Source organism: Shewanella sp. SG41-4 (assembly GCF_014164505.1).
GTDB lineage: Bacteria > Pseudomonadota > Gammaproteobacteria > Enterobacterales > Shewanellaceae > Shewanella.
The window spans coordinates 1-57,671 of the sequence record NZ_JACJFI010000005.1 but is presented as its reverse complement, the minus strand read 5'-3'; the positions used below and the strand labels follow the sequence as shown (position 1 = coordinate 57,671).

Genomic DNA, 57,671 nt, shown 5'->3' with positions numbered 1-57,671 from the left:
CCCATTGATAATGTTGCACTACCGCCACCGGCTTTAGCTTCAACAACTTCAGTACCTGCGTTTTGAATGCGAGTTGTCATTGCTGCTACTTCTTCGTCAGTGAAAGTAACACCTTCAACTTGAGAAAGTAGTGGAAGAATAGTCACACCGCTGTGTCCGCCAATCACGTTAACTTTAACATCAGCAACGTTTAAGCCTTTAAGCTCAGCGATGAAGGTTTCGCTACGGATAACGTCAAGTGTTGTGATACCGAATAAACGGTTTTTGTCATAAACACCGGCATTTTTTAATACTTCAGCAGCAATCGCTACAGTCGTGTTAACTGGGTTAGTAATAATACCCACTAATGCTTTAGGGCAAGTTACAGCCACTTTTTCCATTAGGTTACGCACGATACCAGCGTTGATGTTGAATAGATCTGAACGATCCATACCAGGCTTACGCGCAACACCAGCAGACATTAACACTACGTCAGCGCCAACTAATGCATCGGTAGGATCTTGACCAGCAAAACCTTTTACTTCTACGTCTGTTGGGATGTGACTTAAGTCAACCGCAACACCTGGAGTAACAGGAGCGATGTCATATAGAGACAACTTTGAGCCCGCAGGCAGTTGAGTTTTTAACAGTAAAGCTAGAGCCTGGCCAATACCACCAGCAGCACCCAATACAGCAACTTTCATAATTATCTCCATCAATTTATGCAGTTTGTGACATAGATCTAAATCGTCGTGGCGTCACATTACTGCATCGTCACAATAATTTCAATTATACGTTAGTGGAGGACCGTAAATAAGTAAGCCCTGATCCACGCACAGACTGGCGTAACGCCGAGTATTAGCAGCATTAATCCGTGTAAAAGTACGACAAAAAACATCGGTAATAAGATTATTTTTCATCTTCTTTATACTGAAAAAACGACATTACGGAGTTTTTTATATTGAACAAATATGACACAGCTGTTTTATTCTGAAGTTGTAATCACCCTATCAAGCGGGTTAAGCAATATGGGTATGTTTGTTTTAGGCATTGAAATGTTGATTGAGTATTGTTGAGTTTTACCGTTATTGAATTTGGCCTTTCACCCAATTAAACCGCCATAAATATTGTAACACTAACTTATTTCGTACACATTTTCTGACGCAACAAACCAATACTTTTATTGAGTGTCGCGTTATGATATTCACAGTTCATCCTATAAAAACGAGAAAAACATGACAATAAGAATAGGCCAACATGCCGACCTGCAAGCCCTAGTTCAGTTTAACCAAGCCATGGCAATGGAAACCGAAAACCTTTCATTAGACACGGAGCAATTAACTCGCGGTGTTGAAGGATTGCTTACCCATCCTGAACGTGGGGTATATTTAGTCGCCGAAGTTGACGGTGAGATTACCGGTTCGTTAATGGTCACCTATGAGTGGAGTGACTGGCGCGCGAGTAATTATTACTGGATCCAGAGTGTGTATATCCGTCCACAGAATCGTCGTCAGGGTATTTATGGCAAGCTTTATCAAGCGGTAAAAGACTTAGCAGCAGAAAACGGTGGCACCGCCAGTTTCCGTTTGTATGTTGAACATGACAATAAAATTGCCCAAAAAACCTATGAATCATTAGGGATGGAGCAAAGCCATTATTTAATGTATGAAGAAAATACTAAGTAATCGTAAGTCACACGTACAAAAGCCGGAATAATCCGGCTTTTTTGTGTTTATTGACCAAGGAATCTAACGCGTTCAGGGAGGATTTGGCCAATAACTAGCCTGTTCGCAACGCGAGAATTTTACTGATATCCAGTGGCGCGCTAAATTGACTAAAACCTTTATGCTGCTGATCAATCGCATGAATCGACATTCTGTCTGCCAATTCGTTACCTTCAATACCAATATGGGCGGCGACATGCTGAAGCACTAAATCGTCTTTCATTGCATCGTATAACTCATGTGCTTGCTTGATGATCTCCAGATTGGCGATTTCACCGGTTTTTCGGGTCCAGTTTTTAGCTTTCCAACCATATGCCCACTCACAAACACATTTAATCGAATACTGCGAGTCACTCATAATTTGCACGGTTTCACCGGCATCAAGCACTTTTTTTGCCTTAATGAGTGCCTGATGTAGCGCATTGAGCTCGGCAGTATTATTGGTGCCATTAGGATTAAACAAACCAAACCATAATTCGGCTAACTCGCCTTTGCGGTATATAGCCATCCCTGAACCCGCTTTACCTGGGTTGGGTTCGCAACCTCCGTCGGTGTAAATAACCACATCAAATTGGCTTAACACAGCTTGATTCGCGCTAAGAGTCTTGGTTGATGTTCCAGCCCCTGCAGCCTTTGTCGATGAACGACCAGCCGCTTTAGCTGGCACACTTTTGCCTATGCTGCTTGCAGGAGATTTAGCAAATGCAACTTTGGCTTCTGCTTCTGTAGCAAAGGATTTGTACTTGGCTTGCGGATATTTATCAACTGAACGCTTGGTAACATCCCAGCTGGTAAAAATACCCGTTTCTCGACCGGCCCATACTACGTAAAACTTCTTTGCCATGATTAACTCTTACTTCAACAATGCTAACTTCACTAATAACGTGCCTGCATAATGCCATGATTAAACTTGGCTTTGAAACAAAAAAGCATGTTGCGTGCCGCAGTTGCAGTTAACTTGAACATCTTGACCAAATAAGCTTAAGTTTGATTTACCTGAGCTTAATGTGGCTGAGCATCAGTCTAAGGTTAGTGGGCCATCGATATTTTGATAATCGACACTACCAGAACCCGAATTAACAATGGTCAAACCTTTGGTGTTAGCCACATCAATGCCACCGGAACCATCATTTATCTTAACTAATCCGGAGACTTGATTAACCTTGATTGAACCCGAACCATCTTCAATACTCACATCACCAATAACATGGTTAATGCGAATAGATCCCGAGCCATCTTGTAACGCAATCGCGCCTTTAGCCTCACTAATATTAATAGAGCCAGAACCATCAACTAATACCAATTTGCCAATGTGGTTCATCACAATACTGCCAGAACCATCTATTAACTCAATATCAGCACTTACATCATCTATTTGGATTGGGCCTGAACCGTCTTTAATATTCAATGCGAGCGCCGCTGGCACTTCTACCAATAAATCAATATAAGGCGATTCACCGAAATATTGGTCACTGTGGATTTCTGATATTAAATAGCCCTTATCACCTTTTCGGGTCAAGCTGAGCTTAATTTCGATGTCATCTTTATCCAATGATTGGGTGTAAATATCAGCATGTACGCTAACTTCTTTTAAGCCTTCAACCCCGACAATTGTTAACTTGCCGGCGCCAGTATTGGCGACTAACTCAGTTAACGACCCTGCGTCAAGATTCAATTGTTGCTGTACTAAGCTAAGATTTGTATGGTTTTTCTCTGATGATGACGAAAATATCGATTCGGCTTCACTTTGCGAAGCGCCAAATAGAGTTGCGCCGAGAATAAGCCCGACCGTGACACTAATGGTTGCAATGCGAATAGACATAAGATTAATTCCTTTTATGAAGATAAAATAAGGTTAGGCCGCCAAACAGATGTCATTAACAAAGTTAACTGATGTTTGCATGAGTTAGCAGCAATTAACAATCATTTAGCAGGTTTCATACCAACTAAACAAAAGCTATATTTACAACAAGTTACAATTAACAGTAATAAAAATAACTACGTCATCAAACCCAAAATGGTTAAAATCCCATACAATGTGGTTAACTTCACCACTGTGATCATCATGGTTAACTCAAACAAAAAAGAACATAACCCTATGCCGACTTTTACTGCGATACCACAAACGTTAACGATCATTGTTGGTTCAACCAACCCAGTTAAAATCAATGCAGCAAAACAAGCTATTGGACAATATTTTCCTGATGTTCACATTAATTGCACTGGCATGCATGCGCCATCTCTGGTCGCAGACCAACCCATGACTGAAGCAGAAACTAAATTGGGTGCCATCAATCGCGCTCAATTTTGCCAAGCCAATGCAAAAGTAGTCGATCAACATGCTGACTTTTATGTGGCAATGGAAGGCGGAGTAGATCAGTTTGATCACAGCCCTGCCACCTTTGCTTACATGGCCATTATCCATAACGACACATTATCTGTTGGTCGCAGCGCTAATTTGCCATTGCCACAGACAATTTTTAACGCTTTACAAGCAGGTGAAGAACTTGGCAAAGTAATGGACCGAGTATTTAATACTCATAACATTAAACAAAAAGGCGGCGCGATTGGCTTGCTCACTCGAGGTTTAGCTACCCGCGAAAGCATTTATACCCAAGCATTAGTGCTGGCAATGGCTCCTTTTATCAATGCGGAATTATTTAATGACTGAACATCAGCAAGCAAATACAACCAAAGACGACTTGCAAGCGCCCTTGATTAGAATGTTACAACCCCATGACGATGCTGCATTGGCCGCGGTGATCCGTGAAGTGTCTGCAGAATATGGGTTAACCCCAGATAAAGGTTTTAGCGTGGCCGATAAAACCCTCGACTGTTTAAGTGAGGTGTATCAAGCTGAAGGTTCACAATACTGGGTGATTGAATATCAAGGCAAAGTGGTTGGCGGCGCAGGTATTGCTGGATTAGCAAAAAATGACGGCGTATGTGAGTTACAGAAAATGTATTTTTCTCGCGCAATACGTGGTCAAGGTATGGCGAAACCATTAACCCGTCAGTGTATTGAGTTCGCCAAACAACAAGGCTATCAATCGATGTATTTAGAAACCACGGCAGTGCTAGTTGAAGCACTAGCACTCTATGAAAAACTGGGCTTTAGTCACTGTCAGCATTTAGGCGAAACAGGCCACGATGCCTGTGAAATCGCGATGATAATGAGCTTATAGCGTATAAAATATTCCATTATTCTTCGATACTAGCTGCATTAGATTGTTTTTTAAACGGTTTTGCTACGACTTTATTATAGCGCTTTGCAATCACCCAAAAGCTTGGTAGCCTCAGATTAAGCACATTCCATAGGAGGATGATCATGGAATATCAACGTATCGCGCATTCTAACCTTGAGGTGAGTAAAATCTGCCTCGGCACCATGACTTGGGGAGAACAAAATACTCAAGCCGACGCTTTTGCTCAACTCGATTATGCTATTGGCCAAGGCGTTAACTTTATTGATACCGCTGAAATGTACCCGGTGCCACCTAAAGCCGAAACCCAGGGCGAAACCGAACGCATTATTGGTAACTACCTTAAAGCACAAGGTAATCGCGACAATTTAGTGATTGCCACTAAAGTTGCTGCGCCTGGTGGTAAAGGTGATTACATCCGTAAAGATATGGCTCTTGACTGGCGCAACATTCATCAAGCCGTTGATGACTCATTAGCACGCTTACAAATCGACACTATCGATTTGTATCAAGTGCATTGGCCGGATAGAAATACTAATTTCTTCGGCGAAATGATGTATGAACACGACGAAGAAGAGCACTACACTCCTATTTTAGACACGCTTGAAGCCTTAGCGGAAATCATTAAGCAAGGTAAAGTGCGTTATATCGGCATTTCTAATGAAACTCCTTGGGGCTTTATGAAATACCTAAAATTAGCCGAAAAGCACGATTTGCCACGTATTATCAGTGTGCAAAATCCTTACAACTTGCTTAATCGCAGCTACGAAATCGCCATGTCTGAAATCAGTTATCGTGAAGATGTGCCGTTATTAGCTTATTCGCCGTTAGCCTTTGGTGCCTTAACCGGTAAATACGAAAATAATCAGTGGCCTGAAGGCGCACGTTTAACGGTATTTAAACGCTTTGCCCGCTACAACAGTACCCCAATGGCACTGGAAGCGACGCAAGCTTATATCGATTTGGCCCGAGAATTTGGTTTGTCGCCCACCGAAATGGCCTTAGCATTTGTAAATAGCCGCAAATTTGTTGCTGCTAATATTATTGGTGCAACTGATTTACATCAGTTAAAGCAAAACATCGACAGCCACAAGGTCAGCTTATCTGAAGAGCTGATGATAAGAATTAACGAATTATCGGCGTTATACCGTTTCCCTTGTCCGTAGGAAAACAATAACCGCCTGACTAATTGAGCTTATCGCCACAAAACCTTGCAATGGGCATCAAGATCACTGAAGATCTTGATGCCTTTTATTTTCAATACAGAAATCCTTATTTATGAAGCCTGCATCGTCATTATCGTCTGCCGTTTTATTTGATCATCAAGCACTACGCGATCAATTCCCGGCGCTTAAACAGACTATTGGCGATCATCCTTTGTGCTACTTAGACACTGCAGCAACCAGCCAAAAGCCACAAGCGGTGATTGATGCGATGACTGAATATTACCAACTCAATAATGCCAATGTGCACCGTGCGGCGCATCAATTATCAGCAAGGGCAACTCAGCAATATGAAGCGGTTCGGCTACAAGTGGCTGAATTTATCCACGCCCAGCGTCAAGACGAAATCATTTTTACCCACGGCACCACAGAATCGATCAATATGGTGGCCTACGGACTGACTTCGCAAATTAAAGCGGATGATGTGATGTTAATTGATACTGCTGCTCACCATGCCAATATAGTTCCGTGGCAAGAACTGGCAAAGCGCACTGGCGCGGTGATAAAACCTATCCCACTGACAGCTGACGCGCAACTGGATATAGCCGCTTTTGATCAACTATTAATGCTGAAGCCTAAAGTGGTTGCACTATGCCATGTGTCAAATGCCTTAGGCACACTAAACCCAGTCAATGAGCTAGTAGTAAAAGCCAAAGCCGTTGGCGCGCTAACCTTGGTTGATGGCGCGCAAGCCATTGCCCATTTACCCGTTGATGTGCAACAAATTGATTGTGATTTTTATGTGTTTTCAGGCCATAAAATGTATGGACCAACGGGGGTGGGCATTTTATATGGTCGATATACAGAGCTCGATAAATTAACCCCAATGCTCACTGGCGGCGAGATGATCAAAACCGTGAGTTTTGAACAGACTGAGTTTGGTGCCCTGCCTAACCGCCTTGAAGCTGGCACGCCTGCTATCGCAGAAGTCATTGGCCTAGGGGCTGCCATTCGTTTTTTACAACAATTGCCTCGCGAGCAAATACTCGCACATGAACAACAATTGCTGCACTACTTACAGCAACAACTGCAACAGCTTGGCGCTATTGAGTTGTATGGTATTGCCGATAAAAGTCACTTTGATACATTCGACTCTGATAAAAGTGACTCTGATACATTCGACTCTGATAAAAGTCACTCCGTTGTTAGTCTGCGCCATAATATTGGTGCAGTGGCTTTTAATCTACAGGGTGAACACCACCAAGATGTAGGGATTTTACTCGACCAACAAGCTGTGGCCGTTCGCTGTGGCCATCATTGTGCTATGCCGCTAATGACCAGCCTTAATTTAAGCGGCTGTTGCCGTGCGTCTATTGGCATCTATACTAATAAGCAAGATGTTGATCAATTTATTCATGCACTTAATGCTGTAAAAGAGTTATTGTTATAGTGTTAAGGTACAGCACGCTGATCCAGATACATCTTTTATCTACAGCCGAGGTTAATTGAATTACCATGTTAAACCCAAGCACCACACCTTCACCGCAGTTATTTTCGCCTTTATCGGATGAATTAGTTGAAGCCGTTAACCTCATTGAGCAAGCCAATAACTGGCAAGAAAAATACCGTCAGATCATGTTATTAGGAAAATTATTACCGCCACTCGCAGCAGAATTTAAACAGGCGGATGCACAAGTTAAAGGCTGTGAAAGCCAAGCATGGCTGTACCATTACACGCTAAATGGCCAACATTTTTATCTGGCCGATAGTGACGCCCGTATTGTAAAAGGCTTAATTGGATTGTTATTGGTCGCTTGCCAAGGCAAAACCACCGTGCAAATACAACAATTTGATGTAAAACAGTATTTTGATTATCTCGGATTAAGCGGCCAATTAAGTCCATCTCGTACCAATGGTTTAACTGCGTTAGCGCAAGCCATCGTTGCCTATACACAAGATGTTGGCACCTGAAATACCTGCCAACACTAAGGAATAATAATGATCCAAAAAGTCTGTAACCAAACTCGCCGTCATATCTTAAAAGGCCTTGGAGCAGCCACATTATTAAGCCCTTTAAGCTCATTTCCGGCATGGGCCGCTAAACCACGTCGTTTATACATTGATGGTTTATCGTTTTTACCGACCGACATCAATGATGTTAAAGCCTCAAAACTCGACGCCTTTATCGCCGATGTCTCGGCGATTGAAACCATTGAACAAGCCGATGGCACTAAAAATTATAAACGTACTTATGAAGCCTGCATCAACAGTATCACCCAAGCGGCTAATTCAGTAAAAGCCAATCCAGATGTGTACCTACAAGGGCTTACAGGAACTGACATTAGTAAAGCTAAAACACAGCAACAAACCGCGGTGTTTTTTCAAATTCAAGGCGCTGATTGTGTTGAAAATGACGGTTTAAGTAATGAATGGCAACAACTAGATAATTTGCATCAACAGGGTTTACGGGTACTGCAGCTGACACACCATTATGGTAATCGTTATGCCGGTGGTGCATTAGATAATAATGGCTTAAATAGTTTAAATACTCCATTAACCGCCGCTGGGCGCGAGCTCATAACAGAGCTTAATCGGAAAAATATTCTTATCGATGTGAGTCACTCAAGTGCCCAAACGGCCCTTGATGCAATAAAAGCCAGCCAGTCTCCTGTAGTGCAAAGCCATGGTGCTGCGCGCGCTATTGTAAAAAATGCCCGTTGTTCACCCGATGAAGTTATTCGTGCCATTGGCGATAACGGCGGAGTATTTGGCGTGTTCATGATGAGTTTTTGGCTCACCAACAAGCCAATTCCAACGATAGAAGACTACATAAAGCAACTTGCTTATATTGCTAAAGTGGGCGGCTTTGATTGCGTAGCCATCGCCAATGATTTCCCACTGCGTGGTCAAGAAAACCTATTAGCATTAGATAACAATAATAGCGAAGGGATAAAAGAGTACCTTGAGTGGTGGCATAGCTTAGAAGACAAAAATGTATTAGGTTTTGACGTTGAACCCAAGCATGTAGTCATCCCAGAATTCAACAGTATCGACCGCATGAGCCGCATCGACGATGCCTTGAAAAAAGCCCGTTTCAAATCTACCGATCGCGATCGTTTTATGGGTGAAAACTGGCAAAGAGTGCTCAAACAAGTATTGGTGTAAATCTAATATTAAGTTACTTAAAAGCTGAACATTAAGCTCAGCTTTTAAGTGATTGATTTTAAAATTGATAACCACTACATCAAATTTAGATTACCATTTATATACAGCACTAAAGCAGATCATTCTGATATTTATAAAAAATACTATTTTCAACAATATTTTTTATCTCTGCATTTAACTCTTTATCTGTTGGTTTACGATTTAATGCATCTTGCTGGTCAAAATAGTTAAATAATTCAATCCGAGTGTTTGAAGCTCTCTTCTGGCAAAAACGCTCCGACTCTACCCAAATAGTTGGACTGCCTCGAGACGGAGAATCATACCAGTAACAATGAGTATAACCATTTATTCTGAGGTGTGAATCAAGCCAAAAACCATAAGCACTACAAGTCAAAACCCAAGCAACTAATCCAAATCCGGCTGCTTTAACAAGCCAAATTTGCGCTTGAATTGTCAGTTTATTCACTAATCTTAAGTACATTAAATAAGAAAAAACGATAAAAAATGGCACCAGCCAAAACGCACCAATAGCAAAGCTTCTATGCCCGATATAAATAGCCTTTTTACTAATCTTTTCTAAAACACTATATTCTTCTATAAACCCTAAAAAAGTGCCATAAACACCTAAAAAGCATAAGATAATAAAAAATATAGCTAAGGCTTTATGCCTTTTTTTATCACTATATTCATCGTGAATAATATCTGACTTCTCACTCATTTTTGGCTTCCATGAAAATAAGGGATCCCAAATAATTTATGTAAAAAACGCATAGGGTCATGATTATAATCATCGATTAAACGATTAGTATCTGCGCTCAACTTATCCTCATTATTAATAAGATTTTTTTCCGCTAATGACAATGATTGACTTATTTTATCTGACCAATACTCTGTATCTATAAATAAATTAGTCACCAAAACAAGAGCCACACCTACGATGACAATTACTAACATTGAACCAATAGTTAATGTAGCTGCTGTACCTGCGATACCTATCGCTGCCCAAGTAATCAATGAACTAGCAGAAACAATTGCAATATCAACAGCCATCCCGCCAACAAAATGATGCCAAGTTTTGGTATCATTCATCATTTGCTCTAAAGAGTAAAATGCACCAGAAATCAGTATGGTAAGAATACTACCCTTAGTAATAGTTTTTAAAGCACCCAATTTTCCAATACCTAATGAGACTATTTTAGGATTATTAGCCAAATAACGAGTACCGGTTAAATCTCTCCTTAAACGAGCATACCCTTGAAAAACAACGTAAGGTTGACCTGAATAGGTCACAGTCTTAAAAGCACTAAAGGCACTCCCACCTCGTTTCATCTCAATAGCCAGTGCACTCAGGGCGACTATATCTGTCATCAAGGGGATCAATCCACTGCCCGTTTTTATTTTAGCATTATGTTTATTCCAGTATTGCTTCCCAAGCAGTGATGACTGAGAAATAACTATACCTATATTCTCAACAGCATCAGTCCTAGTCATACCTTGTTTTTGTTTATGGCTAATATAAAGCTCGATAAACTCAGCCGAGTTCATTTGTACCAGTTGGTATTCATTTTCAGAAAGTGCTTTAGCAAGCTTTTTCTTTCTTTGATAATCATTGATCGCACGATTGGCATAAGCAGACATGTAATATCCTTATTTTAATTAACTCCTTTAGAACGATATTATATCTTAGATTAGGTAAAGTTTAATCTACCCCAAATAGCTAGTTAAACTAACCAATACACCTTATATAATGTGCTAATAATTGTCTCTAAATAAAAGTCTATCACTCAGTAACTTCATAACGGTTATAATTGCGATGACATAAAAATAAAAAAGGGCTGATGTTATATAACACATCAGCCCTTTTATTCTTCTCGATTTAGTTGTCGATTTGGTTATCAATTTAATTGTCGATTTAGTGCCGTTTAAATCCCTGCTCCAGCGATTTCTCTCGGTGGGTTAAGCACTTCAATCGCTTTTAAGTAGGCCAGTAAACCATGTACCTGAGTATCAAGATCGCCTTTGCTGGTATCAATAGTTAACTCTGCTGATTCTGGCACTTCGTAAGGTGATGAAATACCGGTAAAGTTAGTAATCTCTCCCTTGCGAGCTTTAGCGTACAAGCCTTTCGGGTCTCGCGATTCGCACACACTCAATGGTGTAGACACATGCACTTCAACAAACTGACCTTGTGGGAATAATGCCCGGACGCGATCACGTTCTTCACGTGTTGGCGAGATAAATGCCGACAGCACAACTAAGCCAGAATCAACCATCAACTTAGCCACTTCACCAACACGGCGTAAGTTTTCATCGCGATCTTCAAGGCTAAAGCCTAAGTCTTTACACAGACCATGACGAACATTATCACCATCAAGTAAATAGGTATGGAAACCATGCTCAAATAACGCCCGTTCTAATGCGCCTGCGAGGGTTGATTTACCCGAGCCAGATAATCCCGTAAACCATAATAATACCGGGTTTTGGCCTTTTTGGGCACCACGGGCAGCTTGGTCAATGGCATGTTGATGCCAAACAATATTACTCATCACTACTCCTATCGAATGGTTGTTACACCACACTAAAATTCTTTGTTAAAACGGGAAGAAATATGGGATCGAAAAAATAACCACTAATGAATATACGATGGATAACGGTAAACCTAAGCGCACAAAATCGCTTAACTTATAATTACCGGCATTAAATACCATGAGATTAGTTTGGTAGCCGTAAGGCGAAATAAAGCTCGCGCTTGCACCAAATACTACCGCCATAATAAACGGCCGAGGATCGACACCAAAACTCGTCGCGACCGCATAAGCTACCGGGAACGCAAGTGCTGCTGCGGCGTTGTTGGTTATCAACTCGGTGACAATTAACGTAATCAGGTAAATCCCAACAAAGGCGGCAAACACACCATAACCATTGAACACACTCAATAAGGTTTGTGCCATGACGTCTGCTAAGCCGGTTGCGACCATTAAGTTAGCTAAGCCTAAGGCACTGCCTACAATCACCACCAATTCTAACGGGAAGCGACGTTTAAGCTCACTTAAGGTTACCGCGCCAATTGCCACATAGCTGAGCAACAATAAAACTAAGCCTTTGGCTAACGGTAATACATCGAAAATACTGGCCAAAATGGTTAATGCAAACCCAACAAGCACCCAATTACCACGTTTTTCATCTAAACGGACACTTAAATCTAAGCCGCTGACAGCAGCAAAGTCACTGGTTAAATTAGGGCACTTAGAGAAACGATCACCTGGTGTAAGTAATAAGACATCACCGGGTTGTAGCACCACATCGCCGAGTCCGCCTTTTAACGGAATATGACCACGACGAATTGCCATTACAGCTGCATCAAAGACTTCACGAAAACGCGAATCTTTTAAGGTTGTGCCAACCAAACTTGATGATGGCGCTAATACCGCTTCAACCAAATTTTGGCCTTTAGCGTGTTGCTTACCAAACCACTCTAAACCATCAAACTGATGCAATAACTCAACCGACTCAACAGCGCCACTAAAACGCAAAACGTCATCGGCTTGTAGCACCATTTGTGGTGGCACAGGGCAAATACGTATACCGCTGCGTTCTAATTCGACTAAATAGAGTTTTTTAAGTGCGCGCAAACGGTTATCAATGACACTTTTGCCCACTAAAGTAGAGGTTTTGGCAACATGAGCTTCCAATAGATAAGGCAAAGCTTCATCTTCTGACTCTTCACGTCTATCGGGTAAAAAGTTGGCCATAATGGTCAACACAACTAGACCGCTTATTACGACTAGTGCGCCAACTTGTGAGAACTCAAAAAAACCCAGAGGTTCAAGGCCAGCATTTTCAACAAATGAGTTAACAATCAAATTGGTAGAAGTACCAATGAGCGTAAGCGTACCACCGAGGATTGCAGCATAGTTTAATGGCAGTAATAACTTAGAAGGAGCATGCGCTTGGTTACGGCGCACGACACCAATTAATGAGGCCACGACCGCAGTATTATTGGTAAACGACGACAATAACGCCGTCGATATACCTAACTTAGCCAAAGTAGAAAATAGCGAACCTTTCCCTATCACTTGGCTTAATTTGCCCAGTAAGGAGGTTTTCTCGAGTGCTGTGGCAGCCAACACCAACAACACTAACGTGATTAGCCCGTTATTAGTAAAACTGCCAAGCGCTACATTTAAGTCAACTAGCCCTAGGATGTAACAAAGTAATGAAGCGAAAAAAAACATGGCGGCCGGTGTTGCAAGCCCAGCAAGAAGCCCACCGACCAGTGCTAACAAGATAATCGCTAACAACCATATTTCGCTCATTATTTATTTTCCAAGCACGCTAATATCGCGAGCATTCCAATGCGGAAAATGCTTACGCACTAACGCATTAAACTCGACTTCAAATGCACTAAACTCAGTGTTGGTTTGCTTGTCGCCTTGATGTCCACTAACAACCATAGCCGCAGCAACAGTAGCATTAGATAATCGATCGATTAGAATTATTCCACCAGTATCACGTACTAAGCTATAGGCATCTAACACAATAGATTCAGTTAAATCTAACTTAACTCGGGCAATGGTATTCAAGCTTAATGAGCTTGCTGCACTGCGCTCTAGGGTGTTTACATCAGTAATATATTCAATTGCGCTCACGACAGCTTGGGTTTTCTTGCCTGCAACTTTCACATCATATAATTGACCAATCTGTAATGGTTTTTCATCCATCCACACCATATCTGCGACAATATGGTTAGCAATTTCTGGCGCAGTAGCAGGGTGAGCCAATAAATCACCACGTGAAATATCAATCTCATCTTCAAGGGTAATGGTAATAGCTTGGCCAGCTACAGCTTCTTGCAAATCACCGTCAAATGTAACAATGCGCTCAATTTTACTGCGTTTCCCTGATGGCAATGCTACCAATTCATCGCCCACTTTAATGATACCTGACGCTAGTGTGCCAGAGAAACCACGAAAATCTAAGTTAGGACGTAGTACGTATTGCACCGGGAAACGAACGGGAAGTTCGCTCAGTTCGCGTTGTGTGTCGATAGTTTCTAGTAACTCAAGTAATGTTCCACCTTGATACCAGTCACACTGCGTACTGCGGTTAACCACGTTGTCGCCATTTAACGCAGACAAAGGCACATAGTGAATATCTAAATCACCAAAGTCTTTAACAAATTCAGTAAAATCGGCTTGAATTTTGTCAAACACAGTTTGATCAAAACCGACTAAATCCATCTTATTCACGGCAACAACAAAGTGACGTAAACCTAATAATGATGCGATAAAGGCATGACGTTTAGTTTGGGTTTGAACACCGTAACGCGCATCAACCAAAATAACCGCTAAGTCACAGGTAGATGCGCCCGTTGCCATGTTACGAGTATATTGTTCATGACCGGGAGTATCAGCAATGATGAACTTACGTTTTTCACTGGAGAAATAACGATAAGCCACGTCGATAGTAATACCTTGCTCACGCTCAGCTTGTAAACCATCTACCAATAACGCTAGATCGATGGCTTCACCTGTAGTACCCATCTTAGCGCTGTCACTTTTTAGACTCGCTAACTGATCTTCATAGATTTGCGCACTGTCATGCAGTAAACGACCAATTAAGGTACTTTTGCCGTCATCGACACTGCCACAAGTTAAAAAACGCAGTAAGCCTTTGTTTTGTTGTAAGGCTAAATATTCTTTTACACCGTGCAGCTGGATTTCTGCTGCCATACGGTCTGTATTGTTTTTTGCTTGGTCCATAATCTTTCTCACTCAAATTAGTTCGCATGCTGGGTTGATAAAACAACCATGTTCAATTGTTTAGAAATAGCCTTGACGCTTTTTCTGCTCCATTGATGCACTTTGGTCAGAATCAATTAAGCGACCTTGACGTTCACTTGAACGAGTTAACAGCATCTCTTCAATAATTTTTTCTAAGGTGTCGGCTTCTGAAGGCATCGCTGCCGTTAGCGGATAACAACCTAAGGTTCTAAAACGAACCCGCTCAACCGATTCAACATCACCTTCTTCTAACGGCATACGGTCATCATCTTTCATGATGAGCTGACCACCTTTGTTTACTACGGTGCGTGGTGCAGCAAAATATAACGGCACAATTTCAATATTTTCTTGATAGATGTACTGCCAAATATCAAGCTCAGTCCAGTTAGATAAAGGGAACACTCGAATGCTCTCACCCTTGTTTACCGCACCATTATAAGTGCGCCATAACTCTGGACGTTGGTTTTTAGGGTCCCAGCGATGGTGTTTATCACGGAACGAATAGACTCGTTCTTTGGCACGAGACTTTTCTTCGTCACGTCGTGCGCCACCAAAAGCTGCATCAAAACCATATTTATTCAATGCTTGTTTTAACCCTTGGGTTTTCATTATGTCAGTGTGCTTGGCACTACCATGAGAAAATGGGCCAACACCTTGTTCAACGCCTTCCTGATTGGTATGAGTCAGTAATTCAAAACCAAACGCTTTGGCTTGCGCATCACGAAAGGCGATCATCTCTTTGAATTTCCAACCCGTATCCACATGCAATAAGGGAAATGGAATTTTACCCGGGTAAAAAGCTTTGCGCGCTAGATGCAGCATCACCGATGAATCTTTGCCTATCGAATACATCATGACAGGATTACCAAACTCAGCTGCTACTTCACGGATAATCTGGATGCTTTCGGCTTCCAGTTGTTGTAAATGGCTTAACGAACGGCCTGCCATGATGATTCTCCATTACCTAATATTGCTGCAGAGCAGCGGGTTAAATTATTCGACTACAGCGCTATCGCGGCTGTGTCTAAATCTGTTTTTTGTTGAGCCGTTTTTTGTTGCGCAGTGACGGGATCAAACCAATTTAAGCTGTCAGCTAATTCAACAACCTCACCAATAATCATCAGCGCAGGCATCTGCAAAGCAGGATCTGCGGCCAATTGAGCCAGCTCACCTAACTTACCAATAAACCGCTGTTGTGATGAGGTGGTCGCGTTCGACACTATGGCCACTGGCGTATCAGCACTGCGGCCTGCGTTGATTAAACCATCGCTAATAATATTGGCATTTAATATGCCCATATACACCACTAAAGTATTGTTGGAATTAGCATAACCCTGCCAATCCATAGGGCGACTCGCTAACTGGCAATGACCAGTGATAAAGGTGACACCTTGAGCATAATCACGATGCGTTAACGGGATACCTGCATAAGCGGAAGTGCCACTGGCTGCTGTAATGCCTGGTACCACTTCAAAAGCAATACCGGCAGCCACTAAAGTTTGTAGCTCTTCGCCGCCGCGGCCAAAAATAAACGGGTCGCCGCCTTTTAAACGCACAACATTTTTACGGGTATATGCTTTAGTCACTAATAGCTGATTAATTTCATCTTGAGCAGCGCTGTGTTTACCTGCGCGCTTACCCACTGCAATTTTTTCCGCGTTACTGGGGATCAAATCTAAAATGTCTTGGCTGACTAATGCGTCATATAACACCGCATCGGCTTGCTGAAGAATGCGATAGGCTTTTAGTGTTAGCAGCTCAACATCACCAGGACCTGCGCCTACTAACCACACTTTGCCTTTGGCTTGTTGCCCTGGCATAGAGACTAACTCCATCACATTTACCTCAAGATATTTGACCATGCTCAAATATAGCGTTTTCTATATTCCATATACAATAGTTAATAGTTAGTTTTTATAACTAAATAGCATATGAGGCGATTTGTTGATGTTTTACTCTATTTGACATGCTAATACGTATAGAATCAGCCGTTGAAATAAAAAGAATTGTTAACTTAATTCGACAAAGCGCTAGCAATTGATAACAATGAACATCGAAAAAATACTGATGCTAAAAAATACATTAAAATTAAACGAATAATTATGCTTACGGATAACGCGATGATAAAAATCACTAAATATTTTGGACTCTCGATACTATTGCTTGGCTATAGTTCGCTCGCCTTTGCTGAAGATTCTTTAGTTGATGAACGCGTGAAAAGAGAACTCGCTACATCTGAAAAACCGTTTGTGATCACGCCGCACAAGGCAAACTACTTGCTTCCGGTAACGTATCAAACACACACGAATTCGTTGCCATTTGAAATTAAATACCCAGATGAAGATTTCACCATTGATAATCTAGAAGCAAAGTTTCAAATCAGTTTTAAGTTTCCCATTATGTATAATGTTTTTGGTGATAATGGTCATTTATTTTTTGCCTACACCAATCAATCTTACTGGCAAGTCTACAACCGAGATGCATCATCACCGTTTCGTGAAACTAACCACGAACCAGAAGTGTTTATGTTATTTAATAATGATTGGAAAATTGGTGGTTTTACTAACTCATTTTTAGGTTTTGGTGCTGTGCATCAATCTAATGGCCAAACCAACCAATTGTCACGCAGCTGGAATCGAATATACGGTAGTGCGGTATTTGACAAAGGTCCTTTCGCATTAGGGCTTAAAGTCTGGTGGCGTATTCCTGAAGATGAAAAAGAAAGTGTGAATGCAGTAAAAGGTGATGATAATCCAGATATTAGTGATTACATGGGTAACTTTGAACTCACTGGTGTTTACGGTTTAGGTGAGCATCGTTTTACTATGCTGCTGCGCAACAACTTACGCGAAACCAATCGTGGTGCTGTTGAAATGACTTGGAGCTACCCGATTATTGGTACGTTACGTGTCTATACTCAATACTTTAATGGTTACGGTGAAAGCCTGATCGATTACAGCCATCACAATCAGCGTATTGGTATTGGTATCGCACTTAACGACTTACTCTAAAGTGTGGTTGTGCAATACTCATAAAAAAGGTGACCTATATGGTCACCTTTTTATATTTAATCACTTTTAAAATCAAAAGCTTTACGTATTACTGTTCATTTGCCTTGCTGTTAACTTTTGAACCAATAACAATGCCTTTGTCTGTAAAATCTACCGACATCTGTAAGCGCATATCGTAATCTTTTAACATCATCAATTCTTCTGGCATTGGTTCGCCACTCATTTCGACCATATCGACTAATGGAGCAAACATTTTCTGGTAATCAACAGACAAGTCAAAGAAACCATTAGACTCTAGTGATTGCTTATACATCAAATCGGCTAACTCAGTACCTCTGTCGCCAGTATAAACAACTAAATGACTCCCTTTGATGGCCAATTTAGCACTAACCCCAAATTCTGGTGGCAACATTAACATAGAGGTAATATCGACTGGATCGCCATTGTCTTTCAAGTTAACGTTTGCAAGCGGCGGATAAAACGGCTTCATCATATCAACTAACATCATCGGCTTTTCAGCTGACACGCTAATTAATGCATCTAGTTTTTCAAAACTAGGTTGGCCATTTTTTTCAGCTAACTTGTAATCAGCAAGTGTCACGCTGATGCCTTTAACACCATTAGCCATACCCGTCATCATGCCAAGCATCGCTGGGTTTAATTCGCTTAACTCTGACTGCATTTGAGCCAGTGCAGCACATTGGTATTGCGGTGTTTGTAAATCTTTCCACACTTCGTTCAATGCTGGTGCGAGTTGATTAACATCAACGCCGAGAGAGAATGATAAGATATTGTCATGACCACTACTGACAAATGAAGGCACAAAACCGCGTATTTTGTTCAATGCTGACAAAATCACTTGGTTGTTACTTTCAACCACGACAGCAGCATCAATGGTACTTTCTTCACGAGTAATAGAGTATGCATTTAACCCCATTACACTGCGTGGCCAGTTGGCCGCTATGGCATTTAATTCAGTTTGACACACTGGTGTTTTCATTTCTGCAAATGGATCTTCACCCTGAATTTCAATCATTTTGGTCATTTGCTTGGCCAGCATATTGCCGTCAGTCGACGTTAACCCTTTAACCAATTCAACATGGTTAATAAAGCTAATGCTGTCTTGCATAAAACCATGATTTTTGGCAATGTCTTGCAACATGGTGGTTTCGCTAATTGGGTGCTCAACTTTCTTTTCACCCAAGGCGGTTTCAAGTAATTCAGGTTGATTAAATGACGTATTCAATGTCACGGTTAACCAGCCATCTTTAACAGAAAAAACAATCTCAGCATGTTCTTTCTCATCGACATCGGTTAATGCATAACCACGATAATCAACAGAACCAGATTTGCCCATTGTATGAGTTAAGCCACTTTCCTGCTCAGCGCGATCTAATTCGGCCCAAAATGCTGCAGGATTACTGATCTCAATTTTTATTACCGGCAATGCGCCCAAGGTATAGAAATAACTCTTGATTGAATCAGGTAAACCGTATGTTGATAGCAAGGTTTCAGGTTCAGGCAACACTGTCATGTATTGCTTATATAAACTGACAAAAAAGCGCTCTTGAGCTGATGAGCTATCATCTAGCGACAGCATTTCATCCAAATTATAAGCTTGGTAATTACCTGCAATGCTATACAAATAATCTTTTAACGGAAATGGAACTAACTGCCCAGAAAACGCTAATGTATCAGCAGGAATATAGTCCAACATAGGAGCATTTTTAACGACTGACGTCCCTTGTTGTGACAGAAAGTATCCACCTGCACCAACAGCTAATACCACAGCAGCAATTGCCATCTTATTCATCTATAAACTCCAATTTATATTATTGTTAACTCTTCCTTGAAATGAGTTAGCGTTTAAACATTTATTATCTTTTTGGGATAAGCATTATCGATTTCACCGATAAACTGCGGATTAATTTAGCATTAAATGTTAATCAACGCATTAGATGTTGCCTTTTGGGGTGATATTTATGCAGAAAACGGCACCAATAAAAAACCAATAACATCAAAAAGACAGCTTATTATCCAACGAGCTTAGAGAGGGAATTTGATCAGCGTAGCGATGAGAAGCAAAAAGGATTAAGCAGAAAATAAATCAACCATTTGATTCCCGATAACTCGAACTACTGAGTTATCGGGAACAACCGAACAGATTGCTTATACGCTAACAAGTCAATCAATGTGCTCGAGGATACGAGCGAAGCTTTTGAAGGTACGTGGATTGCAAAAACAATCTCAAAACGTCAACAAAAACCGTCTACGGCAAATTTAAATCTAGACTAATATCGGCACTGATGCATAAAAATTTAAATAAAATTTTATTATTTTCTATTACACATAAAATCAGCAGATCAATTCAATGCACAGCTAATTATTTAGGAGAACAAACCAATCTCAACCTGCCCTTTTTAATTATAACGTTGCAATGTCTGACAACATGTTACCAAACAGGCTTGGTAATAATTTGGCAGCATGATATTACAAACCGATGAGATAAAAGCAGTTTATCTCATAATTCAAACTTATGAATGACAGCAATAAAACAAATTAATTAAAAAGAATAACGTCGAATTTAAGACAAAATAGAGGGTGATACGGTAAATAAATAAAACCTTAAAATGCACTCATCCGCAATAAATCGCGGATGAATGGAGTACGTTCTATAACACCACTTCACAACTAGATATCGAAGTGCAGACCACATTCTCGTTGTAAGCCATTAAAACGGGTTTCTTCTTCGGACATACCTAACTCAAGAGGTTTACTTGAGTGAGTATCGCCTACCGACACATAGCCTTGTTCCCATAATGGGTGATATGGCAAGTCATGTTCAGTTAAGTACATATGGACGTCTTTGTTGCTCCACTCAATGATGGGTAACAACTTAAAACGTTTGCCACTAATGGCTAAAATCGGCAATGCTTCACGGGTGCTAGACTGGCTACGACGCAAGCCTGCGAACCAGGTACCGACATTTAATTCAGCTAATGCACGTTGCATAGGCTCAACTTTATTGATGCGGTTATACTTTTCTAAGCCGTCAATCCCCTGCTCCCACAGCTTACCAAAACGGGCTTCTTGCCACGCTTGGGTTTGACCCGCTTGGTACACTTTAAGATTGAGGTTTAAGCGCTCAGTTAACTGATCAATAAATTGATAAGTCTCAGCAAACAAATAGCCAGTGTCGGTTAAAATCACCGGAATATCACTTTGCGCTTGAGTCACCATGTGCAACATCACCGCGCCTTGAATACCAAAGCTAGACGATAACGCATGATCGCCCGGTAAATACGCTAAGCCCCAAGCCACTCGTTGTTGCGCCGTTAAACCTGCTAAAAACAGGTTAATGTTTTCAAGCGCAGCTGTTTGCTCTGCTTTAGGCGCTAATAATAACGCCTGCAGTTGAGCCGGAGTCACAGAATGATCGACGGCCGCGCCAGTAGGCGCAGTCGTTACCACTTCATTAGGCATGAAAATCCTTAGCGGCGTCATTAACCGCCTTCACTACGCCAATGCGCACAGTGAAGTTACCAAAGGTTTCGCCCGCATCGCGCTCTGTGGCGTAGCGGCCAAACAAGGTATCCAATTCAGCTAAAATTTCAGCTTCTTGAATGTTTTCTTTATGCATTTTATTTAAACGCGTGCCTTCAAAGCTGGCGCCTAAATACAAATTGTAACGCCCAGGAGCTTTACCCACTAAACCAATTTCAGCCGCAAATGGACGGGCACAACCGTTTGGACAACCGGTCATACGCACCACAATTGATTGCTCGCTAATACCATGCTTAGCCTGTAGAGCATCAATGTGATCAATAAACTCAGGGAAGTAACGTTCAGCTTCTGCCATCGCTAATGGGCAAGTTGGCAATGCCACACAGGCAATTGAATGCCCGCGAGTACCACTTAGCACTTGGCCTAATAAACCATGTTTACGCGCTAACCCTTCAATTTCAGCTTTATCTTGTGCAGCGACACCGGCAATAATCATGTTCTGATTAGATGTCATGCGGAAATCGCCTTTATGGATTTTGGCTATTTCACGTAGACCGGTTTGCAAGGTTTGACCTGGCATGTCTTTAATACGGCCACTTTCAATAAACAGCGTTAAATGAAACTTATTGTCGATACCTTCAACCCAACCATAACGGTCGCCGCGATCGCCAATAATCACATCACGTTTGGGCTCAAATTTAACCCCGGCACGTTTCTCTACTTCTGCTTTAAATGCATCATAACCATGGTCAACAATGGTGTACTTTAAACGCGCACGTTTACGTACAACACGGTTACCCCAGTCACGTTGAACGGTCATTACCGCTTCTGCAAACTTGGTAACGTCGTCAGTTTTAATAAACCCAAAGTCGTCAGCTAAACGTGGGAAGGTTTCTACTTCACCGTGGGTAGACCCCATGCCGCCACCCGCAACCAAGTTAAAGCCAATTAACTCGCCGGCTTCTGCTACCGCAATAAAACCAAGGTCGTTGGTGTATACGTCGACATCATTATGTGGTGGAACTGCAACCGCCATTTTAAATTTACGTGGCAAATAGGTTTTACCGTAAACCGGTTCAACCGTTTCGGTGCCTAATAGCTTTTCTTCATCTAACCAAATCTCAGCGTAAGCGCGAGTGTGTGGTAATAGATGATCAGATAAATGCTTGGCAACCGAATACGCCTGAGCATGTAACTTAGATTCAACCGGGTTTGGGTTACACATCACGTTACGGTTTACGTCACCACAAGCGGCAATAGAATCGAGTGCGGCGCGATCAAGACCTTGGATCAAGGTTTTTAGATTACGCTTAGGAATGCCGTGGTACTGAAACGTTTGACGCGTGGTTAAACGAATGCTGTTTGAGGTGGTTAGCGTAGATGAAATTTTATCCACTTCTAACCACTGCGCTGGAGTACAAATACCACCAGGTACACGGGCACGTAGCATAAAGCTATGCAATGGCTCTAACTTTTGCTCTTTACGCTCGTTACGTAAATCGCGATCGTCTTGCTGATAAAAACCGTGGAATTTGATCAACTGTTGATCGCCATCACTAAACGATCCTGTCACTTGGGTATCTAAACCTTCCTGGATGTCGCCGCGTAAATAATCACTGTCGATTTTTAAGTATTCGTTTAACGCTAACTTTTGCTCACTCATGGCCTGGGCCTCTCTTAATTCTGTTCAATTCATTAGTGCGATTGGGTTGCTAGATTTGACTAGCAACCGAGGTCGAATTTAGTACACGTCTTTTTGGTAGCGTTTTTCGCTACGAAGTGTTTCAAAGTAAGCTTCTGCGTCATCAGCGCTTAAGCCACCTTGTTCAACCGCTATATTCACTAATGCTTGGTGTACATCTTTTGCCATGCGTTCTGCATCACCACAGATATACACATGCGCGCCATTTTGTAGCCACTGCCACAACGCTTCTGCTTGTTCGGCAATGCGATGCTGAACATACACTTTATGAGCTTGATCACGCGAGAAAGCCACATCTAAACGCGATAAATCGCCATTTTTAAGATACTGCTGCCACTCAACTTGGTATAAGAAATCTTGTTCAAAATGTGGGTTACCAAAGAATAACCAGCTGTCACCCGACACACCGTCAACGGCACGTTGCTGCATAAAGGCGCGGAATGGCGCAACACCAGTACCAGGACCCACCATAATTACCGGTGTTTCTGGGTTTTCTGGTAAGCGGAAATGGTTATTAGGCTCAACATATACATTAACCTGCTGGCCTTCTTCAGCTGAGGCTAAGAAATGCGATGCACCACCAAAACGAGCTTGGCCTTGACGCTCATCTTCAACCAATGCCACTGTTAAGTGTACTTCGGCTTCAACTTCGGCCTGGCTAGAGGCTATTGAATATAAGCGTGGAGTTAATGGACGTAACATATCAACTAACTGCACGGCGCTAACCTTGGCAGGATATATTGCAACTAAATCGGCTAACTGATGCTTAAGAATAAACTGTCTGGTTTGTTCTTTGTCTTCACTAATCACAGCTAGTTCAGCATTACCACTCAACTCAGCCCATGTTTTAACTAGGCCTGGGTATAACTGAGTTAATTCTTTCTTGTCAGTTAACGCAGCCTTTAATGATAATGACTGTTTCGATACGGTAACATTGTCGTCTGCAGCTAAACCGAGCGCGGCGATAACTTCATCGACAAGCACTTCGTTATTACTAAACCATACACCTAACGCATCACCGACTTGATAAGTTAATCCTGACTCGCCTAAATCAATTTCAACATGGCGGACATCACGATCAGAATCTCGACCGGTAATTTTTTGGCTGACGAGTACTTCTGCTGTATAGGGGTTTTGCTTAGTATATTCACTTTCACCAGCAATCGATGCAGTACCAATAGAGACCACACTTGCACTTGATGCTTGAATATACGGCTTAACAGCTTCTACAACGCTGTCCTGCCATTGTTGTGAAATATCTTCATAATCAACATCACATTCTACCAACGGCAATAAAGATGTTGCCCCTAGTGCACTTAAACGCGCATCAAAGTCTTTACCGGTTTGGCAGAAAAACTCATAACTTGAATCACCTAGCGCTAACACAGAATAATGAAGCTTATCTAATTTAGGTGCGCGCTTTGAGGATAAAAACTTGTGTAGTTCAATCGCATCGTCAGGCGCTTCGCCTTCACCATGAGTACTAACAACCAATAACAAAATGGTTTCTTGTTTTAGTTGACGGACATTGTATTCGCCCATAGAAGCTAAATTAACCGCGTAACCTTGCGCCTGCGCTTTAGCCGCTAGCTCTTTAGCTACGCCACGGCCATTGCCCGTTTGGCTACCGTATAAAATCGTAACTGTTGGTGCGGCACTTGTCTCTGCTGTCGTCTCGACACCGCCTTGACCTTGGTTAGCACTCGCAGCGAGATAACCACTGACCCATGCAAGTTGAACTGAAGATAATTCAGATGTGAGTTGCTTTAGCTTATCGACTTGTCCTTGAGACAATGGTGATGCTAAAGCTGAAAGTTCTTTTAACAACATAAGACGGCCTTATAACAGTGTAATGTGAACTAGCTTACTCCTAAGGACAAAAACCAAAAAAGAATAAAAGATGATTTTTTATTCCATTTAGGAATATGCAAAGATGTTTTTTTAAGCTACAAAAGTGTGGCGCAGTTAAAAGTTTTTAAATTACCTTAATTTAAAACCCTTTAATTAACCTAAAGGCACTTGTACCGAACACGCCTCATGTCGCAAGCTAGGAGCGCCAATTAACTGATGAATAATTATCAGGTTGATTGTTCTCTGAGTAAAACGACATGCAAATACAATGTAACTGTGTCAACGTAATGCCATTGGTTAAATAGTTTACCCGACTTCAATGGTCATATGCTGCTCTTTTTCTATCTTCAAAGTGCAGCATGTGAGGCAGAAATACTCAAACGGAATGGTCTATTGATGGGGAACAACAATAGACGGTCTTTTTATTAACCATCAGGAAACAGTCATGCAGATTGGAATACCGAGAGAAAGTATCAAAGGTGAAACTCGAGTCGCCGCGACTCCAGCCACTGTGGTACAACTAATAAAACTCGGCTTTAGTGTGGCAATTGAAGCACAGGCAGGTGTGAAGTCGAGCTTTGATAATGCTGCATTTGAAGCCGCTGGGGCAGATGTGGTCGACAATGTGTACGACGCTGACTTTATTTTTAAAGTGAATGCACCGTCCGATGACGAAATCGCCAAAATGAAACCAGGTACGACGTTGGTGAGTTTTATTTGGCCAGCCCAAAATCCTGAACTTGTTGAAAAACTGTCAAGTCACAATATTACTGTGATGGCGATGGACATGGTGCCACGCATCTCACGCGCCCAATCACTCGATGCCTTATCATCGATGGCCAACATTGGTGGTTATCGCGCGGTGATCGAAGCCGCCCACGAATTTGGTCGTTTCTTTACTGGGCAAATTACCGCCGCAGGTAAAGTGCCACCAGCTAAAGTGTTGGTTATTGGCGCTGGTGTAGCCGGGCTTGCCGCTATTGGCACCGCGGGCTCGCTAGGGGCCATAGTGCGCGCATTTGATACTCGCCTTGAAGTGGCTGAGCAAATTGAGTCAATGGGCGGTAGCTTCTTAAAGCTTGAATTTGAAAACACTGAAGGCGGCTCGTCTGACGGCTACGCTAAAACCATGTCAGAAGAGTTTATTGCCGCTGAAATGGCGCTCTTTGCTGAACAAGCCAAAGACGTCGATATCATCATTACCACCGCATTAATTCCTGGTCGCCCTGCGCCAAAGCTGATCACCAAAGACATGGTTGATACCATGAAACCTGGCTCAGTGATTGTCGATTTAGCGGCAGCAACAGGTGGTAACTGTGAATACACCGTCACTGGTGAACGTTTTATTACTGAAAACGGCGTAAAGGTGCTGGGTTATACCGACTTACCCGGTCGTTTACCGGCGCAATCGTCACAACTTTATGGCACTAACCTAGTCAACTTGATGAAGTTAATGTGTAAAGCCAAAGACGGTAATGCTGTGCTCGATTTTGACGATGTAGTGATGCGCAACATGACCGTGACTCGTGGCGGCGAAATAACTTTCCCACCTCCAGCCATTTCAGTGTCTGCGGCACCGCAAAAACCAGCAGCGAGTATCGAGCCTAAAGCGGCCAAAGTTGACAAAGCACCGTCAAAACTTAAATACATTTTAGGTGTGTTAGGGCTTGCTGGTTTTGCTGCAGTCGCTTCTGTTGCGCCCGCTGAGTTCTTATCGCATTTCACCGTGTTTATCCTATCGTGTGTGGTGGGTTATTACGTGGTGTGGAATGTGTCGCACTCATTGCATACGCCGTTAATGTCGGTCACTAATGCTATTTCAGGCATTATTGTGGTCGGGGCGTTATTGCAAATAGGCCAGGGTTCAGCATTAGTCACGGCGCTTGCGTTTGTTGCGGTGCTTATTGCCAGTATCAACATCTTTGGCGGATTTACCGTCACTCAGCGCATGCTGAAGATGTTCCGTAAAGATTAAGGAGTCATATCGTGTCTCAAGGACTGGTTACAGCATCTTATATCATTGCCGCGGTGTTTTTTATTCTCAGTTTAGCTGGGTTATCAAAACAAGAAACCGCTAAAAATGGTAATTTATTTGGCATTATTGGTATGGCGATTGCGCTTATTGCAACCATACTCAACCCTGCCACAAGCGGCGTAGAATGGATTATTCTCGCCATGGTCATTGGTGGATCAATTGGTATTCGCTTAGCATTAAAAGTCGAAATGACAGAAATGCCAGAGCTCGTCGCAATTTTGCACAGTTTTGTGGGTCTAGCAGCGGTATTAGTGGGCTTTAATAGCTTTATTGATATCCAACCACACGAAGTGTCTGAAATTGTTGTGGTATTAGGGCAAGACCTCAACACTACACTAGAAACCGCCAGAGCTGCGTTTGCCGAAGCAAGCAAAGCCCAACAAACCGAACACCTAACCGGTGCCATGCTTAACATTCACTTAGTGGAAGTATTTTTAGGCATCTTTATTGGTGCAGTCACCTTCACAGGTTCGATTGTGGCCTTTGCTAAGTTACGTGGTTTGGTTTCATCAAAAGCATTAATGCTACCTCATCGTCATAAATTAAATTTATTGGCCGTTGTGGTGTCGTTTATTCTCATGGTGATATTCGTTCAGGCTGGTGGTGCAGTGACGCCAATCATCTTGATGACCCTTATCGCGTTCGCGTTTGGTTGGCATTTAGTGGCTTCAATTGGCGGCGCTGATATGCCGGTTGTGGTATCCATGCTGAACTCATATTCGGGTTGGGCAGCAGCAGCAGCAGGTTTCATGTTATCTAATGACTTACTGATTGTTGTCGGTGCGCTTGTGGGCTCATCGGGTGCGATTCTGTCTTACATTATGTGTAAAGCAATGAACCGCTCGTTCATTTCTGTTATTGCCGGTGGTTTTGGTAATGATGCCATTGCAGCATCAGGCGATGACACAGTGGGTGAATACCGTGAAACAACCGCTGAAGATGTCGCTGATATGCTAAAAGCGTCAGACTCGGTCATTATCACTCCAGGTTATGGTATGGCGGTGGCTCAAGCACAATATCCGGTGGCTGAAATTACCAGAAAGCTACGTGATATGGGCATTAAAGTGCGCTTTGGTATTCACCCTGTTGCAGGACGCTTACCTGGCCACATGAACGTACTACTGGCCGAAGCTAAAGTGCCTTACGATATCGTGTTAGAAATGGACGAAATCAACGAAGACTTTAGCAGTACAGATACAGTGCTTGTCATTGGTGCTAACGATACGGTTAACCCGGCGGCGATGGAGGATCCAACGAGCCCTATTGCTGGCATGCCAGTATTAGAAGTATGGAAAGCCCAAAACGTGATTGGCTTTAAACGTTCAATGAACACCGGTTATGCCGGTGTACAAAATCCATTGTTCTTTAAAGACAATACCCAAATGTTGTTTGGTGATGCTAAGGACAGTGTAGAAGCAATCCTTAAAGCCTTATAAATCAACTTTGTGACGAACAAAACACCAGCAACTAATGCTGGTGTTTTTTCTTTAATAACCCGCTAAACTGAGCCTATTGGACTCAAAGGATTATCAGCTATCCATGACACAGCAAGATATCATTGCTCAGTTACAGCTTGAGCTGGAGCAACATAAGCACAAAATAAAGCGACTCGAGTACGAGAACAATCGGCTTACTCTGCTCAATAAACGAGTAAACGAGCAACTGAACGCTACGCTCGATGGCACTGGCTTATGTTTATGGGAGCAACATATTCCCAGCGGAAACCTAACTATTTTTAATCAACAGTGGGGTCATCTTCTTGGCTTTACCCGTGAAGAGTTACCCGCCCATATCAGCAGCTGGAAAAACAATCTTCACCCCGAAGACAAAGACTGGGTAATACAAGCCTTTGAAAGTCATGTAGCCGGTAACGCGGAAATTTATCAAGCAGTGCATCGTATGGTACATAAAGATGGCACTGTTGCATGGGTGTCTGACCGTGGACGTATTATTGAGTATGGTATTAACGGTGAACCGCTGCGAATTATGGGCACTCACATTGATGTCACCCAAGAAAAGCGTTACGAACAAGAATTAGCCAAACTCGCTCATCGCGATCCATTAACCAATTTACTCAATCGAAATGCACTCATTGCTGCCTTTGAACAGAGAAAAAACAGTCACGACACACATCATGGCGCGTTGTGTTTTATCGATTTAGACGGCTTTAAGATTATTAATGATCATTTAGGCCATCGGTATGGCGATATTCTATTGATCCATATTGCCAACGATATTGCTCAAATATGCGATCAACTCTTTAGCACCACAGACACAACCAAGCCCACACGCCATCATGTGGCACGTTTTGGTGGTGATGAGTTTGTCATTTTAGCTCATTGTAATGATGTCGAACGTTTAACAACCTTGGCTAAAACGTTACTGGCACACTATGAATATCCTATAGAATTGGAGGGTGAAAGCATTAAAGTAGGGCTCAGTATTGGCATCAGCTTATTTGATGAATTAGATGAGTTTACTAACGTTTGTGAGCAAGCCGATAAAGCCATGTACAGCATTAAAAAACACGGTAAACATAACTTCTTATTTTGGTAATAAGGTTAACAAGCTTAGATATATCCTCTGAACCCGCTGCACCACCTTAAAAAAAATAAAATTACCCCCTTAAACCCTAGTGCAAAACAGATTTCGCCAAAATCTTGTGACAAACAAACAGTCAATTACCAAGCGTTAAACCCAAATTGATTACCCTCGCCAGCATCACCACTTATCCATCTATCCATCTATCCACAATGCCTGATAAAACATGGATAAATCTACCGAATGTGTTTATCTCAAGTCTGCATTATCAATGCATGCGATGGGTTTGCTAACAAAGCATATTCACGGTTCTAAAACGGGTCTATTCTCTGTCGATAAAGCGTAAATAGCGCCAAGAAGGGCTGATTGAAATTCTTGTCGGCGATGTAAATGACACTGAAAAACGCATTTTAATAAAACAGAAAAATAATTAATATCACCCTATATCCAATTTCAGGATATGCTGACGGCTAAGTTGATTTTGTTATTCACAGCAAATCTCGATTAAATTCACTTAGTAATCTTGATATGCTGACATAATGCAAAAGCATGTTTGACTTATTTTATTGCCGATGACACTAGTGGAATAGAAATAAACACACTAAAGAAGCCTTGTAGTTAAGCTCAATATAGGGTTTTTATAGTCATCGGGTGAGTTTATCTGCCATCATGCAGTAAACTCTCGCTCATTAATCGATTTTATCACTAACCTAGTCTCGCATTCGCCAAAATTGTTATAGAATTATCATTAACAATCACGCTCTGTGATATGACTTACTACTGACTAATAAGAATTATTCTTTATGTTTTTATCACCTTATTTTACTAAGCAAGATCAAAGCGTGTTTATTTCGGCTAAACAAGCTAGTGAATTCGCAAAAAAAATTGCTGGAGATTTCAACCCTATACATGATGTGGGCGCTAAACGCTTTTGTGTTCCGGGTGATTTATTATTTGCATTAGTGCTGACCCAATATGGTCTGAGCCAAAATATGCAGTTTAAGTTTGCTGGCATGGTCGGTGACAACGTTGAGCTTCACGTCGATAAAAATGTGGCTAATAAGTTCAGCATTAGCGACACCAAAGGCAAAGAATATCTGCATATTGAACGTCAGGGTGAGGTATGCAAGTGTGATATACAAACAGCGGCATTTATTGAAAGTTATGTCGCTTTTTCAGGATTGAACTTTATCCACGTACTTGTGCCTATGATGAAGCAATATAAGGTCATGATTAACCCTGATCGTCCATTAGTGATTTATGAAAGCATGTCATTTCATTTAGATCATTTTGATTTCAGCACCATCAGTTTGCACCTTATCAAACAAGATTTAGCGATTCATGGCAAGCGTGGCGATGTCACGCTCACCTTTGAACTACAAAGCGAAGGAAAAGTGATTGGTAGCGGAGTCAAAACATTAGTATTAAGCGGTTTACGTGAATTTGATGAAGAACAAGCGCAACAAATGTGCGACAGATATGAAAGTAGAAAACTGGTGTAAACCAACACACGTTAGCAATGCTTAATCTTTCACTAAATATCATTCTATAACGGTATCTGAGCATTCAATATGTTGAATGCTCAGATACCGATATGGAATGGTTTCTTCGATATCGTATTGATCATATTGTCAATTTAAATACCGGTTTGTTACTTCAGGGTAAAACTTAAATAGCCAAAACGTTTGGTGCATACAACAAACTAGTGCAATTTGATCAGTTACTTACTCTTGGTTTAGTTGCGTATATTGGTGTCGTTACATGTCTTGTAATAATACCAATGCACTATTACCGATAAGTTGCTCAACACATTTACGCCCAGCATCAGCAAAATGCTTAACTGCAGCCTCGGTGACAATATTAAGTGATTTGAGCATTTTCACGTTTTCGTCATTACTTCCACATAAACTGAAAAACAGTTGCAATACGGCTTTTCGCTCAGATTGCTGCATAATTTCAGCCCATGATTGCTCTAGTGCTGCTATCGAAGAAAAATCTAATCCTTCAATAAAAAACTGCCCAATACGTTGATCTAGACGCACTAAAAACTCTGTTTTACGCGGGAAGTGATGACTAATACCTGTTCGGCTGATACCAGTCGCGGCAGACAGCGTAGTATAAGACATAGCCTCAAAGCCAATAGTAAGGATTTGCTTGAAGGCTTCATCTAAAATTTGGTTAACGGTTAACTCAGTTTCAACTCGTGAACGCTTGGCCATAAACTTAGTCTCTCTAATTATTTTGGTGCAAGAGCTTACCAGACCAAACTAGAAAATTCTGCTAAGAATTCGCTATTTTACAACATCTTTAACCGTACAATATGCAGATAGCTAGGGTAAAACAGAACATTATCGCGATAACTATTTATTTACCCTTTAAAATCAAAGGTTATTAAAAATCATAATTTAATGTGCAGCAGAAGGTAACAAAAACAGGTAACAAAAATTTACATATTATTTTCAATAAAGAATTTATTTTTAAGCCAACGTTGTGATTCTGTCTTACCCATGAACCTTTCTAAAGTGGGTGACAACACTTCGATAAGATCTGATTGGCGCCAAAACATATACTTAGGCAAAGATTGAGCCGCGCTAAAAGTACGCTGAATTAAGCTAGAAAACTCTCCTAAGTCATGTGTCGACCAGGTCGGCATTAATGGATAAACCGCGGTTATAAAATCCTCATAGCGAGTAAACTGCTTTAATTGCTGGGCATCATAATGATTGAGTGCGACTTGAAGTTGAGGCGCACTCCAATGCGACAAATTAGCACTGTCGTTGATAAGCGCTAGATTTCGACGATGAAACTGTTGCCAGCCCAAATCGAGTTGCTGATAATGCTGCCCAATACGCCATAACAAATACAAATCCGCTAGCCACTCATGCTGATATTCAGTCAAAGATGAGGGTAAAATGCTGCCTTGCAGTGCAATGTTATATAAATGGCCAATTTCGTGCCACAAGGTTAATTGCATCTGGTTGGCTAATCGCAATTGATAAGTTGTAAAGCCGATAGCGCCACTCTGCTCAGCCATATTGTTAGCAGGATTAATAATGATAACCCCTGCTATTGTACGATGCTCCGCAACCAGCACCATCGCACTTTTACGCCCAACAGCGCGACGAATATTGGCAACTGAAAAAGCAGTTTGTTGTTGTAAAGACGAAGGGAGTAATGCAATACACCTTACCAGTGAAGATAAAGAGCAGACTAGCGCTTGTTTGGATGCTACTGGAGTAAAATAAGCTTGGCGAATGTCATCATTCACCAAGCCATCTTCAATCATAACCGCTGTCGTTTGGATCTGACTAGCAGTCACAGGTTGCGTCGAAATAACCTGGCCGGCATTAACAAAGTGACAAACCAATAACGGCGCGCAAGCAACGCTACAGCTTAATAATTTGAGTAATGACCGTTGCCAGTATCTAAGCATCAACTATTTTTGTGACATAATATTTTGAATAATGGCGGTAGTGGATACACCGTCCTCAAATCCAAGCACTTCAACCTTGCCACCTGCAGCCATCACTTCAGCACCACCAGCAATATCTTCCACTTTGTAATCGCCGCCTTTAACCAAAGAATCTGGCAATAATCGCGTAATAATACGTTGTGGGGTATCTTCTGTGAAAGGTACCACCCAGTCTACCGATGCTAGACCCGCTAAAACCGCCATACGGCGATCAACAGGATTAACCGGACGTCCAGGGCCTTTTAAGCGCGTCACCGAGCTATCATCATTTACAGCAACAATAAGACGGTCACCTAAGGCTTTGGCTTGTTGTAAATAGCTCACATGGCCGGCATGCAAAATATCAAAACAACCGTTGGTCATTACAATACGCTCACCGCGTAAACGCGCCTGATCCATCGCATAAACTAATTGATCTTCTGTCATTACGCCGAAACCAGACTCTCCATGGTTAAGAGCTAATGCTTGAATGAGTTCAATGCGGCTAACGGTTGAAGTACCTAGTTTACCCACAACCACACCCGCTGCTGTATTGGCAATCGCACAAGCTTGCGCTAATGTCGCCCCCGCAGCTATTGAGGTTGCTAAAGCAGAAATCACTGTATCACCCGCACCTGTAACATCGTGAACTTCACGCGCAACGGTTGGAATGTGCAATTCAGGTTGGTTTTGCGACACTAAGGTCATGCCCTTTTCTGAACGGGTCACTAAAATGGCTTCAAAGTCGTGCAACTTAATCAGTTTCTGAGCTTTTTCGATTAAATCATCTTCGCTGGTTACCGTACCGACAACGGCTTCAAATTCACTCATGTTTGGGGTGATTAATGAGGCGCCGTGATAACGAGCAAAATCATGTCCTTTAGGATCAACTAATACCTTTACCCCTTTGGCTCGCGCTTTAGCAATAAAGTCCTTAGGTTCATCAATGGCGCCTTTGGCATAATCAGACAATACCAATACATCGACATTGTCTAGAATCGCTTCGCTTTGCGCGAATAACGCTTGGCTAGTCGCTTTATCAAATTGTTCTTCAAAATCTAAGCGGATTAACTGTTGATTACGCGACAATACCCGTAATTTAGTAATCGTCGGCTTGTCTGCTACGGTTAACCATTGCGGTTCTACCCCAAACACTTTTACCCCTTGGGTTAATGCTTGTGCGGTTTCATCTTGACCGACTATGCCCGCTAACTGGACGTGTCCACCTAATGTTGCAATGTTTAATGCCACATTGGCGGCACCGCCGGGTCTATCTTCAATTTGATTAATTTTAACAACAGGTACTGGGGCTTCGGGTGAAATGCGTCCCGTAGGGCCTACCCAATAGCGATCTAACATCACATCGCCAATCACTAAAACGCGCGCATTTTCAAAAGCTGGGAGAGAAACCTTCATAGTGTATTCGCTGTCTTGTAAAAAATTAACCGTGATTGTACCTAATTTTCATCAAAATATGTGGTAGAATAACAAATAATTTTTGTGAACTAGACGAGTTGTCCGTGGTCGAGAAAGCCGAATTTTCTTCTAATTTATATCATCCTAAACATTGGCCTATGTGGTTTGGCGTCGGTTTAATGCGTTTAACCTTACTATTACCTCTGTCTTGGCAAATGAAAATAGGCCGTAGCATTGGTAGATTAGTGATGAAATTTGCAGGCGGAAGAACCCATACAGCTAAGCGCAATATCGATTTATGCTTTCCTGATATGAGTGATGCAGACAAGCAACACCTGCTTGAGCGTACTTTTGAAGAAACCGGTAAAGCGGTATTCGACACCATTAACGCATGGTGGTGGTCAAACGAACGCGTGCAACAACACATGACCATTAAAGGTACTGAGCATGTTAGTCAAAGCTTAGACAATGGCAAAGGGGTGATTTTATTTGCCGTGCATTGCTTACCGCTTGAAATGGGCGCGCGTATATTTGGCCAGTTTGCTCCTGGAATTGGAGTATATCGTCCCCATAACAATCCGGTGATGGAATACTTACAAGTCAAAGGCCGTTTACGTTCAAACAAAGGCTTAGTGCCTAAACGCGACGTACGCCAAATGATCCGCAGTTTGCGTAGCCCTGATGTTATTTGGTATACCGCCGATCAAGATTTTGGCCGTTCAAGCGCGGTGTTTATTCCCTTTTTTGGCGTACCCGATGCTGCCACTATTACTGGAGCAACTTCATTGGCGAGATTAGGTAAAGCCAATGTGGTGCCATTTTTTGTTGAACGTAATAGCGATGATAAAGGCTACACCCTTGAAATAATGCCGCCTTTAGAAAACTTTCCTGGTGATAATGAAACAGACGACGCCATTCGTGGTAACCAGATTGTTGAACAATTGATTAGCCGCAACAAGGAGCAATATATGTGGCTACATCGTCGTTTTAAAACCCGTCCAACAAAAGATACACCCTCGTTATATGACTAATTTTAGTTAATCGTATCGGGTTATTTCAATCATGAAAGTTACTGCAGATTAGTAAGAACGGATAAACACGCCCGTCAGTAATATTATTACTACGGAGTGTTAATTATATATTCAGCTAAATGTAAACAAAATCGAGACCGTAAGTGAGGTTGTTAGGTTTTGTTATGAGTAAACTCAAACTCTTGAGCAATATTGACTGCCTTAAATCCTGATGGATCTGACATTAAAGTTTTCGCCATAAAATCTGCCGCCATACCAAAAGGCTTTTTATTCACTTGGCGATTAAACTCAATACCTGCGCCCGTCTGGCTGATTAAATATTGATAAGCCAAACGGTTACACTCAATGACCCAATCAGCAGTTTCGCCAGCAGCTTCTGTCCTTGGCAAGCAACTTAACCCAATAGAGTTATCATTGTGTGTTATCGATAATTCGACTAAGTGGCCTAATTGAGCATCGTCAGCTTCAGCCAGCATGGAGACTATTCCACCTAGAGTGCAAACCAACAACGAACTTAACAATTTCATATTAACTCCTTTTAATACATACCTAGCGACGATCATTTAGATCAATAATATTCTTACCAACAATCAATTTACAAGTAGTCATTTACAAGTAATCATTTTACAAGCAATCATTTTACAAGCAGTCATTCTGTAAATACAGATAGATTACCAGCGAACACCATTAAATAAAATCACAAATCTCATCGAGCGACTTTTTTTCAGTAGCATGCTGTGGAATGGTGGCATCATCTGCAGGATACCCAGCAATAATGAGCATATACGGACGTTCATTATCATTGTCGCGCCCGCATACTTTGCTTAAAAAACTCATTGGTTTTGGTGTATGCGTTAATGTGCCAAGACCTGCATGATGTAATGCTTGAATTAAAAACCCAGTCGCAATCCCAACAGACTCATGTACATAATAATTACTCTTCTGCTCACCCGCAGCTTCAGTGCGCTTTTTACTGAACACTGCGATCAACCATGGCGCGTGTTCTAAATAAGGTTTATCAGCATTGGTGCCTAAAGGTTTTAATGCATCTAACCACTCTTCACCGGCGCGACCAGCATAAAACGCTTGCTCTAAGGCCTCTGCTTGTTGACGAATTTGCGCTTTTATCTGTGGGCTATTTATCGCCACAAAATGCCATGGTTGATGGTTAGCACCATTGGGTGCAGTGCCCGCCGCTAATATACACTGTTCAATAATGGCTTGCGGTACAGCGCGATCAGAAAATGCCCGTATTGAATGTCGTCGTTTAACTTGCTGATAATTATCTTGTGCCCGCTTGAGCATTTCATCTGGGGAATACTCAATAAAATCGGTTAGTGGTAAATGCGCTTGGCTCATAATCCATCCTAATTGTTGTTCTTATTTTCATTGTGGTTTTAAATTTTGTTTTGGCTGTTGTTGTGGTTGTTATTCTATTACCGAGTAAAAAATTATTTTTCAACAACCGTTATTTTTTTGTAATAGCCCTAAGCTAACAAACAGGATAATAATTGCTATTAAAATATTCTTATTGAAACCGTTCGGGCGACAGATTAGAGTCTAGTGAGTCGGTTTAGCTTTCTAAAGGGTTATATGATTGCAGCAATAATAGGTGCGACGGGGTTAGTGGGGAGTACCTTACTCACTCGCATCATTGAAAGTGAACATTATAGTAAAGTATTGGTTATTGGCCGTTCGGCACCTAATTTGGTCGAACATCAATTTGGTGCTGAAAAAGTGCACTTTATTTGCTGCCAACTTGACGAAGTACATGAGCTCACATTAGCCGAAAAAGTGGATCATGCGTTTTGCTGTTTAGGCACAACAATTAAACAAGCGGGCAGTGAAGAAGCTTTTATTCAAGTGGATAAATTAGCCGTATTAGCTTTTGCTAAACTCATCCAAGCTCAAGCAAATCCTTCGCTTAAATTTATGGTGGTGACCGCATTGGGCGCGGATGCTAAATCAACTGTGTTCTATAACCGGATCAAAGGCGAAGTAGAGCAAGAACTTAAGGCGCTATCTTTACCGGTACTCAATATTTTTCAACCGAGCTTATTATTAGGCCCGCGAGATAATAGCCGTTTTATGGAAGATATAGGCCAAATCCTTTTTGGTGGTTTATCGTTTTTATTTATCGGCCCGCTGCGTAAATATCAGCCCATTGATGCACACACGGTTGCAGAGTCGATGTACCTAGTGGCTTTAAAACCTCAGGTCGCTCCAACACATCAAATTATCACCAATGTCATGATGCATCGCTGTCATTATTAATACCAATCGTATTAGTTGTCAGCTCATGCAGCGGGAATTCAAATGACGTTAATCAAGATGAAGACTTAAAGGCATAGTTATTTTACGTCCAAAGGCCTCAACGCAGAGTAACGTGATTTGAAACCCGTCTTTCGCAAGCATCTAAAGCATTCCACTGCTTCGCTGCATTAACTCAAAAAGGAATAACGATTCCTATATTAATGCACCTTGAATTGAAAAGTTTGAGACGCTCTGAACTGATGAGATAATTAATCTGATTGGTATAAGACTTCACTCGACAAAAACACCCGGATATGACAAGTTAATGCACATGTGATGTTCGATGCTAACAAGGTAACACGAGTAATTATAACCATAACGTAAGGAGAACAAGAATGAGTGATGATAACGATTTAACGCTAAATGAAGTCTGTGAAATACTCGACAAAAGCCCTACTACGATTAAGCGTTATGCTCGCGAAAATTTACTGCTCACTGAACAAAATGGTAATGTGCTTAGTTTTAACAAAGCCGAAGTAATGCGTTATCTAGCATTTTCTGAACGTTAATATCGATTCTGAACGTTAATATCGAGTGAAACCTTATCTGATAAAAAATCCCCAAACCGTCAATGACAGTATGGGGATTTTTTTATTGATAATCTCTGTTCATATTCTTAGTTACTGGTTCTAAACCGCACTTTGACGAGCAAATATGAATGGCTGAACTAGAGCTAGCAAACATGAGATAACAAATGTTCAGCACAGCATTAGTCACCAAAATCATCTAGCAAAATATTTTCAGACTCTACACCTAAGCTTTCTAGCATGGCTATCACCGACGCATTCATGATCGGAGGACCACACATATAAAACTCACAGTCTTCCGGCGCTTTATGCTGTTTCAAGTAATTCTCATACAGCACGGTATGAATAAAGCCGGTATAACCCGTCCAGTTATCTTCTGGGAGTGGATCAGACAAAGCAACATGCCAAACAAAGTTGTCGTTTTCAGCGGCTAGTTGGTCAAAGTCTTGTTGATAGAACACTTCACGAGTTGAGCGAGCACCATACCAAAAACTCATTTTACGTTTGGTTTTAACACTTTTTAATTGGTTAAATATGTGCGATCGCATCGGTGCCATACCCGCACCACCACCAACAAACACCATTTCAGCATCGGTTTCTTTGACAAAAAACTCACCAAATGGTCCTGAAATCGTTACCTTATCACCGGCTTTTAAATTAAAAATATACGACGACATTTTGCCTGGTGGTAAACCAGCTTTAGGCGGCGTTGCAATACGCACGTTTAGCATAATAGTCCCCTTTTCATCAGGGTAGTTTGCCATTGAATAAGCACGTAATACGTCTTCATCAACGGTAGACACTAAATCGAATAAACCGTATTTAACCCAATCGCCACGATACTCTTCAGGAATATCAAAATCGGCATAACGAACTTTATGCGCAGGCGCCTCAATTTGAATGTAACCACCGGCTTTAAACAGCACATCTTCACCGTCGGGAATTTTTAATAACAACTCTTTAATAAATGTGGCTTGGTTATTATTTGAAATAACCTCACATTGCCATTTTTTAACCCCAAAAATTTCTTCATCAATTTCAAGTTCCATGTCGGTTCGCACGGTAACTTGGCATGCCAAACGGCAACCTTCTTTGGCTTCTTTTTTTGAAATATGATCAAGTTCAGTCGCTAAAATATCACCGCCACCGGCTTTCACTTTTACGCGACATTGGCCACACGTACCACCACCGCCACACGCTGATGGTATAAAAATATGTTGCCCAGACAAGGCGCCCAATAACTTATCACCAGCAGGAGTTTGCACGCTTTTGCTGGCGTCATCATTAATGCTAATAGTGACATCATTGGTGTTCACTAACTTACGTTTGGCAGCTAAAATCACCACCACTAGCAAACTTACCACTATGGTAAACATGCCAATACCTATTGCCATTTCCATTAAATAACCCTTCTCTTCAATGCGTTATAACGTAATGCCCGCAAATGACATAAAGCCCAGAGCCATTAAGCCGGTGGTGATAAAGGTAATCCCAATGCCTTGTAACCCATCAGGAATAGCATGAAACTTCATTCGTTCACGAAGTCCCGCTAATAACACAATCGCCATCGCCCAACCCACAGCAGAACCGGACGCAAATACCACAGACTCAGTAAAGTTATAGTCACGGTTAGCCATAAAAATGACCCCAGCAAAAATGGCACAGTTCACCGTTAATAACGGTAAAAAGATCCCTAATGACTGATATAACGTTGGAATATAACGGTCTAAAAACATTTCTAAGATTTGCACCAACGCAGCAATGACCCCAATAAAGGTAATCAACTGTAAATAGCTTAAATTCAGCTCAGGAAACCCAGCCCAAGCTAATGCGCCTGGCGCTAAGATATTGACGTAGATAATTTGGTTTAATGGCACAGCCAGCACCATTACCACAATCACCGCAATGCCTAAACCAAATGCAGTAGAGACCTTTTTCGACACGGCTAAAAAGGTGCACATGCCTAAGAAAAATGACAGCGCCATGTTGTCGATAAACGCCGCTTGGATAAATAAATTAATATAGTGTTCCATGCTGTTTCCTTATCCGCGCTTACGCTGAATGATTTTAATGACCCAAATCATCACGCCAATTAAAAAGAACGCGCTGGGTGGTAAAGTGAACATTTCATTAGCAAGATACCAACCGCCATTTTCAATAGTGGTAAATATGTTGTGACCAAATAAAGTACCACGCCCCAGTAGCTCACGAATAAACGCCACGCCCATTAAAATTAAGCCATAACCTAAGGCATTGCCCAAGGCATCAAATACGGCTAAGTGAGGAGGATGTTTCATCGCAAAGGCTTCTGCACGGCCCATAATGATACAGTTAGTGATGATCAAACTGACAAACACAGATAACTGTTTTGACAATTCATACGCCACGTCTTGTAACACCATATCGACAATAATCACCAACGAGGCAATCACCGTCATTTGCGCAATAATCCGCACACTATTAGGAATAAAATTGCGGATACTTGAGATAATCAAGTTAGAAAAGACCAACACAAAGGTCACGGCAAGTGTCATGACGAATGCGGTTTGCATCGAATTACTGACCGCTAAAGCCGAACACACACCTAAAACCTGCATTGCCACTGGATTATTGGCAAAAATGGGTGATGTCAGGATCTCGCGAGTTGAAGTGGTATTACTCATTTACTTACCCTCCGCAGCTAACGTGTGTAGATAGGTTTGATACCCTTCAACGCCAAACCAAAACTCAACTAAGCGTTGAATACCTACGCCCGTGCGCGTCGCACCACTCACACCATCGATGCCGTGAATGTCGCCGTCTTTAGCGCCGCCTTTAATAACCTTAATGGCAATTTTGCCTTTTTCATTAAACAGCTTTTTGCCTTTCCATAGTGCTAACCATTGTGGGTCGGTAACAAAGTCAGCAATACCAGGGGTTTCACCATGCTCATAAAACACGATGTTTTCGATAGTGTTTAAGTCTGGTTTTATCGCCATGTAACCGTAAATAATCGACCATAAGCCTTTGCCATAAATCGGCATAACAATGCTGGCAAGTTGACCATTGCTGTCATACACCTCAAAAATACGGATGTCGTTGGCCATAGTTTTAATTTTGGCGGTGTCTTTTTTCGGTTTAGAAGAGGTTTCTGGGTTAATTGATGCCATGCGCTCATCAAAATCAAGTAAATTGGCTTTTTCGGTCACCTTGCCTGTCGCCAAGTTAACCATCTTAGGTTTCACTCGTTGAGCAAATAACTCGCTAAAGTCACCTTTGCTGATATCGATATCCGCAGCCTTTAACACAAACTGCTGCACTTCTTCGCGCTTTTTAGCCAACTTGCGCTCTTTTAAAATCTCCACGGTACCTGTGATCATAAATGAACAAACTAGACTTAAAATGATAATAAAAACCATTGTTCCAGCGACGCTATCTTTCTTAAAGGCCATGACGTTTTAGTCTCCGTTTAATATTGGCGCGTGCGACTAAGTAGTCGAATAACGGTGCCCATAAATTAGTAAACAAAATTGCCAACATAATGCCCTCTGGCATTTTTGCATTCAGTAAACGAATAATAATGGTCATAAAACCAATCATAAAACCGAACGCAAATTTCGCCTTGCGGGTATATGACGCCGTCACCGGATCGGTGGCCATGAACATCATACCCAGTGCAAAACCACCGGTGACTAAATGCCATGTCCACGGCATTGCCGACATAGGATTTCTGCTAGAACCAAAATAGTTGAACAACAACACAGTAATGATCATTCCCAGCATGACACCGGCTACCACACGCCAATCAGCTACGCGGGTAAGCAGTAAAATACCCCCACCGATAAGAATGGCTAAGGTACTGGTTTCACCCACGGCACCAGGAGTAAAGCCTAAAAAGGCATTCCACCAAGAGCTGTCGCTTAACACGCTAAACCAACTCACATCGATAAAGCTGAGTTTTTTAGCTGCGGTAAGGGTTAGCGTAGTTGCACCAGAAAAGCCATCAACCGCAACAAACTGGCTTAATGACACTACTTCTGTTGGATAGGCAAAATAAATAAACGCATAGCCTGCTAAAGCAGGATTTAAAAAGTTGTAACCCATGCCACCAAACATCTCTTTGGCCACGACCACACCAAAGCTAAGGCCCAAAGCCACAATCCATAACGGCGTAGAGATAGGTAAAATCAGAGAGAACAATAACGCGGTGATGAAGAAACCTTCGTGCAGTTCTTGGCGGCGCACTTTGGCAAATACCACTTCCCACACCAAACTAACCACCAACGCAGTTAAGTAAAATGGCACATAAAAACTGGCGCCATAGGCGAACAAACTGATCAAACCTGCACTTTCTGTGAGTGGACCAAACAGCAAGTTATAAAAGGCTAGTTGCCATACATCCGGCTGTGTTGCCCCAGCAATAATGGCCATTTGAGCCTGCAGGCCAATGTTGTACATGCCCAATAACATAGCCGGAAATAAGCACATGCCCACAATGTGCATGGTGCGCTTAACATCAATCGCATCACGAATGTGCACATCGCCTTTGGTGCTGCGACCATTGGCTATCCACAATGAACGTAAATAGCTGCGCATCGAGTCGCCATGAGCATAATAGCTGTACTGTTTGCTGGGCTTTTTCTGTTGCTGACTCATTAACCTTCCCTCTCGATAATATCTAGGCAAGCACGGAGTTCTTTACCAAAGTCATACTTTCCTGGGCACACAAAAGTGCACAGCGCTAAATCTTCTTCATCCAGCTCTAATGCGCCAAGCAGTTGCGCCTCATCAGTATCGCGCACCACTAAATCACGCACTAAAAGAGTGGGTAAAATATCAAGCGGCATTACGCGGGCTAGTTGGCCAAACGCCATCATGGCGCGCGGCGAACCACCTGCATGAGTGGTGAAATCGAACAGTTTTTTAGTGCGGCTAAAACCTGATATCATGATGCCGGTAAGTGAGAATTTACTGCTATCGTGACGGATCCAAGGCAACAACTCTTGACGTTCATTTTCAGTCAATACGCTAATTTGATTATGGAACCGGCCAAGGAAGTCATAAACACCTGCGGCAGTGTGACCAGACAAAACGGAGCCTGACACAATACGTGAATGGCGATGGTTAATTTCATCAGTAAGCCATTCGCTGAGTTTTGCGCCCATTTGAGTACGCACTAATCGTGGCTTTAATACATTCGGGCCCGCTAACGACACAATACGATCGGTATACAGCTCACCAGTTAAAAACAGTTTGCCAAAGGCAATCACGTCTTGATAACCCACATGCCACACTTGGCGTTCAATACTGGCTGGTAACAAGTAATGAATATGAGTGCCAACTAATCCTGCTGGGTGCACGCCGTTAAAGCGCTGAACACTGACTTGCGATAAGTCGTACTCACTGTCCGTACCTACCAATAGCGAAGCACCATCGTCTTGACATAAATACACCTTTTCGGTGGTCAAAAACGTTAGGGCAAATAATCCAGCTTGAAAAGCCTGTGGTTGAGTCGCAATAATGACACGCGGGTCGGGCGCGAGAGGATTCGTGTCAATAGCAGTAACAAATATCCCTGCTGGGCTGACATCTAATTGGGGAACTCGAGAAAAAGGACGCGTTCGCAGTGCAGTCCATAAGCCACTGCGAACTAAACCGTCTTTAACGGCTTTATTTGATAGCGCATGAATATCCACTGATTCGAGAATCATTGCAGGCTCTTGCGTGGCATCACAATCAATCACTACCGACTGCAGTACACGGCGATCTCCGCGATTAATTGCGCTAACAACTCCGCTTGCTGGCGCGGTAAATAACACGCCAGGGGTTTTCTTGTCTTCAAATAGCGTTTGCCCTTTGACTACGCGATCACCTACTTCAACCGACATTGTTGGCTTTAAGCCGACATATTCTTCACCAATTAAGGCTACTTGGGTCGTTTTCGGTGCGCCATCTATTTGCTGCAGGGGCTCTCCAGCAATCGGGATATCAAGTCCGCGCTTAATAGTTATTACTGGATTGGTCACACCAGCCATCACATTCACCATCTAAAAATATTCGATAGTTAATGTTATATGTTTGCAACTACTAATATAGTAACTAAGATCACACTACGAGCGAGGACTGTAATTTTGAAACATAACCGAATGCAAGATTTGTGAAGCAGGTCAATTTATCGTCCCGAGATAAAACTATTTATGTAATTAATGTGTCAAAAGGGTTGTTACATTCCGGCAGTATTAGCGGTACATGTTATAACCAATTATCCATAAAAAAAGCCATGACTAGATTGATTAACAACCGCATATTTGGCTTGATTACCCATACCCGACAACAGCCATAACTGATGTTCTATCGCGCTAGGCTAAGAGTTTAATCCGCTAATGGCTTATTTTAATCCGCTATCTGTGGGATTAGTCGACCTTGTTGAAAAAGGTACACTGAATCCATTTGTTCTAACGCAGTCAAACGATGACTTATCATTAACAGGGTTTTATGCTCCGCAAAATCGAGCAACACGTTAAGGATTTCACGCTCGGTACGTTTATCTAATCCTTCAGTCGGTTCATCGAGCAATAACAAAGGAGCGTCACGCAATAATGCCCTTGCGACCCCAATTCTGCGCTGCTCACCACCCGATAATTGTCGGCCGCCCTCACCTATCCAACAATCTAATGGCTTATCACCCTGCAACAATGTTTGTAAACCAACCCGCTGTAACACTTCAATAAAACGATGATCATGAGCTTTTTTGACTTCGCTTTGCACAAAAGGTAACGCCAACGCTAAATTGTCACGTAGGGTGCCAGAAAACAGATAAACTCGTTGACTCACCACTGTCATCGCAGCACGAAGATTAACATCGCTGTAGGCACTTATTGGCTCGCCATCAAGCATAATAGACCCTTGTTGCGGCGCCCAGTCACGAGTAATCAGTCCCAATAAACTGGATTTTCCACAACCTGTGGGGCCTAAAATAGCCACTTTATCACCAGCGTTAAGTGTTAAGTCAACGCCTTGCAACACCGGAGAATGGCTGTGATAGCCAAAGTGAACACCACTGAGCTGTAAAGCACCGAGATTTACCTGTAACTGACTGTTAGGATTAAATTTAATGCTAGGTATTTGTTCGGTTATTTCAGTTACTCGTCGGGCGGCAAGTACCGTGCTAGATAAATGCTGAAAGGCTCCGGCAATTGGCATCATCATTTCAAGGCTGGCCATGGTGGCAAACACCATTAAGGCCATTAAAGGCCCTGGAGGCGTGGCATCTCCGACGCTTTGACCTGCTAAATACAACATAAACACTACTGCACTGCCATTGATTAATATCAATAATGCTTGGCTCAACCCAGTAATATTAGCCATGGTAGTTTGCTGACTAAATAAAGCCTGCTGTGATTTATCAAGTTGGGCTAAATAACGCTTATTGGCACCAAATAAACTTAATTCAGCTTGCCCCTGAATAACATCAAACAACTCGACTCGATATTGCCTTTGCGCTTGCATCAATGCTTGCCCAGGTGCCTTACCTAAGTAATAAAATACCAGCGGTAAAATAAACCAAGCCGCTAATAATAAAGCGCATAAACTCAAGGCTAAATGGTTATCAAACCAACCAAGAAACACCAACAATACGCCAATCATCATCAAAGATGCGGCCATTGGCGTAAGTAAGCGTAAGTAGAGGTGATCTAAGGTATCAATATCGGCGACTAAACGATTGAGCAAATCGCCTCTACGTAAACCTTGTAAGTTAGCCGCACTCAACGGCAGCAACTTATTCCATGCCCAAACACGCAGTTGAGTCAGCAATTTAAAGGTCGCTTCATGAGTTGCTAAGCGCTCACCGTAACGACTTGCCGTCCGAGCTATGGAGAAAAATCGAACGCCTCCTGCTGGAGTAAAAAAGTTGAACGTTTGGGCCGTCACCACGGCTAAGCCTGCTACCGCACTGGCAGATAAGAACCAGCCAGATAATGACAACAGACCAATACCGGTGAGTAACGTGGTAAATGTAAGCAATAAGCCGACTAACATCATCAGCCACTGGCGGCGGAACAAAGCAATAAACGGCCGTAATACCTGAATAATATTGCGCGGCGCGGCGTCAGCGGATTGCGACATCAGCACACCTCCGGTTGTTGATTCTGTTGTAGGTTTTGTTGTTGATTGAGCATTTGTGCCAATAATCCATCCGCCTGCTGTAACTCATTGACATGGCCTTGTTGCACCACCATTCCGCTGTCCATCACCAATACGTAATTCATATTGTGTAAATCATCTAACTTGTGGGTAACGGTTAATGCCGTTGTCGACTGCATAGCGCGGTGCAAAGAAGCCAACACCGACTGCTCGCTTTGAGCATCTAAACTCGCGGTGGGTTCATCTAATAAAAACAGCTTAGCGGGTTGTGCCAACGCACGTGCTAAAGCAAAACGTTGAGCCTGGCCCACTGATACACCTGCACTTTGATCGCTTATGACTAAATCAAGGCCTAACGGTTGCTGTTTTACAAACTCACTGATATCAGCTTGTTCTAGCAACGTCATGATCTGCTCATCGTTTAATTGCGGGTTGGCCAACGCAACATTTTCTCGCACCGTACCATGAAACAATTGTGGATCTTGTCCTAACCAAGCCAAATGTTGTCGCCATTGCGCCACATTAAGCTGTGATAACTCCTGACCATTAATGAGTAACGATCCCTGATAAGGTAAAAAACCCAGCAATGCATTGAGCAAACTGGTTTTTCCCGCGCCACTAGGGCCCACAATAGCCCAATGTTCACCAGCAGGTAATGTAAATGATATTGGCCCAGCTAAACGCTGACCATCTAAACTAAACACTTCAATCCCAATGGCTTGAATGCCTATGCTGTCGGCTGTGAACGCCATATCTGGTGATGTTGAATGGATTTTAGCAGGTGTATTAACTTGATAATCAAGCAGTTCAACCAGCGCCTCTGCAGCACCTATAGCTTGAGCTTTGGCGTGATAATGAGTGCCTAAGTCTCGTAGGGGTTGGTAAAATTCTGGCGCTAAAATCAACACAAACATGCCGGTAAATAAACTTACCTGTATGCCATAGTGACCAAAATCTAAATGGCCTAAGTAACTAAAGCCAAAGTACACCGCCAACACAGCAATCGATACCGCAGCAAAGAACTCTAATACCGCGGAACTCAGAAAGGCTAAACGTAATACCGACATCGTTCGGGTGCGAAAATCTTCTGAAGCATGTTCAATATTCACTAACTCCGCATCACCCCGATTAAATAGCTTTAACGTTTGCAGACCTTTTAGGCGATCCATAAAGTGGCCACTTAACCGCGACAACGCCTGCATATTTTTACGATTAGCATCTGCAGCACCCATCCCCACTAAAATCATAAATAGCGGAATCAATGGTGCCGTGGTCATCAAAATAATCCCAGCGGCCCAATTAAGCGGAAATACACAAGCTAATATCAGTAAAGGAATAAACCCTGCCAGCATCATCTGCGGTAAGTATTTAGCATAAAAGTCATGTAAATCTTCAACTTGCTCAAATACTAAGGTTGCCCATGCCCCAGCGGGTTTACCTTTAATAAATACTGGCCCCAATGCGACTAATTTCTTAAGCACTGCTTGGCGTATGTCTGTGCGTAATCGTTTGCCCGCCTCAAAGCTTATCCGTTCGCGCACTTGCGCTAACAAGGCTCGGATGAATAACAAGCCAATAAGAGCAAAGAATTGAAGGTTTAATGCGGCGGGGGCAAGGTTATCAATAATGACACCCTGTAAAATCTGGGCAATAAAAAAGGCCTGTGCGACGATTGCAATGCCGTTTAGCACGCCACATAACACCGATAGTTTGAGGAAAATACCACAAGAAGATTGTTGGCTTTTAAGCCACTTGGCTAATGACTTTTCTAACGACTTGTCCATGAAGCTCCGGCAGAGTTATCGATGACCACTTTAATCACGCAGTATCGCAGTACTGGCATCGAGTTAACACCTAAAACAGTGTAAATGTTATCTGATTCACATTTTGCTAATAAAGCCTTATTTAAAGATTAAATTTAGCCACTATCAGCTTGAAAATTATCAGATTCAATAAAGTACATAGCTTAACAATTGCGTTGTTTATCGCAACACAATATCACACTGATCAACACAAAAATGGTGAGCAACAAAATCAAGCTAATATGTGAAAAGCACCAAAAGGGAAGGAATAAGCGTAAAAGTTATTGACTATCTGCGGCACCAATTATTGGCCGGTACTCTCCCCGTATTTTACCAATACGTGCCAGAGTAACTTTAAGTCTTGTCTTTTTTTAGAATGCGCGCCACGTTCACTCCATGAAGCTGGTTGTTTTTGCAATTGATACGCCGCACGGCCAATAATTTCAGCATTAATCAACTCATTCTCTGCAAGACTTTTCGCCAAAATAGGCATCGCTGCACCACGAAAATCATCTGGTATTTGTGCCACATTAATCTGACGCCCTTGATGCCAATGCAACTCAATGTCGTACTCATGACACAGGGCGATTAATGAATCTCCAATGGCAGTACCTATATATGATGGATCAGCAACTAATATCGCAATATCTTGATCCAGCGACACATCACCGTGGATCTGGGCTTCAATATAATGATCTAGATTACCGCTAGGGGCCACATTGAAGCGACTACTAATATCATCGGTTAAATGCTGACTAAAATGTTCGATCAACTTACTCGGTTTAAGCCCAGAAATACCCAAAGCATATTGACGCTCAAAACTCTCACTGAGTAATGCCGCTAAAATCGCATCAAAACACTTTATAGTGCCCTTTTCTTTGGGCAATCGATAAGAGTCCATGTAGCTAAAGGTACATCGAGACAATATTTGAGGCTGAGTGATTAAATAACAACTGCCAAAGCGAGGAGCGGGGCCTAAAGGGCACAAACCTAAATCTAACGCACCATATTTAGGCCGATGCTTAATACCAGAATAGCTTTGACCGAATAATTGGTTTTCCCAATGGTCGCGAGAACCACCTAACTCGGGGGATAAATGACCATTAGAGACATGGGTTTCAAACTGGCTTTTATACACACCATCACGCAATAAACCATCAACGACGGTGAGGCCTCGATTATCAATTTGATCGGGATGAAAATGCAACGCGACTCGGCTATGTTGAGCGAGCTCACGCATAGCAAGCTGGAGAGATAAGGTTGAAATATTAGACATTAACAGCACATTTTTGATCACGGCATGAGCATGATCTCGCAGCTCATACGCCATTTTCTCAATATGTATTTGTGCCGTTAATTTCATCAGTAAGAGACACCTTAAGTTTAAGTAACCTCAGCTAAGTTGCTGAATATTTGTATAGAAAACGAGTCACCATTTTATTGTATGTAATAAGTCGACTTATAGCACTGATTCTGGTCCCAAGATTAACACGATTTCATTAAATCGCGGTATTTGGCGATCACAAACGATACATTTCCACCATTAAATAGCCGATTATTAATCACAATCACAGAGTATATATCGTTGCCTACTCAGGGATTTAATAGCACTCAAAGAGGTTTTCAGGTAAGCTTCACGGCCGCCGTTAATGGCTACCTTTTATTCAAAGCAACAATGCGTTGCCCAAAGAGATTTTTCTATGAGTTTTTCCTCACTTGGTCTGAATGCTGCTATTTTAAAAGCGGTTGAAAAACAAGGTTATGACACCCCATCTCCAATTCAAGCACAAGCAATTCCAGCTGTTTTAGCCGGTCAAGATGTTATGGCAGCAGCACAAACTGGGACAGGAAAAACAGCTGGTTTTACCCTGCCAATTTTAGAATTATTATCTAAAGGTGAACGAGCGCAACGTGGTCAAGTCCGTGCGTTAGTATTAACACCAACTCGTGAACTTGCCGCGCAAGTACAAGAAAGCGTCGCCACTTACGGCGTCAACTTACCGTTAAAATCAGCGGTAGTGTTTGGTGGTGTATCCATCGTGCCACAACTTGCTGCGCTCAGAAATGGTGTCGACATTTTAGTCGCAACGCCAGGTCGTTTACTCGACTTATGCCAGCAAAAAGCCATTAGCTTCAGCAAATTAGAAATTCTAGTGTTAGACGAAGCAGACCGCATGCTAGACATGGGTTTTATTCGCGACATAAAAAAAGTATTAGCATTACTACCCGCTAAGCGTCAAAACTTGATGTTTTCAGCAACATTCTCAGATGAAATTCGTGAACTTGCTAAAGGCTTAGTTAACAATCCGGTAGAGATTTCAGTTACGCCGCGTAACGCAACAGCAAACACTGTGACCCAGTGTGTGTATCCAGTAGATAAAACACGTAAATCAATGGCGCTAATCGAACTGATTAAAACCAATGATTGGAAACAGGTATTAGTGTTTTCTCGTACCAAACATGGTGCAAACCGTTTAGCGAAAAGCCTAGAAGCTGCAGGCATTAAAGCCGCTGCCATTCATGGTAATAAAAGCCAAACCGCACGTACTAAAGCATTAGCAGATTTTAAAGCGGGTGCTGTACAAGTTATGGTCGCAACTGATATTGCTGCGCGTGGTATCGACATCGATCAACTGCCATTTGTGGTTAACTTTGACTTACCAAACGTACCTGAAGATTATGTGCATCGTATTGGCCGTACCGGCCGTGCTGGTTCAACAGGTCAAGCGGTCTCATTAGTGGGTCTTGAAGAAGTTAAATTACTGCATGATATCGAGCGTTTAATCAATCGTGTTATTGAACGTAAGCAACTTGCTGGTTTTGAAGCACCATTTACTATCCCAGAAGCGAGTAGCAGATCTGGCGGTGCTGGCGCTAAAAAGCCAAACCCGAACCGCAGTAAACATGCTCAACAGCATGCAAATGATGGCGCTCAAGGTGATAAACCAGCACGTAAATTCGATTCTCGCCAGCAAACTCGTAGTCACGATAAGCCTGCAGATCCTAAAGCTGAAGCAAGAGCGAATGGTAATAAACCACCACAACGTAATCGCCCACCACGTCGCAGTGGTACAGCACCTGTAGTTTCAAGCAATAGCAGTAATCCTTATGCCAACGCTAAAGTTAAAAGTTAACTAGCGATAGAGCATAAAAAAGCCGGTGAACATTGTTCACCGGCTTTTTTATTATTGAGGCATAACCTAATCTACTGTATGTCAATCTACTGCAAATCAATCTACTGCAACCCTAGAGGCTAAAGACTCAATTACATAAACCAAGCACGATAGCTACGACCTTTTAACTTACCTTTACTAATGATATTCATCGCTTGTTTAGACACATTACTTTTTACGGCAAAGTAAGCGCGAAAATCAGTCACTTTAATTTTACCAATATCGTTAAAATCTAAACCATTGCCACCCGTTAATGCACCAACAATGTCACCTGGACGGATTTTTTGCTTTTTACCCGCCTCAATCTGAATCGTGATCATTTCAGCAGCAAGCGGTTGTTTGTTTAGCGCACTCATTGGCGGTAAAGGCTCACTCACTACATCTTTGTTCATGGCTTCTTCAATCATCGCCATTTTGTAACCGTCTTCTTCACCAAAGAAAGTATATGCGGCTCCAGAACTGCCAGCACGGCCAGTACGACCAATTCGGTGAATATGCACTTCAGTATCGTAAGCAATATGATAGTTAAATACCGCATCTAACTCATCAATATCCAAACCACGTGCTGCAACGTCTGTGGCAACCAAAATACGCGCACTACGATTAGCAAACTGCAATAACATTTGATCGCGATCGCGTTGCTCTAAATCACCATGTAACGCTAGTACGCTAAAGCCAAACTCATGCAATGAGTCAGCCACTTGTTGGGTTTCACGCTTGGTATTACAAAACACCACAGCGCTTTCAGGCTGCTTATCTAATAACAATAAACGCAATGCTTCAAGACGGCCTTGGTTATCTTCGATACGGTAAAAATGTTGATCGATAGTGAGGTTATCGTGCTTAGCTTCAACTTTAACCATTACCGGTTTATACAGAATTTGATCGGCAATCGCTTGGATCTGATCAGGGAACGTAGCACTAAACAGTAACGTTTGACGTTCACGAGGTGCTGCGGCAATAATTTGGTCAATGTGCTGCTGGAAGCCCATTTCTAACATGCGATCGGCTTCATCTAAAATCAGCATGTCCATGTTACTTAAATCTAAACGGTTGCGATCTAAATGATCAACAATACGGCCAGGGGTACCGACAATAATGTGTGCACCGTGCTCTAATGAACCAACTTGCGGTCCCATTGGTACGCCGCCACAAAGTGTTAATACTTTAACGTTATGAATTCCACGGGCTAAGGTACGAATATCTTTCGCTACTTGGTCGGCTAACTCACGCGTTGGACATAGCACCATAGTTTGAATGCGAAAACGTTTTACATCCAGTTTATTGAGCAAACCTAAACCAAAGGCAGCCGTTTTACCAGACCCCGTCATCGCTTGGCCGATAACATCTTCACCGGCCAAAATAGGCGGTAAGCTTTCAGCTTGGATCTGAGTCATCGATTCAAAACCCATAGTTTGGAGGTTTTCAAGCAATTCAGGTTTTAATTTAAGTGATGTAAAAGCCGTGTTAACGACCGGTTCTGTAGACTGACTCAAGGCAAATATCCTCTGATATCGAAAGGTAAAAAGCAGGCAAAAGCTGCAAAAATATATACCAATGCCATTACATAAATGAGCCAATAACGTGCAAAATTATCATTAAATAGCGGAACAAAATTAGCATATACAATGATGTTATATGAAAAATGCTTACCGATATTTGCGAACGATTTATCTTGCCAGAAGGAACACATAATAAATAAGATTGGTGTGAGCAAAGGTCTTAAAACAAACCTAAGCCAGATGTCAGCTATTGTAGCAATTTTATTCGCAGTTCGCTGACAAATATTTATCGATTATTCAGCTTATTTTGAAGGAAATACTAGGCAATTTGACCAAAGTGACCTTGCTGATAATCGCGTACAGCTTGCTCTATCTCTGCCTGGGTATTCATAACAAACGGCCCCATGTGAACAATTTTTTCGTTAATCGGCTTGCCCGCTAATATTAATAACCCAGCACCTGTCGCTTCAGTTTGAAAATGACATACTTCTAGCGCATCTAAAACTAAAAACTGCCCTACTCCTGCTGTTTCTCGCAAACCTTGAGCATCAATATAGTTAAGCTCACCTTGATATACATAAGCACATACTGTTTGGTGCTCTGCAAGGTTTAGCGTCCCATGACCATATTCAGTTAACGTTAAATCGGCAATAGCACCATGACCCGCTAAACCCTGAATCGTTGAGGTAATCTTATGTGGTTCATGATTAAAACCCCAACGCCCCGCTAAGGCAACAAGTGTTGCACCGTTTTCATTCTCTATACTTGGGTTAGTCTGTTTACTGGTATCTTGATAAATCGGCGGACGCATTTTGTGTTTTGCTGGCATATTGAGCCAAATTTGAAACCCATGCAGCCCTTCTTTGGCATCTGCTAATGGCATTTCAGAATGCACCACGCCACTGCCTGTACTCATCCATTGCACGTCACCAGCACGAATAGGTTTAACATTACCCATTTGATCGCGATGCTCAAAACCGCCTTTACGAATATAAGTAAAGGTTTCTACTCCTCTATGCGGATGCGGCGGAAAACCACCAATAAAATCTTGCTCATCATCAGACTTAATCTCATCGATCATTAAATAGGGATCAAAACGAAGCTTATCAAAGTCGGCAACACGATTGATGTTCACACCATCACCGTCCATTGCGGGTAAGGCGCTAAAACGCTGTAATACTTTCATAAAAATCTCAGTCGTGAAAAACAATCGTTTAATAATAGCAGGCTATTAACGAAGTAAATATTGCATAATAGTGTGATTTTCTTTCGATAAAATCGACCAATTGAAAGGGATTATGTCTTTTACTCAAGCAAGATACATTTATCCACATCAATTAATGAACTTTACCATCTGTTAACAATCAAAAAAAGACTGATAATACTGCGATAAAGTGATTGATATATATGGAAGTCATAACTGTTGGCAGGGAGCCACTACACTCTCGAGCTTCAATGCACTCCCCTGAAGAAATATATTGGCTTAAGCCTGTATTAACGGCTTTATTCATCCATGTTTTATTGATTTATGTGTTGATTGCGTTTTGGTACCAAGACGCGACGCAACGAATGTCAGCTTTAGTGGTTAAACCTTCGACAACCGCAATAAAAAGCTATCTCATGACTTCGGCGCAATACCAGTCAATGACCCAAACAAGTTTATCACCCAAGCTTAATGACATAGAAAATGCCCAACCCGTACAGAGTAAACCACCCATTGTTGATATAAATGCTGATATAGATGTTGATGTTGAAATTGATAAAATTGATGAAATTGATGTTGATATTGAAATTGACGAGAGCCCATCAACGACCATAAAGACGACAGAGACGCAGACCTCCTTAAATGAAAACAACACCCTCGATAACGTGATGCCATCAAACAATAAGCCCAACAACATACAATCGACTGCGAGTGCAAAAATACCTAATGCATTGCCTAATCAAATAAAACCAGACACGACCACTGACGTAAACAAATCCGCGCCTTCATTCGCGTCAATACAACAAGCCACTAGTCATTTTATACAGCAAAATAATATTGCAGCATTAGACACTCTCATAGGCTCACAAACAGCATTACAAAATAAGCCGACAGGCACCATGAGTGAAATGGACTCTAACCTTGATTTTATAGAACTCGCACCAGAAATTGATATCAGCCAACCGCATACTTTTAATCATAGGCTAGACCCTAACAGAATCGTAAAGCAGGGTGATTACTGTTACCGAGTAGTTGAATTGCCAACTCAAGTGAATCCACACGGATGGGGACTCGGATTTGCAACATTTTGTGGCGAAGACCAAGTCAAAAAACAATTAACAGAAGCAATTCGCAAAAGAGTCAACGCCGTAAAATGAGTGACTGAATTGGCATGGTCATATCAACATCTGGCATCACTATCCTAGTCAATGATAAATAAGCCGCTAATACCGCAAATACAATACCCAAAGCCCTTTCCTTATGATGATTCCTGACTAGGACCTAAGATGCCACACATGGCCAATCTATCTTTATCAATAAAATATAAATGAATAAACAGCTATGGGCACTAAGCTATTGCATGAGTGCATTCATGACAGGCATAAAATGAAGCCCACCAGCCACAAACATGACTCGTTCATTATTATCGATCGCGGTTTTCACCTTGTTAATGGCGCTATTATCCCTAAACTCATTTACACGATCTTTAATCGCTTTAAGCGTTGTAAATTCAGAGGTGCTGAGTTGTTGGTCAAAAATAGTTGCCGATGAAAACTCAACCCACGATACAGATTTCCCCACCATGGTTGATAACATAATGTCTAACTCAACAATTGAATTTGGCTTAACATTTAGGTGATATTCTGTTGCAGGAAAACCAGATTGTCCGAGCAGATTAGACATCTTACTTTTCGCGTCGGCAAGACTAGCATTACTGAGCAACTGTGGTGCTTGTCTTAATAAATAAAATACCTTTAGGCTTTCATCATCAAACTTCTCTAATACAAATTTAGCTTCACTTAGGCTATCGCCTTCCCAAGTTGTTACTTTGACATGATGCTGCTTAGCTAAAAACTGTAAAAAGCCCATTTCACCACAGCACTTAATCGCTTCAGTTTTAGACATTTTATCAGGCCAATAACCACCTTCTAACAACACTAAAGTAGGATTAAGCTCATTAAAAAGGCGTTCTATATCGACAAGTTGAAGATCATTAACATCGTTTGTATGTGTAGTGCCAATAATCATATAGCCACGGTCTAATGAACGTAACAATGACAAATTAGATGTAGGTTTATATCTGTCATTCGCTTGAACATTCAAACACACACCTAACACCAATAATGTCACAACTTTTATCATTTTTTTCATTGTATTACTTCCCTGTATATCCAGATATAACTGACGCTTTCCTTTGATAATTAACATGAAATAAAGGATTATCAACACAGTTAATAACCAGCTTAACTGTCGATAAAAATCGCCAGTATTATGCTAACTATTATCAAGTTTTAACCCTTACTCAAAGCAATTGAATGCTACAAGCTATTGCACGCACACGCTTTTTCACCGCTCTTTTGAATCCACTCTTCGTATTGTCCATCAGGACATTGATTTTTTATGGTTTTGCATCGAGCGCCATTACGTGAGTATTCGCCACCAATAACTTTCTCGATGAACTCATCGTTAACCTGAGCACTAAAATCTTGTGAAGAACAACCAAGTAAGAGTGCGATGATGACAATTGATAAGTATTTCATGTAATGTCCTTTTGCATTTTATACCGAAAACTGACGCAAAAAAACGGCACTTAAAAGCATCACAAAGTGAGCGAAAAATAAGTGCACATAATGATTTTTATGGTTTATGGTTTATGGTAAGTGTATTTTATTGATAGAAGTTAACTTTCAGCGTTGACTTTATTAGCGTATTTACCAATAACTTTACCCGTAGTAGCCCACACTATAACGCCGCCCCACGCAATAAAAGAAAAACCTGCTGGGATACACGCTAACAGAATATATTTAAAGTGTTTTCGATTAAAAAATAATGCCAAAATCGCAGGAAGAAACCAAAGAGTCAGCCCCCCAATAACTAACACCACTAAAAAAGCATAATTCTCATTTGCCACTATTTCATTTATAAATTCCATTTATTACGTTCTCCCAAATTGATAAGTGCAACGGATTATACTAAAACATAAAGCCTAAATAACAAGCTAAAAGTCATCGTATGATAAAAAATGTCTTATTTACACAAATCATCATTTTTAGTTGAAACATTATTGACACTATTATTGTCGTTTCTGTGCTGGCTGTTAGTCTAGTGGTAATCCCCCCTAAAAATAGTAGACACTTCTCATGCCGATTTCACTTGTACTAATTAAACTATGGCTTACGTCCACTACGCCTGTTTAGTACTCATTGCTTATTCGGACACCAACCATTACAAATCACTTAACCAGCTGATTTAAAAATAATATCTAGCTTTACTTTCTATTAATCATCAAACAAAAAACCATAAACCCAAAGCGATACTCGGCCAAAAGAATACCATAACGGCATACAAAGAAGGCTGTAGCACACAAGCTAACACAGTTGATAAACAGCACTTATTTAAGCCATTGATCTGCGCATTCGCGATGTACAGTGTATTGATGTTGATTGATTGATTGATTGATTGATTGA

General features: G+C 41.8%; 51 protein-coding genes (1 of these 51 running past the window's edge). 17 read left to right on the top strand and 34 right to left on the bottom strand.

The window, feature by feature from the left end; genetic code table 11:
• On the bottom strand, positions 1–683 hold the 5' portion of the coding sequence (mdh, locus tag H5202_RS01445) for a malate dehydrogenase (protein ID WP_011638612.1). 253 nt of this gene lie to the left of the window's left edge; the window shows 683 of its 936 coding nt (coding positions 1–683); it begins with the start codon at positions 681–683; the stop codon falls past the left edge of the window.
• A gap of 531 nt (positions 684–1,214) precedes the next feature.
• Here mdh and H5202_RS01440 point away from each other — a divergent pair.
• Positions 1,215–1,664, top strand: a complete 450-nt coding sequence (locus tag H5202_RS01440; RefSeq protein WP_123776501.1) for a GNAT family N-acetyltransferase — start codon at positions 1,215–1,217, stop codon at positions 1,662–1,664.
• A 94-nt stretch (positions 1,665–1,758) separates the two neighbouring features.
• Here the strand turns inward: H5202_RS01440 and H5202_RS01435 are convergent, their stop codons facing one another.
• Complete coding sequence (locus H5202_RS01435) at positions 1,759–2,547, bottom strand: ribonuclease H family protein (RefSeq protein ID WP_182770300.1); 789 nt, start codon at positions 2,545–2,547, stop codon at positions 1,759–1,761.
• Positions 2,548–2,721: 174 nt separating this feature from the next.
• Positions 2,722–3,525, bottom strand: a complete 804-nt coding sequence (locus H5202_RS01430) for a hypothetical protein (RefSeq protein ID WP_182770298.1) — start codon at positions 3,523–3,525, stop codon at positions 2,722–2,724.
• A 276-nt stretch (positions 3,526–3,801) separates the two neighbouring features.
• Here H5202_RS01430 and yjjX point away from each other — a divergent pair, with 276 nt between their 5' ends.
• The 6 genes from yjjX (at position 3,802) to H5202_RS01400 (ending at position 9,234) form a co-directional block, all read left to right on the top strand.
• Positions 3,802–4,374, top strand: a complete 573-nt coding sequence (yjjX, locus tag H5202_RS01425) for an inosine/xanthosine triphosphatase (protein ID WP_182770303.1) — start codon at positions 3,802–3,804, stop codon at positions 4,372–4,374.
• Positions 4,367–4,888 (top strand): GNAT family N-acetyltransferase, encoded by a 522-nt coding sequence (locus tag H5202_RS01420; protein WP_182770296.1) that lies wholly within the window; start codon positions 4,367–4,369, stop codon positions 4,886–4,888. Before yjjX ends, H5202_RS01420 begins: the two co-directional genes overlap by 8 nt.
• A gap of 143 nt (positions 4,889–5,031) precedes the next feature.
• Positions 5,032–6,072 (top strand): NADP(H)-dependent aldo-keto reductase, encoded by a 1,041-nt coding sequence (locus H5202_RS01415; protein ID WP_182770294.1) that lies wholly within the window; start codon positions 5,032–5,034, stop codon positions 6,070–6,072.
• Between the two features lie 112 nt (positions 6,073–6,184).
• Positions 6,185–7,519 carry an aminotransferase class V-fold PLP-dependent enzyme gene (locus H5202_RS01410; RefSeq protein WP_182770293.1) on the top strand — a complete coding sequence of 445 codons (1,335 nt, stop codon included), beginning with the start codon at positions 6,185–6,187 and terminating at the stop codon, positions 7,517–7,519.
• A gap of 65 nt (positions 7,520–7,584) precedes the next feature.
• Positions 7,585–8,040, top strand: coding sequence for a SufE family protein (locus tag H5202_RS01405; protein WP_182770291.1), 456 nt, complete (start codon positions 7,585–7,587; stop codon positions 8,038–8,040).
• 27 nt (positions 8,041–8,067) lie between these two features.
• The gene (locus H5202_RS01400; RefSeq protein WP_182770289.1) at positions 8,068–9,234 is read left to right on the top strand and encodes a membrane dipeptidase; all 1,167 of its coding nucleotides are present in this window, start codon (positions 8,068–8,070) and stop codon (positions 9,232–9,234) included.
• Positions 9,235–9,343: 109 nt separating this feature from the next.
• Here H5202_RS01400 and H5202_RS01395 read toward each other — a convergent pair whose 3' ends face one another.
• From H5202_RS01395 to cobA, 7 genes are all read right to left on the bottom strand, one after another.
• Complete coding sequence (locus tag H5202_RS01395) at positions 9,344–9,952, bottom strand: hypothetical protein (protein WP_182770288.1); 609 nt, start codon at positions 9,950–9,952, stop codon at positions 9,344–9,346.
• Positions 9,949–10,872, bottom strand: coding sequence for a hypothetical protein (locus H5202_RS01390; protein ID WP_182770286.1), 924 nt, complete (start codon positions 10,870–10,872; stop codon positions 9,949–9,951). Before H5202_RS01390 ends, H5202_RS01395 begins: the two co-directional genes overlap by 4 nt.
• 284 nt (positions 10,873–11,156) lie before the next feature.
• A complete protein-coding gene (gene cysC / locus H5202_RS01385; protein WP_182770284.1) occupies positions 11,157–11,780 on the bottom strand; it encodes an adenylyl-sulfate kinase in 624 nt (207 codons plus the stop codon).
• A 45-nt stretch (positions 11,781–11,825) separates the two neighbouring features.
• Positions 11,826–13,550, bottom strand: a complete 1,725-nt coding sequence (locus H5202_RS01380) for an SLC13 family permease (RefSeq protein WP_182770282.1) — start codon at positions 13,548–13,550, stop codon at positions 11,826–11,828.
• Positions 13,551–13,553: 3 nt separating this feature from the next.
• Positions 13,554–14,996 (bottom strand): sulfate adenylyltransferase subunit CysN, encoded by a 1,443-nt coding sequence (cysN, locus tag H5202_RS01375; protein ID WP_182770280.1) that lies wholly within the window; start codon positions 14,994–14,996, stop codon positions 13,554–13,556.
• Between the two features lie 60 nt (positions 14,997–15,056).
• Complete coding sequence (gene cysD, locus H5202_RS01370; protein WP_182770278.1) at positions 15,057–15,965, bottom strand: sulfate adenylyltransferase subunit CysD; 909 nt, start codon at positions 15,963–15,965, stop codon at positions 15,057–15,059.
• 53 nt (positions 15,966–16,018) lie between these two features.
• Positions 16,019–16,852 (bottom strand): uroporphyrinogen-III C-methyltransferase, encoded by an 834-nt coding sequence (cobA, locus tag H5202_RS01365; RefSeq protein ID WP_182770276.1) that lies wholly within the window; start codon positions 16,850–16,852, stop codon positions 16,019–16,021.
• 267 nt (positions 16,853–17,119) lie between these two features.
• Here cobA and H5202_RS01360 point away from each other — a divergent pair, with 267 nt between their 5' ends.
• Positions 17,120–18,028, top strand: a complete 909-nt coding sequence (locus tag H5202_RS01360; protein ID WP_182770274.1) for a phospholipase A — start codon at positions 17,120–17,122, stop codon at positions 18,026–18,028.
• Positions 18,029–18,116: 88 nt separating this feature from the next.
• Here H5202_RS01360 and H5202_RS01355 read toward each other — a convergent pair whose 3' ends face one another.
• From H5202_RS01355 to H5202_RS01340, 4 genes are all read right to left on the bottom strand, one after another.
• Positions 18,117–19,841, bottom strand: a complete 1,725-nt coding sequence (locus tag H5202_RS01355) for a hypothetical protein (protein ID WP_182770272.1) — start codon at positions 19,839–19,841, stop codon at positions 18,117–18,119.
• An 878-nt stretch (positions 19,842–20,719) separates the two neighbouring features.
• Positions 20,720–21,511, bottom strand: coding sequence for a phosphoadenylyl-sulfate reductase (locus H5202_RS01350; RefSeq protein WP_011638630.1), 792 nt, complete (start codon positions 21,509–21,511; stop codon positions 20,720–20,722).
• Positions 21,504–23,195 carry an assimilatory sulfite reductase (NADPH) hemoprotein subunit gene (cysI, locus tag H5202_RS01345; RefSeq protein WP_102035895.1) on the bottom strand — a complete coding sequence of 564 codons (1,692 nt, stop codon included), beginning with the start codon at positions 23,193–23,195 and terminating at the stop codon, positions 21,504–21,506. The genes H5202_RS01350 and cysI overlap by 8 nt, the downstream gene beginning before the upstream one ends.
• Before the next feature lie 78 nt (positions 23,196–23,273).
• On the bottom strand, positions 23,274–25,064 hold the full coding sequence (locus H5202_RS01340; protein WP_182770270.1) for an assimilatory sulfite reductase (NADPH) flavoprotein subunit: 1,791 nt from the start codon (positions 25,062–25,064) through the stop codon (positions 23,274–23,276).
• 466 nt (positions 25,065–25,530) lie between these two features.
• On the opposite strand from H5202_RS01340, the gene H5202_RS01335 reads away from it, so the two are divergent.
• The 4 genes from H5202_RS01335 to H5202_RS01320 all read left to right on the top strand — a co-directional run bounded on the left by H5202_RS01335 (position 25,531) and on the right by H5202_RS01320 (position 31,163).
• Positions 25,531–27,060: a Re/Si-specific NAD(P)(+) transhydrogenase subunit alpha gene (locus H5202_RS01335; protein ID WP_182770269.1), complete on the top strand. Its 1,530-nt coding sequence runs from the start codon at positions 25,531–25,533 to the stop codon at positions 27,058–27,060.
• 11 nt (positions 27,061–27,071) lie between these two features.
• Positions 27,072–28,556: a Re/Si-specific NAD(P)(+) transhydrogenase subunit beta gene (gene pntB / locus H5202_RS01330; RefSeq protein ID WP_182770268.1), complete on the top strand. Its 1,485-nt coding sequence runs from the start codon at positions 27,072–27,074 to the stop codon at positions 28,554–28,556.
• A gap of 103 nt (positions 28,557–28,659) precedes the next feature.
• The gene (locus tag H5202_RS01325) at positions 28,660–29,676 is read left to right on the top strand and encodes a diguanylate cyclase domain-containing protein (RefSeq protein WP_182770267.1); all 1,017 of its coding nucleotides are present in this window, start codon (positions 28,660–28,662) and stop codon (positions 29,674–29,676) included.
• 788 nt (positions 29,677–30,464) lie between these two features.
• Complete coding sequence (locus H5202_RS01320) at positions 30,465–31,163, top strand: DUF3581 domain-containing protein (RefSeq protein WP_182770260.1); 699 nt, start codon at positions 30,465–30,467, stop codon at positions 31,161–31,163.
• Positions 31,164–31,418: 255 nt separating this feature from the next.
• Here H5202_RS01320 and H5202_RS01315 read toward each other — a convergent pair whose 3' ends face one another.
• The 3 genes from H5202_RS01315 to hldE all read right to left on the bottom strand — a co-directional run bounded on the left by H5202_RS01315 (position 31,419) and on the right by hldE (position 34,528).
• Entirely contained in the window at positions 31,419–31,880 is a 462-nt protein-coding gene (locus tag H5202_RS01315; protein WP_182770259.1) for a TetR/AcrR family transcriptional regulator, read from the bottom strand.
• Positions 31,881–32,107: 227 nt separating this feature from the next.
• Positions 32,108–33,094 (bottom strand): hypothetical protein, encoded by a 987-nt coding sequence (locus tag H5202_RS01310; protein WP_182770257.1) that lies wholly within the window; start codon positions 33,092–33,094, stop codon positions 32,108–32,110.
• A gap of 3 nt (positions 33,095–33,097) precedes the next feature.
• The gene (gene hldE / locus H5202_RS01305) at positions 33,098–34,528 is read right to left on the bottom strand and encodes a bifunctional D-glycero-beta-D-manno-heptose-7-phosphate kinase/D-glycero-beta-D-manno-heptose 1-phosphate adenylyltransferase HldE (RefSeq protein ID WP_182770255.1); all 1,431 of its coding nucleotides are present in this window, start codon (positions 34,526–34,528) and stop codon (positions 33,098–33,100) included.
• A gap of 104 nt (positions 34,529–34,632) precedes the next feature.
• On the opposite strand from hldE, the gene H5202_RS01300 reads away from it, so the two are divergent.
• Entirely contained in the window at positions 34,633–35,559 is a 927-nt protein-coding gene (locus H5202_RS01300; RefSeq protein WP_182770253.1) for an LpxL/LpxP family Kdo(2)-lipid IV(A) lauroyl/palmitoleoyl acyltransferase, read from the top strand.
• 152 nt (positions 35,560–35,711) lie between these two features.
• Here the strand turns inward: H5202_RS01300 and H5202_RS01295 are convergent, their stop codons facing one another.
• Both H5202_RS01295 and H5202_RS01290 read right to left on the bottom strand, forming a co-directional pair.
• Complete coding sequence (locus H5202_RS01295) at positions 35,712–36,086, bottom strand: hypothetical protein (protein WP_182770252.1); 375 nt, start codon at positions 36,084–36,086, stop codon at positions 35,712–35,714.
• A gap of 160 nt (positions 36,087–36,246) precedes the next feature.
• Positions 36,247–36,918 carry a nitroreductase family protein gene (locus H5202_RS01290; RefSeq protein WP_182770250.1) on the bottom strand — a complete coding sequence of 224 codons (672 nt, stop codon included), beginning with the start codon at positions 36,916–36,918 and terminating at the stop codon, positions 36,247–36,249.
• 234 nt (positions 36,919–37,152) lie between these two features.
• On the opposite strand from H5202_RS01290, the gene H5202_RS01285 reads away from it, so the two are divergent.
• Together H5202_RS01285 and H5202_RS01280 are read left to right on the top strand one after the other, a co-directional pair.
• Positions 37,153–37,833: a nucleoside-diphosphate sugar epimerase gene (locus H5202_RS01285; protein ID WP_182770248.1), complete on the top strand. Its 681-nt coding sequence runs from the start codon at positions 37,153–37,155 to the stop codon at positions 37,831–37,833.
• 374 nt (positions 37,834–38,207) lie between these two features.
• Positions 38,208–38,381: a helix-turn-helix domain-containing protein gene (locus H5202_RS01280; protein ID WP_182770246.1), complete on the top strand. Its 174-nt coding sequence runs from the start codon at positions 38,208–38,210 to the stop codon at positions 38,379–38,381.
• Between the two features lie 200 nt (positions 38,382–38,581).
• Here H5202_RS01280 and nqrF read toward each other — a convergent pair whose 3' ends face one another.
• The 9 genes from nqrF to H5202_RS01235 all read right to left on the bottom strand — a co-directional run bounded on the left by nqrF (position 38,582) and on the right by H5202_RS01235 (position 49,688).
• Positions 38,582–39,799 (bottom strand): NADH:ubiquinone reductase (Na(+)-transporting) subunit F, encoded by a 1,218-nt coding sequence (gene nqrF, locus H5202_RS01275; RefSeq protein WP_011638645.1) that lies wholly within the window; start codon positions 39,797–39,799, stop codon positions 38,582–38,584.
• 24 nt (positions 39,800–39,823) lie between these two features.
• The gene (nqrE, locus tag H5202_RS01270) at positions 39,824–40,432 is read right to left on the bottom strand and encodes an NADH:ubiquinone reductase (Na(+)-transporting) subunit E (RefSeq protein WP_011638646.1); all 609 of its coding nucleotides are present in this window, start codon (positions 40,430–40,432) and stop codon (positions 39,824–39,826) included.
• Between the two features lie 9 nt (positions 40,433–40,441).
• Positions 40,442–41,062 carry an NADH:ubiquinone reductase (Na(+)-transporting) subunit D gene (locus tag H5202_RS01265; protein ID WP_182770244.1) on the bottom strand — a complete coding sequence of 207 codons (621 nt, stop codon included), beginning with the start codon at positions 41,060–41,062 and terminating at the stop codon, positions 40,442–40,444.
• Entirely contained in the window at positions 41,063–41,830 is a 768-nt protein-coding gene (locus H5202_RS01260; RefSeq protein WP_182770242.1) for a Na(+)-translocating NADH-quinone reductase subunit C, read from the bottom strand.
• A complete protein-coding gene (locus H5202_RS01255) occupies positions 41,820–43,034 on the bottom strand; it encodes an NADH:ubiquinone reductase (Na(+)-transporting) subunit B (RefSeq protein WP_182770240.1) in 1,215 nt (404 codons plus the stop codon). The genes H5202_RS01260 and H5202_RS01255 overlap by 11 nt, the downstream gene beginning before the upstream one ends.
• Positions 43,034–44,413 carry a Na(+)-translocating NADH-quinone reductase subunit A gene (locus tag H5202_RS01250; RefSeq protein WP_182770238.1) on the bottom strand — a complete coding sequence of 460 codons (1,380 nt, stop codon included), beginning with the start codon at positions 44,411–44,413 and terminating at the stop codon, positions 43,034–43,036. Before H5202_RS01250 ends, H5202_RS01255 begins: the two co-directional genes overlap by 1 nt.
• 358 nt (positions 44,414–44,771) lie before the next feature.
• Complete coding sequence (cydC, locus tag H5202_RS01245) at positions 44,772–46,469, bottom strand: heme ABC transporter ATP-binding protein/permease CydC (RefSeq protein WP_182770302.1); 1,698 nt, start codon at positions 46,467–46,469, stop codon at positions 44,772–44,774.
• A gap of 35 nt (positions 46,470–46,504) precedes the next feature.
• Positions 46,505–48,307: a heme ABC transporter permease/ATP-binding protein CydD gene (gene cydD / locus H5202_RS01240; protein WP_182770236.1), complete on the bottom strand. Its 1,803-nt coding sequence runs from the start codon at positions 48,305–48,307 to the stop codon at positions 46,505–46,507.
• Positions 48,308–48,629: 322 nt separating this feature from the next.
• Positions 48,630–49,688 (bottom strand): DUF3626 domain-containing protein, encoded by a 1,059-nt coding sequence (locus tag H5202_RS01235; protein WP_182770234.1) that lies wholly within the window; start codon positions 49,686–49,688, stop codon positions 48,630–48,632.
• 337 nt (positions 49,689–50,025) lie between these two features.
• On the opposite strand from H5202_RS01235, the gene H5202_RS01230 reads away from it, so the two are divergent.
• Entirely contained in the window at positions 50,026–51,459 is a 1,434-nt protein-coding gene (locus H5202_RS01230; protein WP_182770232.1) for a DEAD/DEAH box helicase, read from the top strand.
• A gap of 131 nt (positions 51,460–51,590) precedes the next feature.
• Here H5202_RS01230 and dbpA read toward each other — a convergent pair whose 3' ends face one another.
• A complete protein-coding gene (gene dbpA, locus H5202_RS01225; RefSeq protein ID WP_182770230.1) occupies positions 51,591–52,994 on the bottom strand; it encodes an ATP-dependent RNA helicase DbpA in 1,404 nt (467 codons plus the stop codon).
• Between the two features lie 325 nt (positions 52,995–53,319).
• On the bottom strand, positions 53,320–54,186 hold the full coding sequence (locus H5202_RS01220; protein ID WP_182770229.1) for a pirin family protein: 867 nt from the start codon (positions 54,184–54,186) through the stop codon (positions 53,320–53,322).
• 269 nt (positions 54,187–54,455) lie between these two features.
• On the opposite strand from H5202_RS01220, the gene H5202_RS01215 reads away from it, so the two are divergent.
• Positions 54,456–55,361: a hypothetical protein gene (locus H5202_RS01215; protein WP_182770227.1), complete on the top strand. Its 906-nt coding sequence runs from the start codon at positions 54,456–54,458 to the stop codon at positions 55,359–55,361.
• Positions 55,362–55,557: 196 nt separating this feature from the next.
• Here the strand turns inward: H5202_RS01215 and H5202_RS01210 are convergent, their stop codons facing one another.
• From H5202_RS01210 to H5202_RS23910, 4 genes are all read right to left on the bottom strand, one after another.
• Entirely contained in the window at positions 55,558–56,355 is a 798-nt protein-coding gene (locus H5202_RS01210) for a hypothetical protein (RefSeq protein WP_182770225.1), read from the bottom strand.
• Positions 56,356–56,522: 167 nt separating this feature from the next.
• On the bottom strand, positions 56,523–56,744 hold the full coding sequence (locus H5202_RS01205) for a hypothetical protein (RefSeq protein WP_182770224.1): 222 nt from the start codon (positions 56,742–56,744) through the stop codon (positions 56,523–56,525).
• Between the two features lie 140 nt (positions 56,745–56,884).
• The gene (locus H5202_RS01200; RefSeq protein ID WP_182770222.1) at positions 56,885–57,136 is read right to left on the bottom strand and encodes a superinfection immunity protein; all 252 of its coding nucleotides are present in this window, start codon (positions 57,134–57,136) and stop codon (positions 56,885–56,887) included.
• 353 nt (positions 57,137–57,489) lie between these two features.
• On the bottom strand, positions 57,490–57,671 hold a 182-nt coding region (locus H5202_RS23910; RefSeq protein WP_220493733.1), incomplete at its 5' end, for a hypothetical protein.

Excerpts from the sequence above, each read along its gene's own strand:
- H5202_RS01200 (WP_182770222.1), bottom strand. The coding sequence starts at position 57,136 with ATGGAATTTATAAATGAAATAGTGGCAAATGAGAATTATGCTTTTTTA.
- cysC (WP_182770284.1), bottom strand. The coding sequence starts at position 11,780 with ATGAGTAATATTGTTTGGCATCAACATGCCATTGACCAAGCTGCCCGT.
- cobA (WP_182770276.1), bottom strand. The coding sequence starts at position 16,852 with ATGGAGTTAGTCTCTATGCCAGGGCAACAAGCCAAAGGCAAAGTGTGG.
- H5202_RS01220 (WP_182770229.1), bottom strand. The coding sequence starts at position 54,186 with ATGAAAGTATTACAGCGTTTTAGCGCCTTACCCGCAATGGACGGTGAT.
- H5202_RS01210 (WP_182770225.1), bottom strand. The coding sequence starts at position 56,355 with ATGAAAAAAATGATAAAAGTTGTGACATTATTGGTGTTAGGTGTGTGT.
- H5202_RS01235 (WP_182770234.1), bottom strand. The coding sequence starts at position 49,688 with ATGAAATTAACGGCACAAATACATATTGAGAAAATGGCGTATGAGCTG.
- H5202_RS01360 (WP_182770274.1), top strand. The coding sequence starts at position 17,120 with ATGCTTACGGATAACGCGATGATAAAAATCACTAAATATTTTGGACTC.
- H5202_RS01395 (WP_182770288.1), bottom strand. The coding sequence starts at position 9,952 with ATGAGTGAGAAGTCAGATATTATTCACGATGAATATAGTGATAAAAAA.
- hldE (WP_182770255.1), bottom strand. The coding sequence starts at position 34,528 with ATGAAGGTTTCTCTCCCAGCTTTTGAAAATGCGCGCGTTTTAGTGATT.
- H5202_RS01265 (WP_182770244.1), bottom strand. The coding sequence starts at position 41,062 with ATGAGTAATACCACTTCAACTCGCGAGATCCTGACATCACCCATTTTT.
- H5202_RS01430 (WP_182770298.1), bottom strand. The coding sequence starts at position 3,525 with ATGTCTATTCGCATTGCAACCATTAGTGTCACGGTCGGGCTTATTCTC.
- H5202_RS01285 (WP_182770248.1), top strand. The coding sequence starts at position 37,153 with ATGATTGCAGCAATAATAGGTGCGACGGGGTTAGTGGGGAGTACCTTA.
- H5202_RS01315 (WP_182770259.1), bottom strand. The coding sequence starts at position 31,880 with ATGGCCAAGCGTTCACGAGTTGAAACTGAGTTAACCGTTAACCAAATT.
- H5202_RS01380 (WP_182770282.1), bottom strand. The coding sequence starts at position 13,550 with ATGAGCGAAATATGGTTGTTAGCGATTATCTTGTTAGCACTGGTCGGT.
- H5202_RS01410 (WP_182770293.1), top strand. The coding sequence starts at position 6,185 with ATGAAGCCTGCATCGTCATTATCGTCTGCCGTTTTATTTGATCATCAA.
- H5202_RS01255 (WP_182770240.1), bottom strand. The coding sequence starts at position 43,034 with ATGAGTCAGCAACAGAAAAAGCCCAGCAAACAGTACAGCTATTATGCT.
- H5202_RS01325 (WP_182770267.1), top strand. The coding sequence starts at position 28,660 with ATGACACAGCAAGATATCATTGCTCAGTTACAGCTTGAGCTGGAGCAA.
- H5202_RS01335 (WP_182770269.1), top strand. The coding sequence starts at position 25,531 with ATGCAGATTGGAATACCGAGAGAAAGTATCAAAGGTGAAACTCGAGTC.
- H5202_RS01350 (WP_011638630.1), bottom strand. The coding sequence starts at position 21,511 with ATGCCTAATGAAGTGGTAACGACTGCGCCTACTGGCGCGGCCGTCGAT.
- cydD (WP_182770236.1), bottom strand. The coding sequence starts at position 48,307 with ATGGACAAGTCGTTAGAAAAGTCATTAGCCAAGTGGCTTAAAAGCCAA.
- H5202_RS01400 (WP_182770289.1), top strand. The coding sequence starts at position 8,068 with ATGATCCAAAAAGTCTGTAACCAAACTCGCCGTCATATCTTAAAAGGC.
- H5202_RS01280 (WP_182770246.1), top strand. The coding sequence starts at position 38,208 with ATGAGTGATGATAACGATTTAACGCTAAATGAAGTCTGTGAAATACTC.
- H5202_RS01340 (WP_182770270.1), bottom strand. The coding sequence starts at position 25,064 with ATGTTGTTAAAAGAACTTTCAGCTTTAGCATCACCATTGTCTCAAGGA.
- H5202_RS01250 (WP_182770238.1), bottom strand. The coding sequence starts at position 44,413 with ATGGCTGGTGTGACCAATCCAGTAATAACTATTAAGCGCGGACTTGAT.
- H5202_RS01355 (WP_182770272.1), bottom strand. The coding sequence starts at position 19,841 with ATGAATAAGATGGCAATTGCTGCTGTGGTATTAGCTGTTGGTGCAGGT.
- cysD (WP_182770278.1), bottom strand. The coding sequence starts at position 15,965 with ATGGCAGGCCGTTCGTTAAGCCATTTACAACAACTGGAAGCCGAAAGC.
- H5202_RS01420 (WP_182770296.1), top strand. The coding sequence starts at position 4,367 with ATGACTGAACATCAGCAAGCAAATACAACCAAAGACGACTTGCAAGCG.
- H5202_RS01435 (WP_182770300.1), bottom strand. The coding sequence starts at position 2,547 with ATGGCAAAGAAGTTTTACGTAGTATGGGCCGGTCGAGAAACGGGTATT.
- H5202_RS01310 (WP_182770257.1), bottom strand. The coding sequence starts at position 33,094 with ATGCTTAGATACTGGCAACGGTCATTACTCAAATTATTAAGCTGTAGC.
- H5202_RS01230 (WP_182770232.1), top strand. The coding sequence starts at position 50,026 with ATGAGTTTTTCCTCACTTGGTCTGAATGCTGCTATTTTAAAAGCGGTT.
- H5202_RS01215 (WP_182770227.1), top strand. The coding sequence starts at position 54,456 with ATGCACTCCCCTGAAGAAATATATTGGCTTAAGCCTGTATTAACGGCT.
- H5202_RS01415 (WP_182770294.1), top strand. The coding sequence starts at position 5,032 with ATGGAATATCAACGTATCGCGCATTCTAACCTTGAGGTGAGTAAAATC.
- H5202_RS01320 (WP_182770260.1), top strand. The coding sequence starts at position 30,465 with ATGTTTTTATCACCTTATTTTACTAAGCAAGATCAAAGCGTGTTTATT.
- H5202_RS01440 (WP_123776501.1), top strand. The coding sequence starts at position 1,215 with ATGACAATAAGAATAGGCCAACATGCCGACCTGCAAGCCCTAGTTCAG.
- yjjX (WP_182770303.1), top strand. The coding sequence starts at position 3,802 with ATGCCGACTTTTACTGCGATACCACAAACGTTAACGATCATTGTTGGT.
- cysI (WP_102035895.1), bottom strand. The coding sequence starts at position 23,195 with ATGAGTGAGCAAAAGTTAGCGTTAAACGAATACTTAAAAATCGACAGT.
- H5202_RS01390 (WP_182770286.1), bottom strand. The coding sequence starts at position 10,872 with ATGTCTGCTTATGCCAATCGTGCGATCAATGATTATCAAAGAAAGAAA.
- H5202_RS01295 (WP_182770252.1), bottom strand. The coding sequence starts at position 36,086 with ATGAAATTGTTAAGTTCGTTGTTGGTTTGCACTCTAGGTGGAATAGTC.
- nqrE (WP_011638646.1), bottom strand. The coding sequence starts at position 40,432 with ATGGAACACTATATTAATTTATTTATCCAAGCGGCGTTTATCGACAAC.
- H5202_RS01290 (WP_182770250.1), bottom strand. The coding sequence starts at position 36,918 with ATGAGCCAAGCGCATTTACCACTAACCGATTTTATTGAGTATTCCCCA.
- H5202_RS01405 (WP_182770291.1), top strand. The coding sequence starts at position 7,585 with ATGTTAAACCCAAGCACCACACCTTCACCGCAGTTATTTTCGCCTTTA.
- H5202_RS01205 (WP_182770224.1), bottom strand. The coding sequence starts at position 56,744 with ATGAAATACTTATCAATTGTCATCATCGCACTCTTACTTGGTTGTTCT.
- cysN (WP_182770280.1), bottom strand. The coding sequence starts at position 14,996 with ATGGACCAAGCAAAAAACAATACAGACCGTATGGCAGCAGAAATCCAG.
- nqrF (WP_011638645.1), bottom strand. The coding sequence starts at position 39,799 with ATGGAAATGGCAATAGGTATTGGCATGTTTACCATAGTGGTAAGTTTG.
- H5202_RS01260 (WP_182770242.1), bottom strand. The coding sequence starts at position 41,830 with ATGGCCTTTAAGAAAGATAGCGTCGCTGGAACAATGGTTTTTATTATC.